Below are 53,375 nucleotides of genomic sequence, written 5' to 3'. Positions count from 1 at the left end.
AGGCGCTGCTCGCGAGCGTGCTGCTGACAGTGCTGGCGCTGATCCGCGAAGGCGTCCCCGATATCGCCTGGACGCGCGAACTTGTCGGCGCTCTGCTGTTCGGCGGGATCTTCGGCACGGCGCTGGCGCATTGGGCGATGGTGATCATCAACCGCAGCCTGCCGGCGACCATTACGTCCCTCGGTCTGCTGGCAACGCCGGTAATGGGCGTTGCGATTTCCGCGCTGGTGCTGGGCGAGGCGATCGAGCTGTCGCTGATCGCAGCGATGGCCATGATCCTTGGCGGGATTGTCATCGGAACGATGTCGCGTTCAAAGCCGGATGCTGCAATGGCCGTGCAGCCTATCCCAGCCTCTGCCCGACCATCTCGCCAATCCCCGTGAACACCGTCTCCAATTGTGGAGCCGTCGGCGTGCCGCCCTGCGTATAGGCGGCGATGACGACGGGCTGGTCCGGCTTCGGCCAGGTCACGGCGATGTCGCCGGCGGCGTCCTTGCCGTTATTGCCGGTCTTGTCGCCGATCTTCCATGTCTTCGGCAGTCCGGCGCGCAGGCGCTTGTCGCCGGTCTTGCAGTTCACCATCCAGTCGGTGAGCTGATCGCGCGACGTGGGCGTCAGCACATTGCCGGTGACGAAGCGTTTGACGTTGCCGGCCATCGCGGCGGGTGTGGTTGTGTCCTGCGGATTGCCGGGTCGTGAGCGGTTCAATAACGGCTCGTTGTGATCGAGGCGCGAGACGCTGTCGCCGGTCTTGGTCCAGAAGGCGGTGAGGGCGGCCGGACCGCCGACGCGCGCCAGCAGCATGTTGGCGCAGGTGTTGTCGCTGAGTTCGACGATGGCCTTGCACATGTCGGCCACCGACAGCGCGCCCTTGGCGAGATTGTCGCGCGCGACCGGCGCGTAGTCGAGCAGGTCCGCCGCGGCGTAGGAAATCATCTGATCGGGCTTGTCCTCGCCGCGGTCGATGCGGGCGAGCACGCAGGCGGCGAGCGAGGCCTTGAACGTGCTGCACATCACGAAGCGCTCATGGGCGCGCCACGCGATCTTTGCGCCCGTCTTCAGGTTCTCGGCATAGACGCCGATCCGCCCGCCGGTGTCGCGTTCATAAGCTTGCAACGCCGCCGGCGCCTCCTTTGCCATTTCCTTGGCAAAGGCCGGCCAGGCCATGAGCGCCGGCGCAGCCGCCAGCAATGTTCGTCGATTGATCATCATGGCGTGTCATTCGTGGGCGAAGAGGGAGAATTGATGGCGGGCGATCGGGTATCGGCAATTTCGCGGGGAGGGGGATTGTGCTACACTCCGATTCTGGCGCGGCCCACGCCTCCCCCCTCCAGCGGGAAAGTATCGATCATACCGGGCTCTCTGATCACCGAACCAACTGTTCGAGCATCAAGCATAAGGAGGGGTTGTGACAACGCTCGCACCAGGAGGTTCTCACAATGCGTCTTTCTGCGCCTGTTTATCAATTGAAGCGCAAGGCCAGGCTTCTATCCCGCACCGATAACATTCCGCTGCACGAGGCACTCGACCGGATCGCCGTGCGAGAAGGCTTTGCTGCCTGGAGCCTGCTAGTGGCGCGGATGTCTTCGGTAACACCCGCCGCGAAACTGTTCGAACAACTGTCTCCCGGAGATCTTGTGCTGGTCGGCGCGCGCCCGGGCCATGGCAAGACGCTGATGAGCCTGAAGCTCGCCGTGGAGGCGATGCAATCCGGCCATCGCAGCGTGTTCTTTTCGCTGGAATACGGCGAAAAGGACGTGCTGGACCGTTTCAGTGCCATCGGCGTGGAGCGGGGGCGTTTCGATACGCTGTTCGCATTCGACAATTCCGACGACATCTGCGCGGACTACGTCGCCCGGAAACTGGCGGACGCGCCGCGCGGCACGCTTGTGGTGATCGACTATCTGCAACTGCTCGATCAGAAACGCGAGAACCCGGCATTGATGGTGCAGGTGCGCGCGCTGCAGTCATTCGCGAGGGAACGCGGGCTGATCTTCGTCTTCATCTCGCAGATCCACCGGTCCTACGATCCGGCTGTGAAGCCATGTCCTGATCTGGACGACGTCCGGTTGCCGAATCCTGTCGATCTCGGCCTGTTCAGCAAGACGTGTTTTCTGAACAACGGCGACATCAGGTTTCAGGCGGCGCGTTAGTCAACGACGCGGGCCATGAACAACAAGAGTCGTCATGGCCGGGCTTGTCCCGGCCATCCACGCCTTTCATGGTCGCCAAGACGTGGATGCCCGGCACAAGGCCGGGCATGACGAAAACTTGGAACTTAGTACTAACGCAGAATTTTACGGCGCGGGGATCGCGAGCAGGCTCGAAATGCTGCTGCCGCGGATGTCGTAGACCTTGGCGAAGACGACGTCGTCGCGCTTGATCTCGGCAATCACGGGGGCGGTGAGGCCCTTGCAGTAGAACTCGCCAAGCGTCATCGCAAAGTCGGCCGACTGGCTGTCCCAGCCGATGGTGAAGTCGGGACCGAGCGCGACCTGTGCCGGACGCTGCGGGCCGCACACGGCGACCTTCCACTTGCGGCCGACCGGCGGGCTTTCCTGGCGCTCAATGATCTGCTCGCGCAGCGCATCGGAGGCCTGCTTCAGCGCAAGGCCCCAATAGTCCAGCATGTACAGCGCATCGGCCTGGCGAACGGTGCCGGCGATGTAGTTGAAGTGGGTGTACTGATACGGATGCAGCCGGATCATCTCGGCCGTCGGCAGCATCAGGCCGAAGGAGAACACGGCGACGGCAGCCGCTTGCGCGCCGCGATGATTGACGCGCAGCCAATCCATCAGCGCCGCGAAAGCCGCGCCGCCGAGCACGGCCATCGGCGGGAGCACGAAGATGAAATGCCGGATGCCGTTATACAGCGCCGGGCGCTTCACCATGGCGATCACCAGCGGCAATGTGGCGGCAAAGGTCAGCATCAACAGGATGGTCTTGCGACGCGCCGGCACGGTGTCGCGCGACAGCGACATGATGGTCAGCGCGATGCCGCCGAAGGTGAGGCTGAGCAGCACTTCCGGAAGCTGCAGCGCGAACAGCGTCGGCAGGTAGGACCACGGCATGTCCGGCACCGAGATCATCGCGCCGTCGAACATCTCTTTCCACGGTTTCTCGAAGAAGTGAGAGAAGTAGCCCAGGGCGCGCAGCGGATTGGCGGGCTCGAGAATCGACCACGGCCAGATCAGGCCCATGATCAGATAGCCGAAAGCGAGGCCGGGCAGCAGCACGTAAAGGACATGCAGCAAGCGGTGCACGCTCTCGCGCACACCATTGGTGCGGACATCCTCGATCCACAGCGGCATGAAACCGATCACCGCATAGATCAGCGTGAGGCCGGCGAGAATGCGGCAGCCGATCGCGCAGCCGGCGCCGAGGCCGAGGATCAGGACCGTACGCGGCGACGGGTTCGGATATTCCTGCGCAAGGCGCACCAGCCCGAGCATCAGGATGACCATCGCCACAGCGAAAGGCGCATCCTTCGGATTCATGAACATATGGCCGTAGAAGGTCGGACACAGCGCCAGCAGCAACAGCGTGGCGAGGCCGCCCACGGGGCCGGCGACACGGCGGCCGAGGCGCCAGGTGACGCCGAGGCCGATGACGCCGACGATCGCGCCGAGCAGGCGTCGCGTCTCGAACAGCTCCAGCGGGATGATCTTGTGCAGCAGCGCGGCCGCCATATCGAAGCCGCCGCCATACATGTAGAGATTTGCAAACGACAAAGCGCCGGTGTCGGTGAAGCCCGACCCGTACATCTTCAATAGAAGATCTGCATATTCAGCGTGAGTATAGTCGTCCCATCCGAGACCATAGTCCCGGAACGTGAAGCTTGCGACGATACTGACAACGACAAGCGCCAGGATGGCGAGGTCGTCACACGTCCGTTCCACCGAGCGCCTTACTGGCGTGTCGATGGCCGCAGTCGTAATCGATGACATGGCGATGGATAACCCGGTGTCCCCAATGGCTCGGCTTTAGCGCTCTTTGAGCCTCGTTTCCCCGGCATCGATATAGCGCACTTCTCTTTTGAAGTAATTGAGAATTGTGGCTGAAGTTTCTTAATGCGTTGCAACAAACAGGACAAGGTAAAAGCTTTACCGTTTAGGGATAGATCGGCGTCGGCTGTCCCAAACCTGTTGTCTCCGGTGGAAGAAAACTCTCCCAAAACTTACCACCAGGCCGATGTACAAGGGATGAACGCAAAATGCCGTTTGGCGGTGCACGCAATATGACGCTATCGTGGCACCCATGACGAGACTCGCGAGCGGTCCGTCGAGGAGTTCGAAGACTATGAAATTGCTGCTGATTGCCGGGATCGGGGTCATTCTGGCGGGCCTTGCCGCGATCGGCTTCGGCATTCCGGTCAAGGAATTCGGCTTCGGCAATACCCTGATCCTGACCGGGACGGTCGGGGCCTGCACCGGCCTGATCATGGTGAGCATGGCGCTCGCCGTCGGCGAGCTGAAGAAGTTTGGGCCGCAGGGCGAGATCGATGAACCGGTTCCGTCGCCCCGGCTGCCGCGCCGGGAACTGAAGCTGCCGCCGGTTCCGGGGGAGGACGCAGAGGAGGCCGATGACGCGCCCGCGCCGGCCCCGCTGTTCAGCCGCGACCAGCCGGCCGCGCGACCTGCCGTTCCGGAGCCAGGTGTTCCCCCGTGGCAGGACGAAGTGCTGCGCGACCGTGAGCGGCTCGCGTCCGCTGCCGCCGAGGCACCGGTGCCTGAGGAGCCGAAGCGTCGCAATCTGCTGTTCCAGTCATCGCGCCGGGAGCGGGAGAGGGCCGAGGCAGCTGCCGCATTCGAGGCGGCCATGCCAACGCCGGAGGCGCCCGCCGAGCAGCCGAAGAGTTTCGAGGATGCCTGGCCGCAGCCGGATCGGTCGCGCTCCGACGCGATCCGCCGCGCCGCCCGTACCTCGTCCTCGCCAAGCGACAAGCTGCCGGATGCCGCGCTGATCCCGGATCGCTACGTTCCGCCGACGCCGGCTGAAGAGCCGCCGCAGGCATCGGACGTCACCGTGCTGAAATCGGGGGTCGTCGATGGCATGGCCTATTCGCTGTATTCCGACGGCTCCATCGAGGCGCAGATGCCCGAAGGCATGATGCGCTTCGCCTCGATCGACGAGTTGCGTGAGCATCTCGACAACAGGGGCTGATGCCGTTCAGCCATTTCCGTTGGCGGTCACTTTCAGCTGATCTCGACTAATCTTGCACGCAGAATGAAACCGGCGCGCTATACGTTGTTATTGCCCTCGTGGCTGTAATGCCCGCATGATTGTCAAGTAAAGTGCGGCTCCAATCCTTGAAAGACGACGGACCATGAACGACATCGCCGGCAAGAGCTTCATCGATCTCACTGCGACGATCGTGTCGGCCTATGTCGGTCACAATCCAACACCGGCGTCCGAGCTGCCGGCGCTGATCGGTCAGGTTCACGCCGCCTTGGTGCGGGTGTCGAACGGCCGGCCGGAGGTCGCGGCGGAGCCGGCCAAACCGGCGGTGTCCGTCAAGAAATCGATGACCGCCGAATATCTGGTCTGTCTCGAGGACGGCAAGCGCTTCAAGTCGTTGAAGCGCCATCTGCGCACGCAGTACGCGATGACGCCGGAACAGTATCGCGAGAAATGGGGCCTGCCGGCCGACTATCCGATGGTCGCGCCGAACTATGCGGTGGCGCGTTCGCAGCTCGCCAAGAAAATGGGGCTGGGTCAGCAGCGCCGCCGGCGCAAGTGACCTGAACAGGTGACCTGAGCAAGCGATCTGGGCGAGTGATCCCGCAAGTAATCCGAACAAGTAAAGCTAAGCAATAAAGTCAGGTTCCATCCGCAGGAACCAATATAGAACAAATCGGAGACGAAGAAAGTTCTACGTCTGGATGCGGGATACATCTCCCGCCACGCGCAATTGGTGTGTGACACCACAGGCAGGCGATACGTGAACTTGGCGCGTATGACGGGAGACTTTCAAGCGGACGTTGAGGCCATCCCGCGCATCGATGCCGTACCGCGAAATCTGGAAGTGATCTGTCGGACGATGGGGGAGGGCTTTGCCCGCAGGTCGTTGTCGAGGACTGCGATGAACTCTTCGCGCGCGCCGGCCGCGGATCAATCGCAGTCGCTGCCGGAAACCTGCTTTCTCAACGCCGCGGCTTTGAGCGATCGTGCGAAGGCACTGGTTCTTTTGAATAAAAGCCCAGGAAGGAATAAAGTCTAAAATTCTGCTTGCCGGGCCATTCGGGATGTGAGCTTATTATCCTAGATGGAGTCGCTCACGATGAAAACGTCCCGCTGCACCACCAGGCATCCCGACCGCGTCGATCACCATCGCGCGCAGCATCTGTCGCTGGAAACGCGGCAGATCCTCACCGAGGACGGCGTCGCCAGCGTTCTCGTCAATGACAGTGAAAGCCCGCTCGGCTGGCTGGCCCGGCGCAAGGGCCGCGATGGCCGCAGCATGATCAGCCCGCATCAGTTCATCGCCGGCGAAAAGCTGCGCGCCGATTTCACGCGCGGCAACATGGCGCCGCGCATGACGGCGAACTGGGCCGCGCCGACCGGCGGCCGACCACGCGGGGCCGGCAGCAGTCCCGGCGAGATGACGGATATCATGATGACAGCGCGCCAGCGCGTCAGTCAGGCGCTGGATGCTTGCGGGCCCGAGTTTTCAGGGGTTCTGATGGACGTGTGCTGTTTTCTGCGCGGCCTCGAAGACATCGAGCGCGAACGCAACTGGCCGGCGCGCTCCGCCAAGGTCGTGCTGCAACTCGCGCTGGATCGCCTCGCGCGGCATTACGGCTTCGCCAGTGAGGTCAGGGGACAGCCATCGAAAGTGCGAACCTGGCTCGCAGGCGATGCGGCGTTCGAGAGCTAGGGTGTGGAGTCGATAGCGCGCAGCCAGATGCGGATGGATGCGAGCTTGACGACGGCCAAGTCGTTCGCCGCGATCATAGGCCCGCGCATCATATATCTGCGACGCCAAGCAGCTTTCGTTGACGCCTGCGCGTTTTGCCGCCATATACAGCGCATGAACAAGCTTCGATCAGCTGCATTGACCACCACGGCGACCGCTCACGGCGGATCGCCTTCTGGTCGCGCGCGCTAGAGACAAGCGTACTTCACCCAGAAAAGGCCCCGCCGGCGACGGACGGGGCCTTTTCTGTTTTTGATGATCCCCGTCCGCGCTTTTTCCCCTCGTAAGGAACACAGCCATGGACGATCTCGACCACAGAAATCTCGGCGTAAGACTCAAACTCTGGCACCTGCAGGACGATGCGCCGGGCATGGTGTTCTGGCATCCGCGCGGCTACGCGATCTACCGGGTGCTGGAGGACTATCTCCGGCGCAAAATGCGCAGAGCCGGCTATGCCGAGGTCCAAACGCCACAGCTGCTGCCAAAGGACTTCTGGAGCCGCAGCGGCCACTGGGACAAATTCCGCGAGCACATGTTCCGGGTCGATGACGGCGAGCAGACGATGGCACTGAAGCCGATGTCATGCCCTTGCCACGTGCAGATCTTCAACAAGGGTCTGCGCTCGTGGCGGGAACTTCCGATCCGCTATGCCGAGTTTGGCGCTTGCCACCGCAACGAGCCATCCGGTGCGCTCCACGGCATCATGCGAACGCGCGCCTTCGAGCAGGACGACGCGCATGTGTTCTGCCGCGAGCAGGACGTAGAGGACGAAGTCGCGCGCTTCATCGCTTTGCTGGGCGAGGTGTATCGCGATCTTGGTTTTCCCGACTACGAAGTGGCGCTGTCGACGCGTCCGGCCGTGCGCGCTGGCGACGACGCGACGTGGGACTGGTCGGAGGCGAAGCTCGACGATGCCGCGCGGCAATGCGGCCTCGCGCCTCACATCAATCCTGGCGAAGGCGCGTTCTACGGACCGAAGCTGGAATTCGCGTTGCGCGACCGGCTGGGACGATCCTGGCAGTGTGGCACGGTGCAGCTCGACAGCGTGCTACCGCAGCGGCTCGACGCGTCCTACATCGCCGCCGACGGCAGCCGCGCAAGGCCCCTGATGATCCACCATGCCATCTTCGGATCGCTTGGCCGCATGATCGCGATCCTGCTCGAGCACCACGGCGGCGTGCTTCCTTTCTGGTTGTCGCCGGATCAGATCGCGGTTGCGCCGATTTCGAAAGACCAGGCCGGATACGGCGCTGACGTCGTGGCGGCGTTCGAGGATGCGGGGATTAGGGCCGTTGCCTATGACGGCGCCGATACGCTTTCACGGCGCATCGTGGCGGCGCATGACATGGCGGTGCCGGTGATGGCGATCGTCGGCGGGCGCGAGATGAGGGACGGCCGGGTGAGCCTGCGCGAGCGCGACGGCTCGCAGGCCGACGTTCCTTTGGCCGAGGCGGTGTCCCGGCTGCAGGCGAGGGCGCGGTCGGGCGGGCTCGGGGCTGAAGCCCCGTAAACGGGCCTCAGCTGCACTCGATCAGTGGATCCCTGGCGGAGCGTTGGCGCAGCACCCGCGGCTGCTTGAGCCTATGGGGTCACGCCCTGGTTCGCATCTGCCAGGGTCTCGGCGGCGTCCCGGCGGATGCGCTCGACCATGGCGCGCAGGCCGTTGGAGCGTTGCGGCGTGAGGTGTTCCTTGAAGCCGAGCTCGTCGAACACCTTGATGGCGTCGGTGGCCAGAATGTCCTCGGCCTTGCGGCCCGAATACAGCGTCAGCAGGATCGCGATCAGCCCGCGGACGATATGCGCGTCGCTGTCGCCGAGATAGCTGAGCACCGGCGTGCCGTGGTCGCGGGCGACCTGGCGCGACAGCCAGACCTGGCTCGCGCAGCCGTTGACCTTATTGGCGGAGGAATGTTCCTCATCCGGCATCGGCGTGAGGCTGCGCCCGAGTTCGATGACGTACCGGTAGCGGTCGTCCCAGTCCTCGAGTAGCTCGAAATTATCGCGGATATCGTCAATCGTGGTCATCGGGGCCTGCAAGCAATGTCAGGCCCTATATAGGGACGAACAGCGCCGAAAGCGACCGCCGTTTGCGGTAATTATCCGCCGCAATCAGCCGTTTAGGGAGCAGCGGTGGGGGGCTGCCATTCGGCGGTGAGGTCGTCCTGGGTGAGCGTGTCGGGCCGGACCATGGCGATCGTCCCCTGGTTTTCACCTTCGCCACCGATCGATCCGGTGGTATCCGGCTTCTTCTCGGTGATGATCTGGTAGATTTTCTTCGCGCCGTCCTTGGCACGTTCGCCGATCACGGTGGCCGCATGGCCGCCGACTTCGCAGGTGGCCGGCTGGCGCTTGCAGAATTGAGCCATGTCGGACATCGCCGCACTCGCAGCCGATACCGCATCGGAAGCGCCGATCTGCGGCAGCTTATCCGATTCCGGCGTCTTGTCCCTCGGCAGCAGCACGAGCACGAGCCCGAGCCAGAATGCCATGCGAAGCAGGAAGAACATCGCGAACCCCGTTAGTCTCTTCGAACCGTTGCGATTTGTCGCAATTGGGATCGAAGTTAGCAGCAGTCGATAAATTGCAAGTATTTGCGATGCGGTTAAATCGACGAAAATTCGCTTCATTCGGTTTGGCGTAAATTTTCCATTGATGAGCTGTTCGTGCGTTTTCCGACACGATGTTGGGGATGCACACTTTCGAAACCATATGGGCGCGGCGATGGAAACTACTCGTTCACCATCGTTGCCGAATGGAAATCCGAAAACTCCTCTTAAATCAGCACTTACGCGTTAGGCATGGCGAACACGGGATGCGCTTTAGCGTTCGCTTAATGTCGCTCTGACACGTTGGCGCAACGATAAAAGGAGGCGTTTCGGCGCGTCTGAATTGACGATCAAGCCGAAGCGAGACCAGTGACAGTATCGACCATCATCCGCGACTGCCTTGATGCCATGCTGCACCCTTCAGTGCGCTACGATGCGCTGACGAGCGCGCGTCATCGCGCATTCATGGCGCCGCGTCTGCTCGGCAGTCTTGCGGCCTTTGCGGCTTTTCCTGTCTATCTCGCGCTGCGCGGCGCGCCGAACGCGATCGAGGTCGCAGCTTTCGCCTGGCTGATGGCGCCGATCCTCTGCTCATATTTTCTGTCGCGTACCGGCCGCTATGAAAGCGCACAGGTGCTGTCGTCCGTCGCACTCGCCGGCCTCGTGATGATGATGGCGATCTCCACCGGTGGCATCAATTCGTTCGCAGCGATCTGGCTTGTCGTAGTGCCGATCGAGGCGGCACTCTCGGCTTCGCGCCGTATCGTTGCCTTTGCATCGGCGCTGGCGCTGTCCTGCGTCGGCATTCTCATCGTGCTGACCGGTCTCGATTGGTTGCCTGTATCTGAAGCCGGTGTCGCCGGCCATGGCGTGTTCATGGCATTCGGCATCGCGTCTGCCACCATCTATGCAGCCGGTTTGGCCTTCGGCGCGGAGTCGCTGGCACGCACCAGTGTCTCGCTGCTCTATGTCGAGGAAGACCGCTATCGCCTGCTGGCGCGCAATATGAGCGACGTGATCTCGCGTCATCGTCACAATGGCGCCGTGCAGTTCATTTCGCCGGCGGCTGAAGCGCTGGTCGGCGCCCCGGCGCAGCGGCTGCTCGGCCATGGCCTGTTCGATCGCGTCCATGTCGCGGATCGCCCGGCCTATCTCACGGCTCTGTCCGACGCCGCGCGCGGCGGCGAAGCCCGCAGCGTCGAATTTCGTCTGCGCCGCGATGTCGCGCGCAGCAATGAGCGCCTGCGCCCATCCGGGGCCGAATTCATCTGGGTCGAAATGCGCTGCCGGCCGATGGAGCAGGACGTCGACACGTCGATGCCGGTCAATGCCGATGCAGAAGTTGTGGCCGTGCTGCGCGATGTTACCGACCGCAAACTGCAGGAAGAGGCATTGGCGCAGGCCCGCATTGAAGCCGAGCGCGCCGATGCGTCGAAGACGAGATTCTTGGCCACCATGAGCCACGAGCTGCGCACGCCGCTGAATGCCATTATCGGCTTTTCGGACATGCTGGTGCAGGAAGAGCTGATGATGCTCGATGCGACCAAGCGCAAGGAATATGCCCAGCTGATCAACGATTCCGGCCAGCACCTGCTGTCAGTCGTCAATGGCATCCTCGATATGTCGAAGCTCGAATCCGGCAATTTCGAGATTTCGCCTGAGCCCTTCGCGCCACGTCCGGCGCTGATCAATTGCTGCAATCTGCTGGCGCTGAAGGCGCGCGAGAATGGCATCGATCTCATCACCGATGCGCCGAAGGATCTGCCTGAGGTCAACGGCGATCCGCGCGCATTCCGCCAGATACTGCTCAACCTCGTGTCCAATGCCATCAAGTTCACCGAGCGCGGCGGCAGCGTCACCGTGGCAGCGGGCGTCGAAGGATCGCGCTTGATGCTGCGCGTCAGTGATACCGGCGTCGGCATTGCATCGGACGATCTCGCACGCATCGGCGATCCGTTCTTCCAGGCCGGAAAGACCTATCAGCGGCGCCATGAGGGTACCGGCCTCGGTCTGTCCATTGTGAAGAGCCTCGTCGGCATGCATGGTGGCGAGATGCAGGTTCAGAGCCGGATCGACGAAGGCACCACCATCACAATCGCGCTGCCGCTGGAGTTTACGCCGCAGGCTGAACACGTCAGCAATATCGCGATCTTGAATCCCGCGGCGCGCAGCGCGCCGTCCGACCAAGCCCATCAGGTGAAGAAGAGTGCCTAAAGCCAGTTCCAAAGCGACCAAGTCCAAACGCGGCCGCGCCGTCGCCATCGTCGATGAGCCCGCGGAGCGCGGCATCGTCCTGCGCGTGTTGCTGCACAGCCCGAAGGACATGGTCGCCGGGTTGATCGCATTCGCCGCGGTCAGCGCCATCATCGCCAATGCCATTTTCCTGCAGAAGGGCCATCATCCGTCGCCGATGTTCGGTTCCAGCACCGTCGTTGCGTTTCCAGCACCGGCGCAGGTCACCAATCCGCTGCCCAAGCCGCGTCCGCTGGATGCTGCGTCGCCGGACACCAAGCTCGATTCCCGCATGCTGGATTCCAAGCCGGTCAACAGCACCAACGAGCCGAAGCCGTCGCTCGCCGCCAAGCCCGTCGAGCAGCGCGCGGCCGATCCGGTCGGCAATCTCCTGAAGGCGCCGGCGTCACCGGCGACCACGGGCGCCGTGGCACGCCCGCCGGCGGCGATCCCGAATGCGACCCGCACTGATCCGCTCGGTGATCTCATCACCAATACGCGCCGTGTCGCCGCTGTTCAGCGTGCGCTGACGGAATACGGTTACGGCCAGCTGAAGCCGACCGGCAATGTCGGCTCGGACACAGCGGCTGCGATCCAGCGCTTCGAGCGCGAACGCAAGCTGCCGGTGACCGGGCAGGTGTCCGATCGCATGGTGCGCGAACTCGCCACCGTCACCGGGCGCGCGATCGACTAGCGCTGCCGGGCTGCTGGCCCGGCGATGCGGTTCACGACATTTCGAGTTCGACGCGTGCCTGCTTCTTCGTCTTCGCGTCCGACACCTCGATTTTGACGCGCTCGCCGAGGGCAACGAGAAATCCAAACAGGCGCTCATAAGAGTAGCCGCTGAACTGTCCGCGCAGCAGCTTAGAGACGTCGGGCTGGGCAAGGCCAATCAGCTTGGATGCCTGTGCCTGGGTCAGTCCCTTGCTTTTGATGCGTGCGGCAATGCCGAGAGCGATCTCTGCCTTGATGAGATGCTCATCAGCGTTTGGCAGGCCGAGGTCGGCGAATACGTTGCCGCTGCTCTTTGTGCTTGCTGGCTTTTTCATTGCTGCCCTCCATGGCTTCTTCGTAAAGCGCCATTGCGTCTTTTAGACGGGATTTGATCAGGTCAATCTCGGTCTTAGGGGTCTGGATCCCGGATTTCGACTTCTTCTGAAACGCGTGGAGAACGTAGACCATGCCCTTCAGTTTGATGGTGTAGACCGCGCGAAACGTATCGCCATCAAAATCAGAGACGATCTCCACAACGCCTGCGCCGTGGAAGCCTTTCAAAGGCTTCGCATCCGGGTGCTTCTTGCCTTTCTGGGCCGCACGCAGAGCAAAACCAATGCATACCTTCACGGGCACCGGAAACTCAGAAAGATCGTCTTTCGACGACCCCACGAATTCCAAGGGTATGTCGGTGGGTGACATTCTGATATTGATGCCGGGCGACGTTGCGCGTTATAGTCATAATACTATAAATGGGCGTCGCGTCAATTGCGCATTTCGGGCTTGGTTCCCGGTCTCGAAGTTACCTCGCAATCTCGTTCTCCGGAGTAATCAAGGGCTCAGATGTCACGATTGAAGTCAGCCATTTGGGTCGCAGCCTATCTGCGCCGTTGCCAGACCGAAGGCGTGTTCGGCGCCGTGCGCCGTCGTGGTGCGGAGGAAGCGGGCGCCGTGTTCGTGAAGGTCGCGCTGCTGGATGGCACCGCGATGCTCTACACGCCGGCGCCGCAAACCGCCTATGACGAGAGCCGCCCTGTGGATCGCGTCTTCGCAGCCTCACCGCCGCAGCCCGTCGAGGAACGCAAGATCGAAGAGCGTTTGCAGAAGGAGATCTCGTTCGATCCCGACGTCTGGATCGTCGAGACCGAGGACAAGGCTGGACGGCATTTCCTTGAACTGGCGAAGGGCTAGGATCAGCTCTTCAATACCAAGTGTTTTGCCGGCGAAAAAACCGTCGGGTGGTCAACTCGATGCTCGACCATTGCGGAATAAGCATCGCGATGGCCATGAAACTGCAGGCCCAAAGCACCATTGGGACCGGTAGCGAGAAGCCGTCATAGGTGTGTGACTGGCGGGATATCAGCCAGAAGATAAAAAGTAGAAGCGGGGGAATTGCGATGATCCTGCTTCTGTAGGTCGGGAGCACGAAGGTTAGAAGCAGAACCCCCGGAAGAAAGATTATTGCCAGAAATATGCTGCCTATCGCGAACCAGATTCCGCCTGCGGGATGGCCGAGGGAAATCATGTAGGCAATCGCGGGCCATCCGATGCCGACGCATAGGATGGTTCTGCGTGTGTTTCGAACCCATTTGGGTAGAGGCAAAACGCTCATCGGGGCAGCTTGCTACAAAAGCGTATCTTTCCCGACGCCTTCACAGATTCAATTTTAACGGCCCGACGAATTCCGCGTCACGCGCGTGATATCCTCGCCTGGCTGAACGCCCGGCCGTGCCTGCGGCGCGCTCGGCCGCGCGCGATGGCGCTCGTCGTCATAGAGCGCAGGGCGGAATTTGGCGCGGGTTGCCGCCATATGCGCGCCGCGCCAGGCGGCCACCATGATCAGTGCCGAGCGCTCGCTCAGCACGTCATACATGCGCGCGATCCGGTAGACATTGGTGACCGAGGTGCCGAATTCCGGATTGAGGAACAGCAGCACGCGCTGGAAGATGTCGCTCCGCATGCCGAGCGCCTTGGCGCAGCAGGCGAGGGGCTCGCCGCCGGGATCGCTGACGACCTGTTCGGCAATGGCGGCGGGCAGCATCAGCGCTTCGCTCAACTCGCGTGCGAAGTTGTCGCGGTCTTCGGCGAAGGCGGCCATTTCGAGGATATGCATGGCGCGGGCGGCGCGCGCTTGCGGAATTCGGGCGGAGGATCGCAGCGGCGTTTCGGCGAGGTTATGCAGGATCTGCGCACGCTCGCTGCTCGATGCGGCAAAGAACAGCGTACTGATCTCGGACGCGTCCCTGGGCGCCATGGCCATATTGGCGGCGACACGCATCTGCGCTTCGCTCGGCTGCTTGACCGGCGGCGCGGGAGATTCTGCGGCGGAAATGGGCTGCGCGAGCGGCACCGATTGGCCGGGTTCGGTCGGGCGCAGATTGAGCCGGTTGAGGATCGCGCGCGGGGTGTTCGGATAGATCGACAGCCGCGCGCGCACCGCGGCGCGGGTGGCATCGTCGACCTGATCAATCAGGCGCGCGGTGAGTTCGACGAACTGCTTCTCTTCGTCGATCGTATGGTTCGGTGCCTGGACATAAAGATCCGTCAGCACGCGCAGCAAGGTCGGTCGTACGTCCACACCTTCGCGACGCGAGAGCGTCAGCAATCCGTCAAAGCCCGGAAACATTGGAGGTGAGGCAGGCATGGCATACGCTTACTAAGGGAACCTTGCCTCAAATTATCGCGGACGCATTAATATGTGTTTAACCATGGGCCTCTGGCCGAGGCAGATCTGATTCCGACGAGTCGGTTCAACGGTGCAGGTGCGAGCGGAGCGTGCGTTCGTTGACATCGCGCGGCATCAACGAACCGTTGTTTCGATGAGCCTGTGGCGTTAACACGCCATTAACCATGACTGTCCTTAATGACGGTGCGTCGGCAAACCGGGCGAAGCGGCGCGGAGAGACTGGATAATGAGCACCATCATCAAGTTCCCGGCGGATGCGGCAGCGCGACGGCTGGGCGTGAATGTGGCGCCATCTCCCCGCGAAACCTCCGCAGAAATCCTGATCCTGCCGGTGATCCGAATCGAGCGTCAGATCGACGACAGCAATGGTGGCAGCGGCCCGGAAGAGGGCACTGCGCCGGGACGCCGCCGCAAGCGCCGCGCCCGTTCCTGACCCCGGACCTGTTCTGATGTCGGCGATATTCCATCCGAACCGGATACGGCTTCGGCACAAGACGTCGTTTCTTGCGCCGTGTTTCATAGTTGCGAGTTTGATCGGCAGCACGCTCGGCGGCTGCGCCGGCGGCGATTTTGGCCGTACCCGCAACAATGCGGTGACCGACGACATGCATCGCTGGATCGGCGTCGAGGCGACCGGCAGCGTCGGCCTGAAGTCGTCGGAATTCCAGCTCACCGATCTCGAGCGCCAGATGCGCGATCTCGCTTATCCGCTGATCGAGCCGCCGCATTCGCGCCCGCTGTGGAAGAGTGTGTTCGGCGACTACAAGCCGATCGCATCGCCGTGGCGGCAGAACGTCACCTACGATCGCACGGCCTATGGCCGGCTCCTGATCGACGAGCCACATCGCTCGCATACGTCGCGCTACAGCGTGCTGATGGACGACGCGCGCGACGACATCCTGCGTTTCGAGGGATTTTATGCAACAGCCGCAAAGGTCGTCGAGCTCGATCGCAAACGTAATGCCAGCCTGAAGCTGGTGTCGGCGCTGGAGCCGAAGGAACGCGCCGACGCCATCGCGCGTATGGATGAGAACGCGCTGATCGTGCAGTGGGTCGAGCAATGTCTGCAGCGCCGGGTGTCGTCATACAAGTGGGCGCTGGAACGTATGGTGATCCACGCCCCCGATGGCATGGCGTCCAGCGCCGATATGCTGATTGGCGAATTGGCAGCGCAGACCACGGCCATGGCCGGCAGCCTCACGCCGGTTCGCCCCGGCAAGTTGCTCCAGGTAGGCGGATAGTTGGACGTGTAGGGCGGGTTACGCTTCGCTGATTCGCGCTACGGCGTCGGAACTTTCCACTGGCTTCACCTGATCGTCCGGCACGGTCTGGCGGCCAAGAATCTGCCGCGCGCCCTTGCGCGAAAACGGCTGCACGATCTGTCCCAGAAAATCCGGTGCGACCTTGCCGCTGATGCCGAGACGGTCCGGTGACGCCTTGACGGGATTGAGATAGGTGCCGAACACATGGTCCCACACCATGATGTTCTCGCAATAGTTGCTGTTGCCTTCCTTGAGCGTTTTCGAATGATGCCAGCGATGCAGTTTTGGCGTCGCAAAGATCGGGTCGAACAGCGCCGTGCGCGTCTCCACATTGCAATGGGTCAGAAGGCCGGTGATGGCCGTCACGGCGCCAACCCAGAGGAAGACCGGCAGGGGCGCGTCGAGCAGGTAGAGCGGCGCCTGGCTGAGCGCCATCTTGATCAGCGAGTCGATCACGTGAAAGCGTCCGGTATTCACCACCCAGAGCCGGACCACGCTGTGATGAAGCGCATGGAAGCGCCAGAAGAACAGGTTTTCATGCGCGATCCGGTGCGACCAGTAGAGGCCGAATTCGGCAATCACCAGCGCGAGCACGACCTGCGCGATCAGCGGCCACTGTGTCGGCCACAGATGCGAGGCATGATCGTTCGCGCGCGCCAGGGTCGCCATCGCCATTGGAGCGATCGCGGTGGCCGCGACAGCCAGTTGCGCCGTGCCCTTGGTCAGCAGCGTATGCCCGATGTCATTCAGTGTTTCGCCATCATGCTCCAGCCATTCGGCGCGATGCGGCGTCATGCGTTCGAGGGCGACGATGGTGAGAAACAGCGCGGCATAGACGATATTGAACCAGAACAGCGGCGCATTGCTGGCGAAGGCCATGCCGGCACCGAGCAGCGCCCCGAAATACAGCAGCGGCCACCAGATCAGGGACAGGAAATAGCTGACGGCCGTATCGGACGGCTCTTGGTCGTGTTGCATGGAGGCCCCGCATTCGCGCCGATTCGTGGGTCGGCGATGGATGCGGAGCTTCGCTGCGGGAGATTGCAGGCAGATTACGCCAGGGGGCTCCCTGGACGTTTTCTATGCGGAAAAACGTCACGCCGAGGTCGTCTTACAGCTGATAATTCACGCCGATGCGGACGATATTGCCTGTGACGTTCGAATTGACGCTCATGATCGGTTTTCCTGGCCAGGCCGCGAAGGTGGCCTTGCTCAACGTCGTATCGCTGATCGTTCCGAGATCGAAATGCAGATATTCGACCTTCGCTGTCCAGTTCGATGCGATCTTCGATTCCACGCCGCCGCCGATCGCCCAGCCGATCCGTGTCTCCGATGCAGACCCTGCGGAGCAGAGAGCGTTCCGGGCACATGGAAATGTCGGCTCCGGCACAAGAGTGGACGAGACTTTCACGTGGCCGTAGGCCAGACCGCCGGTAGCGAAGAACAATGTCTCCGGTGTCACCAGATAGCCCAATCGTGCACGCGCGGTACCAAACCAGCTCAGCTCGGTGTTATGGCTGGTCAGGGTTTCCGGATTGGCACCAATCTCCGGGGCGTAATAGGTGACGCCCGCGCGCATTTTCGAATAGGACAAGTCTGTTTCCAGACCTGTTACCCAACGGTCGATCTGCCAATTGTAGCCGATTTCAGCGCCACCGATGAATCCATCGAAGCGGGAATTGAGCGATCGGGGCATCGTGCCCTGCGACAGGAAAAATGGCGTGATGATCGTGTCGATGGCCGTAATGGTGGACGCACTTTCGGTCCAGCCATAGCCCAAGGTGGCGCCGATATAGGCGCCTGTCCATGTCACTATTTGTGGGGACACTGCCGCCTTGTAGTGCGGTTGAGCGAGATTGTCCGCGGTTAGCGCGGGCGTTGAAACAAGCAGAACGCAGCCGATCACGCAGGCCAACTTAGCGGATTTCGACATCGAGATCTCCAGTACTTCGAGACGTGACTTCCAGACGTGCGGGCCCGCCGGACAAGCAGGCCGCTCATTCGCGTCCCCGAAAAGTCGAGAGTCGCCATCGCCACTGCTACGCGTGGCGGAATTCCGTGTCGTCACCCCGAAGTATGATGTGGTAAAATATGCTGCGTGTGCGCGTCCGGAAATTGACTTCGATCTCGCCCTGCCACACCAGAGCGCGCGCAATCACGGATTTGGAATGTTCATGGACGTTGTCGACAATGACGTACTCTCTTCAATCATCGGAGATATCTACGACTGCGTTCTGAACCGTGAGGGATGGTCGCGTGTTCTCACCCGCATCACACAGACGATGGATGCGGCCTACACCACGATTGCGCTCGCTGGCACGTCGGACAATCACGGCCGGTTTGCTGCCCAATCGCCCTGGGATGCCGAGCGCATGCGCGCGCTGCAGGACTACAGTTTCGATGATATTCCGGGCCTGAAGGCTGCAGTGGTCGGCGATATCGATACGCCCGTATCCACGCTCTCGCTGATGCCCGAAAGTGAATTGCAGCAGACCGCTTTCTTTCGCAATTGGGCCGGACCGCAGGGATTGCGGGAAGGGTGCATTGTCAAATTCGTCCACACGCCGGACCGCATCGGTCTGCTCGGCTGCACCACCTGGGCGGACAAGGCTGCCGTATCTGCCGAGGATCAACGGTTTCTGACCTTGCTGTCTCCGCATTTGCGCAGGGCCGCGATGATCAGCGACCTGCTCGATGACGTGCGCGTGACCGCGCAGCTGTTTCGTGAATCGCTCGAGAACCTCGCGGTGCCCGTCGTGTTGACCGACGCGGCCGGATCGGTGCTCCATGCCAATGCAAGTGCCGAACGCATGTTCGCAACTGATGGTCCGATCCTGCGTCAGGGGCGAACCATTCAGGCACAGAACGCATTGATGGGCGACGCCTTGCTGCAGGCGATCGCAAGCGCTGCCTCGGACCTCTCGCTCGGCGCCAAAGGCATTGGCTTGCCGGTGTCGGCGGCAGGACAACCGCCCGCGGTCGCCTATGTCCTGCCTTTGACCGCTGGTACGGCGCGCGCCGCTTTCCGCCCCGCATGTGCGGCCGTCTTCGTCTCGACAACGACCTCGGCCTCTCCAATGCCGGAAGCCGTGTTGACGACGCTGTTCGAGCTCACGCCCGCCGAAGCGCGCGTGCTCGTGAGCGCCGGAAAGGGGCTCAACCCATCCCAGACTGCTATTTTGCTTGGGATCTCAGAGAATACGCTGAAGACACATCTTAACCGGATCTACGCCAAGACCGGCAGGTCACGGCAGGCCGATCTCGTGAAGCTCGTGGCGGATATCGGCACGCCGCTGGCAACGGGATAGCGCACGTAGGATGGGTAGAGCGCAGCGAAACCCATCATATACACACGACGACATGATGGGTTTCGCGAAGACGCTCTACCCATCCTACGATGACGATCGCTTATCAGCGCTTCCCCTTCACCGGCGCGGCCGGCGGATCGGTCTGCACCCGACAATTCGATGCGGCCAGCGACGCCTGGGCCTGGATCATCAAGCCGGGTTCGGCGGCGAGCGCCTTCAGTACGATCAGGCCGGTCGCGGTCGGCGAGTCGATGATGAGGCGGTCGGCGGACGTGACGTCCTCTTCCTCGGGCAGGGCTTCGTGCTGCGCCTCGGTCATCAGATCGAGCTCGATGACGCGGCGGCCGGCGGAGCGGTCGTTGATCGCGTAGTAAGCGACGTCGCTGCGGGTATAGAACGACACCGATGTGTAGGACTGGCTGACCGGCACGGTGAGCTTGATCGGTCCTTTGGCCAGATCGTAGCGGCAGACGGCCATGGCGAAGGCCGGGTCCATGAACGGCAACAGCGCATTGGCCGGTTCGGTCTGCGGCAGCGGCGACACCGTATTCTCCTTGGTGACCGAGGCGAGGCGCGAATAGGCATCTTGCGTGGCGATGCGCGGCAGCGCCAGCACGCTGACGAGATGCACGATGCCGCCAAGCACGACACCACCGATGAGCGCGAACATCAGCCGGATCATGGGCAGCTCACCGTGGCGATGGCGGGCATCGGTGCGTCTTTCTGCGTCCGGGTGGCAACGCCAACCGGCGTATCGTACAGCCGCAGTATCAACACATAGCGTTCCAGCGCTGATGTCGGCAGCCAATTTCCCGCGCGCGAGCGTGCAGCGATGCGGATCTCGAACGCGCCGTCGGCATTGCGCACCACTTCCTGGCTGGTGAAGCCGTAGCGCTGCAATGTGTTGGGCACCAGACGGCCCTTGGTGTCATAGAGCGAGAGCGTCCAGAAACGCGCAGCCGGTGTCACGCCTGACACGACGATATCGCAGCGACCGTCCAGCGGCTTTTTCTTGTCGTCGGCGGTGGCAGTGAAGGTGACGCCGTCGCCCGTGCCGATCGGCAATTCGCCCGACCGTGCAATGGACGCACGCGCATAGGGATCGATCTCGCTGGTGCCGGTGCGTGGGCGCGCCGTCCATGCACCGATGGTGAGTGTGCCAAGGTCTGTGCCGCGGGTCGCGGTGGTCCAGGTCAGGCCGAGACCGACAGCAGTGGCGATCGCGAGCGCCAGAAGCGTGAGGAAGATCAGCCGCACGTGCGCACCGTCATGATAGCAGCTTCAGTTCTTGCGCGACGCGGGGGCGGTTGCGGATGTGGTCGTTTTGGCATCCGGTGCATCATTCGCCGACGCGTAGCTCTCGGGGAAGGCCAACGCGGAGGAGGCGCGGGGCTTCAACGGTTCGTTGGATGATGTGCGGCCGGCGGTCTTGCCGGCGTCGTCGAGCAGCTTCTCGACACGCAGCAGGACGTCGGCGCCGCGGCGCGTCAGCACCGGCGGCGGGCCGGGCTTGGCGTCCTGCGCGTTGGCGGCCATGACGGATGAGACGGCTGCGGCAGGATTCTTGGTACCTGCGCCGACACCCGGGATTTCCTTGATCTCGATCCCCTGATGGGCTGCGACCATGATGTCGTGCCATGTCTGCGCCGGCAGCGAGCCGCCGGTCATGCGGTTGGTCGGCGAGTAGTCGTCATTGCCGTACCAGACTGCACAGCTGAAGTTGCCGGTGTAGCCGACGAACCAGGCGTCGCGATACGCATTGGTGGTGCCGGTCTTGCCTGCTGTCGGAATGCCGTCCAGCGCCGCGCGGCGCGCGGTGCCTTCGCTGACCACATGGCTCATCATGCCGGCCATATCGGAGGCGACGGAGGCGGGGATGGCCTGCAACTGTTTCGGACCATCGCGGTCGAACCGCCAGACGAGGTCGCCGGCGCCGGTACGGACTTCCAGCACGGCATGTGGCTTCGACGAGCGCCCCTTGTTCGGGAAGGTCGCATAGGCGACGGCGTGTTCGAGCACGGTGACTTCGGTGGAGCCGATCGGCAGCGACGGCGTATCAAGCAACGGCGCCGTGATGCCGAAGCGGCGCGCGGTCTCCACGATCTTGACGCGGCCGGCCTTGGCCGGATTCTGCGCGCCCTTGCCGAGCGCAATCGAAATCTTCACCGGCACGACATTGATCGAACGGGTGATGGCCTGCGTCAGCGTGACGTTGCCGGAATAGGAGTGGCCATAGTTCTGCGGGCACCAGTTGCCGATACAGACCGGGCCGTCGAGGATGATCGAGGTCGGCTTGTAACCGTTGAGCAGTGCCGTCGTGTAGACATAGGGCTTGAACGACGAACCGGGCTGGCGCATCGCGTCCACCGCGCGGTTGAACTGGCTTGCGCCGTAGTCGCGGCCACCCACCATGGCGCGGACGCCGCCTTCGAGGTCCGACACCACCGTGGCGGCCTGCGTCGCATGATAGTCGCGGCCGAACTGGCGGAGCTGGTTTTCGACGGCGGCTTCGGCGGCGCGCTGCACATTCATATCGATGGCGGTGCGGACCACGAAAACGCGTTCGACATAGGATTTCGGGAATGTATCGACGAGCTTGCGCATCTCGTCGAAGGCCCAGTCGAGATAGTAGTTCGGCGAGATTTCCTGACGACGATCGACGGCGACGGCGGGATTGCGCCGCGCACCGAACACCTGACCTTCGGTCATGAAGCCGGCATCGACGAGGTTGTCGAGCACCACGTTGGCGCGGGCGCGGGCGGCGGGCAGGTTGATATGCGGCGCGTATTTGGTTGGGGCCTTGAACAGGCCGGCGAGCATCGCGGCTTCCGCGAGGTTCACGTCGCGCGCGGATTTGTTGAAATAGAAATGCGCTGCGCCGTCGACGCCGAACGTGCCGCCGCCCATGTAAGCGCGGTCGAGATAGAGTTTCAGAATTTCGTTCTTGGTCAAGCGGGTTTCCAGCCAGATGGCCAGGAACGCTTCGTTGACCTTGCGCTCGATGGTGCGCTCGTTGGACAGGAACAGGTTCTTCGCGAGCTGCTGCGTCAGCGACGAGCCACCCTGGCGTACGCCGCCGGCCTGCGCGTTGGTGACCAGAGCGCGCGCGGTGCCGGCGATGTCGATGCCGAAGTGATCGTAGAAGCGGCGGTCCTCGGTGGCGAGGGTGGCCTTGATCAGGTTATCCGGGAAATCTTCCAGCGGAATGGAGTCGTTGTGCTTGATGCCGCGGCTGCCGATCGGATTGCCGTAGCGATCGAGGAACGTGACCGCGAGGTCGGATTTCTTCAGCCAGTCTTCATCGGCGGTTTCGCGAAACGCCGGCTGCGCCAAAGCGAGCATGAGGATGAGACCGCCAAGGCCAATGGTGGCCATTTCCGACAGTGGCTCGATGAACACCCAGCGCTTCCAGCGACCGACATAGAAGCGATCCATGAACGTGGAGTAGCGCTCCCAGAGTTCGCGGGTGCCGCGGCCAGACGAGAACAGGCCGGAATCGATGCGCGCATCCAGATCCAGCAGGAAATGCCGGAACTTGGTCTTCCAACGGGATGGCACGATCTGAGGCACAGGGGCCCTTGGTTTGTTGCAGCGCTCGCGTGCACCCACCGGCACCGCGCGGACGTCATGCTGAAATAATGCGGCAACCCGGCGGCAGGTTTGCGGCCGCCGGAGAGTCGTTCAAGTTCTAGCCGAGCAGGGCAGATAAACCAATGGCATTGCTTATCATTTGCACGACAGGGCTAACAGCTTGCCGGTTTTGCCCTTGTTTGCGAGCCGGCCGACACGATGTTGCTTGCAGAGCCTGCACCGCAACTCCTAGAAGGGCGTTTCGCCGCAACCTGGATTGATTCAAATCGCATGACCGCGCGTCCCCCGCGTCCTTCCGCACAGGAGGGAATGTTCTGGAAAACCAAGACGTTGGAAGAGATGTCCGGCGCCGAGTGGGAAAGCCTGTGCGACGGCTGCGGACGCTGCTGCCTGGAAAAGCTGGAAGACGAGGATACCGGCAAGATCTATTACACACATGTATCCTGCCGATTGCTCGATGCGGGTCTTTGCGCCTGCAAGGATTATCCGAACCGCTCCGACCATGTTCCCGATTGCGTGCGGCTGACCCCCGACAATGTCCGCACCCTGAGCTGGCTGCCGCCGAGCTGCGGCTACAAGCTCGCGGCCGAGGGCCGCGATCTCTACTGGTGGCACCCGCTGATCTCGGGCAGCGCTGACACCGTCCATGAAGCCGGCGTATCGGTCCGCGGGCGGGTCGAGGGCAGCGAGGACACGATCTCCGACGACGAGCTGCAGGATCACATCGTGACCTGGCCCGCGCTGCTGCCGCGCAAGGCGAAGCTGAAGAAGCGGCCGGCGTAGAATCCGCGGCGCGCGGTGTTCGATCACGCGCATATGACGCTCAGATGATCGCCGCGGGACGCTCCCATGCAAGGAAACAACTGTTGCTGCACGGGGCGGGGGAATAGATTTCTTCCAAAGAGAGTCTGTGCGCGGGAGTTTGCGCCGATCTGGCTCTCCCGTTACCTCCCAAGCCCTTTGAATCCGAAGTTTCATGAACAAGTTCGAACGACAGAGCCGGTCAGCGGCCGATGATCAGGTATTGTCCGGGGAAATCCCGTCTGATGCGGTCCTGTCGGATGAGCTCGCGCAGGAACTGTCGCGGATCCCCACGGAAGTGATCGAACCCGGCGACGCGCCTGCTGTCGTGAAGGCGCCGCTGACCCCCGCCGAAGTCCGCACCATCCTGATGAGCCTGTTGCTGACCATGTTCCTGGCAGCGCTCGACCAGACCATCGTCGCCACCGCGCTGCCGACCATCGGCCGGCAATTCGCCGATGTGAACAACCTGTCCTGGGTCATCACCGCCTATCTGCTCGCATCGACCGCGGTGGCGCCGGTGTTCGGCACGCTCAGCGATATCTATGGTCGCCGCGCCATGATCATCACCGCGATGTCGCTGTTCATGGTTGGCTCGATCATGTGCGCATTGGCGCCGAACATGATTGTGCTCATTATCGCGCGCGCTTTGCAGGGCCTCGGCGGCGGCGGCATCCTGCCCATCGTACAGGTGGTGATTTCCGACGTGGTGTCGCCGCGTGAGCGCGGCCAGTATCAGGCTTATTTCAGCGGCGTGTGGGTAGCGGCCGGCATCGGCGGCCCGATCATCGGTGGGCTGTTCGCCGAACATCTGCACTGGTCCATGATCTTCTGGATCAACATTCCGCTCGGCGTGGGATCGCTGGCGCTGTTGTTGCCGAAGATGAAGAAGCTTCCTGTGTTTCATCGCCGCCGCAAGGTCGACTGGCTGGGCGGCATGCTGCTGATGGCCTCCGCCGTTGTCTTCATGCTGGTGCTGACATGGGGCGGCACCAAATTCTCCTGGGCGTCGCCGACCATCGTCGCGATGATCGGCGCAGCAGCGGTGATGGGTTTCGCCTTCATCTGGCATGCGATCCATCACGATGAGCCGTTCCTGCCGTTACCGCTGATGTCGGGCTCGGTGGTGCCTTTCGCGATGGCCGCCGGCGGCTGCGCGATGGGTGCGATGCTCGGGCTGACCGTACACATGCCGCTCTATTACGAAGTGGTCTACGGCCTGACTGCAGGTCAAGCCGGCGTTGCGCTGATCCCGATCGCGGCGGTGTCAGTCGGCGGCGCTGCCTTTGCCGGCCACATGATGACCAAGGCCAGGCACTACAAGCGCGTCGCCATCGCCGGCACCGCCATGTCGGCGCTGATGGGTCTGGCGCTGGCGCTCGCGACGCCGCTGCCACTCTGGGCGCTGCTCACGATGCTCGGCCTGTTCTCCATCGGGCTCGGCACGGCATTTCCGGTCAGCCTGGTGTCGATCCAGAACGCCGTGCCACGCCCGCAGATCGGCACCGCGACCGGCGCCATGAACTTCTTTCGCGCGCTGATGGCGTCCTTCACCGTCGCCGCCTTCACCACCATTCTCCTGATGGCGCTCGGCACGGACATCTCGATCTCAGGCGAGCATGCCGCCAGCACGCATCCGATTGCGGCCAGCGATATGGTCAGCGCCTTCCGTTACGTGTTCGAAGCCGCGGCAGCCCTGCTGGCGCTGTCGACACTGTTCCTGTTGCTGATGGAAGAACGCCCGCTGGCCGGGCCGGCAAAGGCGAAGCCGTCGCTGGTTTCGGAGTAGGCGAAGCCGTCATCCGACTTCAGGCATGTTCCGCTGCAATGCGTGTGAAGGCGATGTCCTTGACCAGCGGTTCGAGCGGGACTGCCACGCTCGCAATATTCCCGTCGCGGCCGGTGGAAAATGAGAGGGAAAGCCCGCCCGGCATCAGGCCGCCCGGCGACTCGGGTGCCTCTGGCAGCTCGAACGTGTCCGAGTTTCGATGTGCGAGCGGCTCCGACATGCCGCGAAACGCCCAATATAATTTGCCTGCGGCATGCGTGATGGTCATGCAACCGTAGCCTGGATGCGCGTAGTCACCGGCATAATCCGCGAGGTTACGGGGCCGCTGGGCGGCCGGCGTCGGTGCCGCTTTCCCAGCCTGCAGCCAGGCCTCGTACTGCGTCACGAATTTGCGGCGTTGCTCGCGGAAGCGATCGAAGCAGGGTACCGGTTCCTTGCCGCAGACGCGGTCGAAGACATAATTCGCGAGGATGTGCGGAGCGAGTATCGGAGTCATGCCGTTGTTGGCGAGCACCGCGACACCGACGCCCCGATCGGGCAACATCATCATCAGCGCGTTCGTGCCGGTGAAGCCGCCTCCGTGCCACACCACGCGTTCTCCGCGATACCAGTGCGAGCGGAAGCCGAAACCGTAATGCACATCGCTGTATTCGGCGAAGCCGGTTGCCCCGACATGCACCCGCGGCTTCTGGAGCTCCTGTATCAGGCTGGATGACAGAAGACGTTGTCCTTCAAACGCGCCCTGGCCGAGATGAAAGCGAAGCCAGTTCGCGAAGCTTGCAATCGACGTGCTCATGCCGCCCGCAGCCGGCACGCTGATGGGCCAGAGTTTCGTGCGCTGACAAATGTCTCCCATCATCCCGTAGGGCACGGCCGCGTCGGTAGCTGCGGCAAGCTCCTCCACAGTGAACGTCACCTTCATGTCCAGCTTGTCGGTCAGCGAGCGGGTGAAGTCGGCCCAATACCGGCCGCTGACGCGCTCGGCCACCATGCTCGCAATGAGGTAGCCGAGGTTCGAATACTGAAAGGCGCTGCGAATGTCGGCGCTCGGTTCGAGATAGGGCAGCGCTGCCAGCATTTGGGCGGGTGGCAGATCGCCGGGCAGCCAGATCCAATCGTGACGTGGCAATCCGGAATGGTGGCATAGCAGATCGCGCACCGTGACGCGGTCGCTCGCAACGGTGTCATAGAGCCGGAATTCCGGGATATATTCCCGCACCGGCTTCTTCCAATCCATGCGTCGCTCGTCAACCAATAGAGCCAGGCCCGTAGCAGCGAACGACTTCGAGACGGACATGATTTGAAACTGCGTATCCGTCGTGACGTTCAGGCCGACTTCGATATCGCGAAGGCCATAGGTCCCGACGAACGCAACCTCCAAGTCTTGCACGATAGCGACGGCGAGGCCCGGGACCTTCCACTCCTTCATGACCTCTACGACAAGATGCTCGAATTCGGGAATGAACGCCGCGACGGATTGGCTGCATGCGACAGGTTCAGATGCCATTGGGACAAGCCTCGACACTTCTGGTTAAGCGCAAGCTGAAATGCAGACGATACCCGGCTCCACGATACTCCCAAGTCCCGCTGCTCCGGGCGAGCGCACACATAGTTACCGCATGATTAATTCATAATTGAGCCTGTTGGTGAACCTTCCTGCAACCTCTGCCGCTTAGGTTGAGTGCAGTTTTCAGGGGACGGCGTGGAAGAAATCCGCGGCCGTATGAGGAGATTTCCGTGTTGCGTTTGATTTCGAAATTTATCGACGATGAGTCCGGTGCAACGGCCATCGAATATGCGCTGATCGCTGCCGGCATCAGCCTCGCGATCATCGTGGCTGTGCAGGGCCTTGGTACCACGCTGAACGGGCGCTACGCCGCCGTGAATACCTCGCTGAAATAGGGCAGCGAAGACCGGCCGGTGCCGGGCGCGCCGCCATTGCAATCGACAAAAGACATGGCTGTCTTGTCGAAACGCAATGTCGTGAATGTCCTATCGATTGCGGTGTTGCACCCTATATGATCGTGCGCGGGCCTCGAGCCTGCGCATTTTCATATGGATGACCATCATGACATTGAATTCGCGTTTGAAGCTTTCGGCATTGGCCGGTTTGGGATTTGCGGCATTCGTCCTCGCGGGAGCAACGCCGGCCTCGGCGGCTGGTGCGCAATTCTGCATCGCCCAGAGTGGCGCCAACGGCGAATCCTCCTATGTCAGCAACTGCATCTTTTCTGACTACCAGCAATGCATCAATGCTGCCGTCGGTACGCGAGGCAACTGCGTGGGCAATGTCGAGTATCGCGGCGGAGCTGCCACGGAACCGGCGCCCCAACGTCGCCGGCGCGCGCGGTGAGTGATCGCCCGCTCGTGAAGGACGCATCGATGACAACAAGGATTCGCGGGCTCTTATGGGCTGTGGCTGCGATCACCATCGCATCGGCCTCATTGCCGGCTCTGGATCCTGCGCAGGCGCGGCCATCGGTCGCGGCCCGCTCAGGTATTCCGCCGTTCTGCGTGTTGACCGGCGGCCCTCGCGGGCCGGGAAGTGTTCCGCAGATCTGCCGGTTCTTCGACTATCAGCAATGCCTGCAGGCCGCGGCCGAGCTGCGCGGCAATTGCGTGATCAATATCGACTATCCCGGCAAGATCACCGGCGTGCCGGGAGCGGCGTGGTCGCAGCCGCCGCGATAGCCAGCGCGTTGATTGCGCGGACAAAATTCCAATTTAAGGACTAAATTCAAAATATAGGATTTTTAGCCTTGACAGCGTCGCGCTGTCGAAGTAGCTTTACGGCATGCTCCACAATTGGGTTCGCAGGAAACGCCGCTGCTGATTGGCGGCGAAGCTGCGCCGTCGCTGTTCAGCCCGATGTGGCAGTGAATACCCGGAACATCGATCCAAATCCCGCGTTGCTTTCCACACGGTGCCGCAAGGAATCTCATCGGCATCCAACAGCAAGCCAAACGAGGGTGCCATGATAATCAGGAATTCGGCAACCAAGCAAAAAGAGCAGATCGTCGAATCCGCGACGGAGGCACGCCAGGCCGAACCGGGCCCGTCGATCCTCGCGCTTTTGGCGATCAGCCTCGGCCTCGCTGTGTTGATCCTCGGCGTGGTCTGGTTTGTGTTCTTCAGGACGTGATCGGTTTCGGCGATCGGCCGATCAGTTTCAGTCAGTCCGGCATGATCGACTGACAGCAGCAACGAGTTCCCAACATGGTCAGAAAGCCTATAGCCCGCCCGGCGAGAAAGCCGGCGCGGGCTGCTGTCGTTGTGAAGGCCGCGCGGAAACCAAGGGCGGCGAAGAAGAGCTCCAAGAACTCGAAAGTAAAGAATTCACAGAAAATATGGAGCGCCGTTGACCCGGCCACCATGGAAGCAGCCGCTGAAAAAATCCGGGCCAGTGTGGCGGCCCGGAAGAGGACGATTGCGGCAACGACAATCTTCGCCGGACCGGGGAGGCCGAAACCAGCATCCGCTGCTGAAGTTGATATACCTCCAACTCAAATCAAGAAGCGACCGGCCGCAATGAAAGCTGTTACCAAGAAGCGGTCCAGCGCTCCGCGTGCAAGACGGCGAACGGCCGTCGATCGATTCAATGATTTGCCGCCTGACGCGCCGCTGACCGATCGCGTTACCCATGCCATCGAACGCGAACTCGATTCGATCCAGAAGATCGTTGGACGCCGGCGCTTGAATGAAGCGTTGCGCACAGAGGCCGAGCGCCGCGCCCGCACGCTGGCTTCCCTAGCGCGCACATTGACCGAACTGAAGAAAGTGCAGGGCGGCAACGAACAGAGGCCCGCCGAAGATGACGACCGCCCCCGAGACCTCGACGAACTCCGTCGACGCATTGCTGAACGTCTTGCAAGACGGCCTGGCGGGCGACCGCCAATTCCTGTCGACGGGAATGACGCGGGGCGAGAGAGGCTTCCTGAGTGAGTGCTGGAATGTCTTCGCGCATGCGCATCAGGTGCCGCCTGACATCGCGCCGAATGGTGCGCCGTGGCTGACATGGCTCATGATTGGGGGACGAGGCGCAGGCAAGACACGCGCCGGTGCCGAATGGGTGCGTGCGCAGGCGCTCGGTCAGGCGCCACTGGCGCACGAAAAAGCCCGTCGCATTGCGCTTGTTGGCGAAACCGAACACGACGTGCGTGAAGTGATGATCGAGGGAGTGTCCGGGCTGCTCAGTGTGCATCCGGATCACGAGCGCCCGGTCTGGATGCCGTCGCGCAAGCGGCTGGAATGGAGCAACGGCGCGGTCGCTCAGGTGTTTTCCGCGGAGGACCCCGAGAGCCTGCGCGGCCCGCAATTCTCCTGCGCATGGTCCGACGAGATGGCGAAGTGGCGCTATGCCGAAGCCACGTTCGACATGCTGCAATTCGGGCTGCGGCTGGGCCACCGGCCGCGGCAGATGATCACCACGACGCCGCGGCCGACGGCGCTACTGAAACGCCTGATGGGCGATCCAACGACAGTGACGACGCGCGCCGCAACCGTAGTGAATGCGTTCAACCTCGCGCCGACGTTTCTGCAGAGCGTGATGGATCGCTATGCCGGCACGCGGCTCGGCCGACAGGAGCTCGACGGCGAAATCATCGAGGATCGGCCTGACGCGCTGTGGTCGCGGGGGCTGCTCGAACAGTGCCGCGTGCGCGAGGCACCGCCGTTGCAGCGCATCGTCGTGGCGGTTGATCCGCCGGTGTCGTCCGGCAAGCGCGCAGACTGCTGCGGCATCGTTGCCGCGGGGATCGCCGAGGGCGGCATCGTCTATGTGCTGGCCGACGACACCGTCTCGTCGGTGACGCCGACGGCCTGGGCCAACAAGGCGATCGCACTGTGGCGCCGGCTGGAGGCCGATGCGCTGGTGGTGGAAGTCAATCAGGGCGGCGAGATGGTGCGCAGCGTGATCAACGAAGTGGATCACACCGTGCCGGTGACGCCGGTGCGCGCCTTGCGCGGCAAATGGTTGCGCGCCGAGCCGGTGGCGACACTGTACGAGCAGGGCCGCGTCAAACACGTCGGCAGTTTTGCTGCGCTGGAAGACGAGATGTGCGACTTCGCGAGTTCGGGGCTGTCGTCGGGGCACTCGCCGGATCGCCTGGACGCCATGGTCTGGGCTGTCGCCTCGCTGGCGCTGGTGCCGCGCGGGGATGGGCCAAGGATCAGGGTGTTGTGACCTCGTGTCCCGTGCACAGTTGAATTGGATCATATCATGTTCGATCGCTTGAAAGCCTATCTGGCAGCACCCGAGGCGAAGGCGTCGCGCACCGGGCGCGTGCTCGCATTCGAGAGCGGCGGGCGGGCGCGCTGGACGCCGAAGGATTTTGCGGCGCTCGCCCGTGAGGGCTATCTGTCGAATGCCATCGTGCACCGCGCCGTGCGATTGATCGCCGAGAATGCGGCGGCGTGCAGCTTTCTCGTCTTCGACGGTGCGCTGGAACGCGAGGCGCATCCGCTGGCGCAACTCCTGACGCGGCCGAACCCGCGGCAGGATGGCGGGGTGTTCTTCGAGACGCTCTATGCGCATCTGCTGCTCGCCGGCAATGCCTATGTCGAAGCCGTGACGCTCGACACGCAGGTGCGACAGCACGAGGTGCGGCAGCACGAGGTCCGCGAACTCTACGCGCTGCGGCCGGACCGCATGAAAGTCGTGCCCGGCAGCGACGGCTGGGCCGAGGCCTATGACTACAGCGTCGGCGGCCGCAGCGTGCGCTTCGATCAGCAGGCGTCGGGCGTACCGCCGATCCTGCATCTGACTTTCTTTCATCCGCTCGACGATCACTATGGTCTGGCACCGATCGACGCGGCCGCGACGGCGCTCGACACCCACAATGCCTCGTCGAAATGGAACAAGGCGCTGCTCGACAATGCGGCGCGGCCGTCGGGTGCGCTGGTCTATGCGGGACCGGAGGGATCGGTGCTGTCCGAGCCGCAATTCGATCGCCTCAAGCGCGAACTCGAGGGCAATTATCAGGGCGCCGCCAATGCCGGGCGTCCGCTGCTGCTGGAAGGCGGGCTCGACTGGAAGGCGATGTCGCTGACGCCGAAGGACATGGATTTCCTCGACGCCAAGCACAACGCCGCGCGCGAGATCGCGCTGGCTTTCGGCGTGCCGCCGATGCTGCTGGGGATCCCCGGCGACAACACATTCGCGAATTTCCAGGAAGCCAACCGCGTGTTCTTTCGCCAGACCGTGCTGCCGCTGGCGGCGCGCACCGGCAGCGCGCTGGCGCAATGGCTGGCGCCTGCGTTCGGTGACGGCATCCGCATCGACATCGACACCGACCGCGTGGATGCGCTCGCCGCCGATCGCACCGCGCTATGGGAGCGCGTCAGCAGCGCGGACTTCCTGACGCTGAACGAGAAACGCGAAGCGGTAGGCTACGCGCCGGTGGAGGGCGGGGACCGGCTGGGGTAGGGGCCTGACTGCAACGCGTTCTCCAAGCGGTGCGGACGGACCCGCCCGACGTTATGGACAGACGCGAACAGTACTGGAGTGTATTGCGCATTTGTTCACAATCAGGGGTTGAGTTTGACCGTGGGTGTTGCCGTCGCGTGACAGCATTCGGGCCGTGGGCGGCCTAGGATCGCTGACATAATAAGACGACAGACTTGGGAGATTCTCGTGAACAAGATCATTCTGGCAGCTTCGGTTCTCGCCTTGAGCGCAACCTCTGCATGGGCCGCTGATATGGCGCCGCGCCCATACACGAAAGCGCCGGTGATGGTCGATCCCGTTTACAGCTGGACCGGCTGGTATATCGGCGGCAATGTCGGCTACGGCTTCGGTCGCAGCGGAGCCGATACGGTTCTCGATCCGACCAGCAGCTGGGCCATTGAATCGCCTGCTTTCCGCAACGAACTGATCGGCCTCAGCAACCAGCGCTACAGCCCGCAGGGCGTGGTCGGCGGTGGGCAGGTCGGCTACAACTATCAGGTCGGCAGCTGGGTGTTTGGCCTCGAGGCCGATATCAACGCGTCCGGCATGAGCAAGACGATTGCCTTGTCGGGCCTCAATGGTGGCTTCATCACCCGCAATTTCACGGAGACCACCAAGAGCGACTGGTTCGCCACCGTGCGTCCGCGCCTGGGTTACGCGGTGAACAATACGCTGTGGTACGCCACCGGCGGTCTGGCGGTCGGCGATGTGCAGGGCAGCTGGACGCTGCTGTCGAGCAATGGCTACAACAAGACCGGCTCGGGCAGCGAAACCAAGGTCGGCTGGACGGTCGGCGCTGGCGTCGAGCATGCCTTCCAGCCGAACTGGACGGTGAAACTCGAATATCTCTACACCGACCTCGGCAGCATCTCCTATAACTCGACCTATATTCCGGGCAGCACCTTCGCTCCGCCGGGCTTCAACTACCGCGAGAATATCTCGCAGGATTTCACATTCCATACCGTGCGCGTCGGTTTGAACTACAAGTTTGGCAGCCCGGTGGTTGCGCGCTACTGATGACCTGAAATCTTCTCCCGAAAACGCAAGAGCCCGGCCTCGTGCCGGGCTTTTTCTGTGGTAATGCACGGAGCGTGCGGCTCATGTCACATGAATGACGGAGAACGGGACGTATCACCGCTGCCCAGTTGCGCCGGTGGAGAGATCGCGCCGGTTGGGATATGATTGCGCGATGCCCCGCACCTACGTCATTCCTGATCTGCACGGCCGACGCGATTTGCTCGATGCGGCACTGCTGCGGATCGAGACGTATGCGGGCGGCAAGGAAGCCACCATCGTCGTGCTCGGCGACTATGTCGACAAGGGGCCGGACTCGCGCCGCGTCATTGCGCGGCTGCGGGCAGGGGTGGCACCGGGCTTGCGGCTGGCGATGCTCAAGGGCAATCACGATGCGCTGATGGTGGCGGCGCTGCGCGGCGATGTGGCGATGGCAAACTGGATGACGAAAGGCGGCGATACCGCGCTCGCCTCCTATGGCGGCGACATCGCCGATGTGCCGGTGCATGACATCGACTGGCTCGACGGCCGGCCGCTGTGGCACATGGATGCGCATCGCATCTATGTCCATGCCGGCGTCGATCCCGCGCTGCCGCTGGCGCAGCAGGATCCGGTATTGCTGATGACCAAGCGCTATGCGGATGATGACGCGTCCGGCCATGACGCAGGCGAGGGCGCGCGCCATGTGGTGCACGGCCATGACCGCCATGCCGATGGCCCATTGCTGAAACAGGGTCGCAGCAATCTCGACACCTATGCCTGGAAAACCGGGCGGCTGGTGATCGGCGTGTTCGATGACGCGCTGCAGGGCGGGCCGGTGGAGCTGATCGAGATCACCGCGCCGCCGGCGCCGGAGCGCACCGCCACGCCTTGAGGCGGATATGACCTCTTGAACCAAAGACCGTGCTGCGACGCCTAACTGGCAACGCAACTAAACCGGTCCTCCTGTTATGTCGTCTATCATCGAGCTCGTCATCGATATCGCTGTCGAACTCGTCTCCGATTGGACGATAGCGAAATGGCCACTCGTCGGAGAAGCCGTGGGACTGGTCTGTCTTGTGATCGGTGCGCTCGTCGTGGGACTGTCGTCGTCCGGCGCCGACCGCGTCCAGGCGTTCGGCCTGCTGGCCGCGATGGTCATCGCATTTGTCGCTTTGTTGCTCTACCGCGCCTGGCGCCTGCGTCGCGCGGCGGCGACGCCGACCGAGCGATTGCCATGAGCGTGACACCGGCGATGCTCGGCGCCACGACAGACTGAGGGGATGCACTGATGCCGGATTGGATCTTGCCGCTGCTGCTGCTGATCGGAATCCTCGCCGTTCTATATCGCGCCTTCCTGCATACGCCGCGCGCGCCGCCCAGCGGCAGGAACCACGACGAAGGCGTGACCAATTACTGGGACGTCCACCGCGATCGCTGACAGATGGCGGTGCGTATCGCGCTGCGCGTTACGGCTCCCCGCAAGGGCGTCTAGTGCGTGGTTTGCGCCGCGACCCAGTCGGGATCGATGCGGGTCGCCTCGGCGATATCGTTGAGTGCGCCTTCGGCATCGCCGGTGACGCGTTTCTGCACGCCGCGGTAATACAGCGCCTTGGCATTGTCGGGCGTGTGCGTCAGCACGGCATCGAAATCGGCGATAGCGCGTAGCGGCTCGTGCTTGTCGATCAGGGCCGCGCCGCGGTTGAACAGATAGAGCTCGGACTCGGGGTTGAGCTTGATGGCCATGCTGAAATCGGCGATGGCGCGGTCGAGATCGTTCCGCATGTGGTGGATGACGCCGCGGCTGTTATAGGCGCTGGGATAGTCCGGGCTGATCCGTATCGCTGTCTCGAAATCGGCGATGGCGCGGTCCCTGTCGCCCTTGTCGTCAAAGGTGCGGCCGCGCCAATAGACTGTCACGGCATTGGTGGGATCGAGACGGATCGCTTCGCTGTAATCGGCGATGGCCCGGCCGAGATCGTGCTTGTCTTTCCAGGCCCGGGCGCGGCTCTCATGGGCGGAGGCGTCGTCCGGCGCGAGGCGGATCGCGGCATCGAAATCCGCGATGGCCTGGTCGGGCTTGGCGGTGTCGAACCAGATGCTGCCGCGGTCCTTGTAGAAGTCTGCATCGTCGGGCCGCAGCCGAATGGCGGCGCTGAAATCGGCGATGGCCCGGTCATACACTTTCATGACCTGCCAGAGGTGGCCGCGCATGGCGTAGCCCGATGCGTCGTCCGGCTCGAGTCGGATGGCGGCGTCAGCGTCGGCGATGGCTGCATCCGTTTCGCTATAGGTCTCATGCAAGAGCGAGCGGCTGCGATGCAGCGCCGCCAGATCGCCGCCGCGGTAATAGTCGAGCCCGATGGCGCGGTCGCAGGCCTCCATCGCCTTTGTGCCGCGGCCTTTCAGGCAAATGGCATAATCGCCGCCCGGGCCGGCCAGTGTGGCGGCCGTGGCATAAGTCGGCGTCGCGGCGGCACTGGCCGCCAGCGCCATTGCCATCAGCGTGCTGCAAAACGGCAGGCGCAAGGATAGGCGCAAGGACAGGCCAGATCGTGCGTTCGGGTGCATGTGTCGTGCTCGGATGGCGAGGGAGCCGGGACGGCGTTGCTGCTTGGTCGGCGGCGTCAGCCAAAAGGTTCGACGGCGCGCGAACGCGGCAGCGGGGCGCGCAAGATGGAAGTGACAATCGCCATGGATGACCTGATCCGCATTTTCACCGAGCGCGGCGACCTCGCGCACCTCGCTCTGTTTCTGTGGGCGAGCGTCGCCAGCGCCGCGGCTCTGTTCGCGCTGCGCGAACTCGCCGGCGCCTCGCGCCGCTTCGACGAATTCGTGCGGCAGCTCGCGCGCTTCAACCGCCGTGCGCATCGCCGCCACCGCATGCGCGACGACACCGATGACATCTGAAAGGGATCATCCATGGACAGTCTGCACGACGTGATGCGTTCGATCCGCCCGGAGACGAAAGCGGGCAAGGATCATCTGAGTGTCTTCAGAGAATTTCTCGCCCATCTCGATCAGTTGCAGCGCAAGGCGCTAGCTTCGAGGCCGCGGGTGAAGCCGGCGGCGCGACGGAAGCCGCCGCGGCGCGCGAAAGTGTAGTTCGTTTTTCTTCCCCTCTCCCCCAGCACGGCGCAGCCGTGCGCAGTGGGAGAGGGTGCCCGAGCGTAGCGAAGGCGGGAGAGGGCGCCGCAAGCGACGTCGCGTGTCGCGCCCCCTCTCCCTGACCCTCTCCCGCCTTCGCGTGGCTGCGCCACGCGCGGGGGAGAGGGGACACTGCTGTCTGAGCGAAGTCACGACATCACGATCTCAAAGCTTCCATTCCCCCGCATCCTGCGAGGCCGCCGATGCATGCCCCGTTGCCATCTCCCTGGCCATCCCCCGCGCGCCTCGCACTCACGCCGGACGGCGTGATCGAGGGCTATGCCTCGCTGTTCGGCGAGATCGACCAGGCGCGCGACATGGTGATGCCCGGCGCCTTCACGCAGACGCTGAAGCAGCGGGGCTTGCGAAAAATCCCGATGCTGTTCCAGCACGATCCCTCGGAGCCCGTCGGCGTCTGGCTCGAGATGAAGGAAGACCTGCGCGGATTATGGGCGCGGGGCCGGCTGATCCCGGATGTGACGCGCGCCCGCGAATTGCTGGCGCTGCTGCAGGCCGGCGCCGTCGACGGATTGTCGATCGGCTATCGCACCCAGCGCGGCCAGATCGAGCCGAAGACGCGGGTGCGCAAACTCTATCAGGTCGATCTCTGGGAAGTCTCCATCGTCACATTCCCGCTGCTGAACGGCGCGCGGGTGAGCGCCGTGAAGGAGGCGCCGCGCTCGCGCCTGCGCGATCAGGCCGAGCGCGACTGGACCCAGCTCACCGGCCAACACGTCATCGACTCATATCGCACCGGTTTGAGCGGCGCCGCGGATGCACCGGCGCCGATCATCCGGCGCGGGCGCAAAGCGGGCGGACCTGTCGAGGCCTGTTCGCTGCGCGCCCGCGCCGATCGCAAACGCGCGCTGCACGGCGTCGCCGCCCACGCCCGGTTCGCCGGGCGCTGAGGACAACGCGCCGCGCCGCGATGCGCGCTCAGAACAGTTTGTTGACCGTCACCGTGATCGCCTGGGCCTGGGTCCGCGCGGCGGCAGTGCCGACCATGGTGCCCTGGTTGGTGGTGCCGCCGGTGCCGTTCGGATTGGTGAACGGGCTCGCATAGTTCGCGGTGTTGTTTTCGGTCATGGCGAACATGTAGTTCACATCCACGAACCAGGTCGGATCGAGGAAGTAGGTGGCGCCGACCATGGCGGCGCCGCCGAGCACCCAGCTCTTGCTGGTCAGGTTGATCGGCGCGCCGGAGACGTCGGTGCGGATGCCGTTGAGGTCGGCGAAGCCGATCAGGCCGTTGAGGTCGGTGCGGACCCGGGTCAGCGTCGGGCCGGCGCCGAGATAGACGAAGCCGCGGTCGAACGCATGGCCGATGAAGGGCACGAACGTCATCTGGTGATCGATATGGATCTGGTAGGACTGCACCAGCGCGTTGCCGGTGAACGGCACCACCGTGCTCGTGCCGGTCGGCGTGAACGATCCCACCTGCGGCAGCAGCGCCGCGCGGATGTTGGAACTGGCACCGAGATAGCTGTAGCCGAACTTGGCGCCCCACAGCCAGTCGCTGCCGGAGAAACGGGAGAAGTAGCCGCCCTGCGCCGAGAAGGCGATCTGCGCACGGTCGTCCGGATACAGCGTCGCCGGGCCGGCGGCCGATCCCGAGGAGGTCAGCACGCCGTTGGTGAAGACGTTCGACGTCCCCACCGCATAGACATTCTGGGTGCCGAAATCGAGCGTATTGGCGCTGCCGCCGATGCCGACGAAGAAGCCGGAGTGCGGCACCCACGAGGTCTCGGCCGGCGGCAGCCGCGGCGCCTTGACGGTCACATCGGCCGCTTGCGCGGCTCCGGCCGCGACCAGGCCGGCGAGCATTCCAGTCATGGTGATGTTGCGCATGTCGTTCCCCCCTTTGCGGCGGGGCGAATCCCCGCTTGCAGCAGCCTAGGCAGAGCGGGGAAGGCGGGTCTGTGCCATTCCGCACAGTTCCGCCGCGTCCGAGACAAGTGACCTCGATCATCGCCAATCAACGCCGCGCGAGGACTACGACGAACTGCGCAACACGTTCGAGGAATTCAAGTCCGCCAATGACGAGCGCATCGCGCGGATCGAGCGCGGGCGCGGCGACGTGCTGCTGGAGGAGAAGGTCGATCGCATCAACCAGGCGCTCGGCGCCGTGAGCGCCGGTGTCGCGTTTCGCCGCAAATCTGAAAACCGTGTGAGGACCTAGTGCAGCTCGTTACGCGGGATCGGCAGGTGCAGTTGCGCCGCGCGTTCCTCACGATCCTGCTTGCGGAATTCACGCTCGCGCCGCTCGAAGGCGAGCATCTGTTCGTTCGCCTGTTGCAGGAACTGGTCGTATTTCGTCATCGGTGGTTGCGCATGTTTCGTCATCGCCAACTCCGTGTGTGTCACTTTACCGGAATACCGAACCACAACGCCGTTCAGGCTAGCGGGTTCACTGCTCCAGATCAAATTTCACTTCGCGGACCCGCATTAGTCGGAAAGAGGCGTGGCCCGAAAGAGGATTTCTAATAAATGGCAGGCTCACCTCGGACGAGATTTGTCTCTATCGAGTTCCAGGGACAACAAATTTAGCTTTGCTTTAGCGAGAACGACATTCATCTTCTTTAGTGCATCAATCTTGAGATCGTCCATGTAATCACCGAATGCTTTGTCGACATCAGGAAGATAATGCGCTTTCCCGTGTTCGAACGTTCTGAATTTTCCTTCCGCCAATCCGGTTCGATATGTGGTTTTCAATCGTTCGAGCGCTACGGTTACGTCGTCCATTTCGCCGGCCCATTTGGTGAGGCTGTGCCTGCCGCCTAGGTCGATCTTGTGGATGATGTCGCCATCTCTATTTCGTATTGCGCCAGTTCTTATTGCTTCCGATGTCTGGTCTACTGCTATTGCGAAATTCTCTTGAGAGATTTCGTTGACAAATGAGGTGCGAAAAGCGGGGCGATCAAACGCCATGCCGTATAGGCGAATTTTCGGCAGGTCCGGATTGGCAGAGATTGTGTAAGTGAGGATAAGCGTCGTAATTCCGAGTCCCGCTGATATGATCCCCAGCGCATCTGCTAATTTGCTGGCGTCATTCGTCATGCGCCACCAAATGCAGGAAACGCAAACAACTCCGCAAAGCAGAATTATCGCCGTCCGATATTTATCGATGACGTACATAAAATCCTCCTCATGGAAATTCCTTCGGCGGAAATACAATTACAAATTGTTAGATTAAATCTCTACGTGATCAAGCGTTATTCATCAGCTTACCGCTCCGGCCTCGGCTTGCTGAAGCGATATGACTGCGGCAGTTTGAGTTGCGGCAAGTCTGCCGGCTTGTCCGGATAGTGAAATTCGCTGCCGCGCAGCCAACGCCCCTGAAAGTGACTCCAGAATAGAATGGCGTCCATCTGCCAGGTGAATTCGAAGACACACCAGCGGCCGTTGCCGCCGATCCTTTCCCCGGTGGGATTGAAGGGAATGCCATTGAGCTTGCAGATCTCGTCGATGTCGAACCAGTTCTCGCGCACATAGGTGTCTTCGAGTGCGACGTGGAAAGGCCGGTGCGGCTTCCATCGATGCTGGCCCGCGCCGCGCGGATAAAAACCGTGCCGCTTCATCAGAAATTCCGGCAGCCGCGCGATGGCTTTGGCGATGCGCCGGGCTTCGTCGGATGTCAGCTTGCCGTGGCCGAAACTGTATTTCTGCAGATCGTCGCGACTGTAGACCCAGGCGACCGTGATGCCATTGGCATCGACCACGCGAAAGCTCTCGGCATTGTCGCTCTCGACCCGCCACGGTGGGGGAAAACGTCTCTTTTGGCCCTCTGACAGCATAAGAACAAAATAAGAACATTGTGGCTGAGCGGTCAACCCGGCGCGGCGGCATTCACCCCCGAAAATTCAGATTTCCCAACGCGTTACGGCATCGCTGTACCGCTCCATCACTCATGTCTTACCAGGAGAAGCAGATGACCTTCGACCACAACCAGAGCGCGCCCGAAATCAAGGCCGGCATTCCCTCCGGCGATGCGCAGGAGGTCTATGAGGCGATGATGCGCACCTTCGAGGACTTCAAGTCCGAGAACGATGCGCGCCTCGCCAGTATCGAGAAACGATCAGGCGACGTTCTCGTCGAGGAGAAGGTGGCGCGCATCGACGCGGCACTGGATGCGCATCAGCACCGGCTCGATCAGCTTTTCCTGAAGGGCGCGCGGCCCGCACTCGCTGCGGACAGCGCCGCGCGCCCCCAACCTTCCGAACACAAGTCGGCCTTCAATGCCTATGTGCGATCCGGCGAGAGCGAGGGCCTGCGCGCCATCGAGACCAAGGCGATGTCGGTCGGCTCCAATGCCGATGGTGGCTATCTGGTGCCGGAGGAAACCGAGACGGAGATTGGAGCGAGACTCAAGGATCTGTCGCCGATGCGTTCGATCTCGTCGTTGCGGTCGATCTCCGGCGGCATCTATCGCAAGCCGTTCATGACCGCGGGCCCGGCCACCGGGTGGGTCGGTGAAACGGCGGCACGGTCGCAGACCACGTCGCCGGTGCTCGACGAACTGGCATTCCCGGCCATGGAGCTTTACGCCATGCCGGCGGCCACCGCGACGTTACTCGACGATTCCGCCGTCAATATCGACGAATGGCTGGCCGGCGAGGTCGAACTCGTCTTCGCGATGCAGGAGGGGGCGGCCTTCGTGAACGGCGACGGCAACAACAAGCCGAAGGGCTTTCTTGCCTACTCGACAATTGCCAACGCGTCATGGAGCTGGGGCAATATCGGCTATGTGCCGAGCGGCGCGGCTGGTGCTTTCCCGAGCGAGAATCCATCGGATGTGCTGGTGGATCTCATTTATGCCCTGCGCTCCGGCTATCGCCAGAATGCGACTTTCGTGATGAACCGGAAGACGCAAAGCTCCGTGCGCAAATTCAAGGATTCCACCGGCGTCTATCTGTGGCAGCCTCCGGCGGTGGCCGGCGGCAAATCAAGCCTCATCGGCTTTCCCCTGCTCGAAGCCGAGGACATGCCCGATGTCGCCGCAAGCTCGCTCTCCATCGCCTTCGGCGATTTCCGCCGGGGATACCTGATCGTGGACCGCCAGGGCGTGCGCGTGCTGCGCGATCCCTACAGCGCCAAGCCCTATGTGTTGTTCTACACGACCAAGCGGGTAGGGGGCGGGGTGCAGGATTTTGACGCGATCAAGCTGCTCAAGTTTGCGGTGAGTTGAGGGGCGAATAAGCTAATCTCAGAAACTTTGGGCATTCGCGCAACTACTGATTGCTTATCTGCCCCGTCGCTATAAGGTCATCGATATTTTAGAAATGATAGTCCGGGGGCTTGATGACCCTACGATTGATTATGGCGGTTATTCTTTTCAGTGCTTTTGGGGGAGCGCAGGCAAGCTCTCAAAATATCCAATCCAGGCCGGCGCCAAAAGGCCGAGTCGAGCTTGCCAGCAATAAGTTGTCGAACACCTACCTCACTCGATTGGGCAAGGGTAGGAAGGCCCAGATAAAACGGTTGCGGCTGGAGCGAGTTCTAAAAGACTACGATCGCTCCAAGGTCGTTTCTAAATCTACCGGGGAACCTCGGTCGAAAGTATTTCGCGACCTCGTGACGGGGTCATCTACGGGACCGATTACAAGCTCATTGGCGAAGCCATTAGTTTCCAAGTCCGATTCAGTTGGCCTCGACAAGTTGGCGCCTGAAGATTCTCCCGTATTCAGAGAGAATGTCAGAGCGGCGCTGACCAACGAGAAATCAAATGGATTTGCAAGGATTTGGCGAGGAGAAAAGGTTGATCGGCCAGACATTTATCCGGACGCGGTACTCATCCGCGGCGAAGGGATCTGCACTGGAACGTTGATAACTCCAAACCATGTTCTATCGGCTGCTCACTGTTATTGCGATAAAGTAAGTGCTGATGTGACGGTTGGATTGAGCTTAGAGATCGTATCGCAGAGCGCGCAAATCGACTTAGCAAAGTCGAAGACAAATATAGCATGCAACCTTTTGGATACTGCATCCAAACAGCTGGTGAACCTCAATAAGGGAGATCTGGCGCTCTTTAAACTCAAGACTCCGATCCATGGAGTGAAGATACGAAAGATCGCCACCGAGGAACTCATCCGTCGCACAAAACTCGTGAGAGCTGTCGGCTTCGGAAGGATTGCAGCGGGCACTGCCGGCGTAAAGTTTGCGATAGATATTCCAATTGCTTCCTATGACTGCACTGAGCCACAGTATCGCACCGGCGCTTACAGTTGTGCCGAAGGCGACGAACTGAACGCTGCAGGTCTGAATCGAGACACCTGCGAAGGCGATAGTGGCGGCCCAACATACGTTCTCGGTGAGAGTGTGAATTTGTATCTCGCGGCGGTTACGTCTCGGTCTATTAGACCGGACTCTGCCTGTGGCAGTGGTGGCATTTACGTAAAGCTAACGACGAAGAAAGTCAGGGACTGGCTCATCGCCAGCGGTGTGCCAACGAGCGCTTTTGCTCAATAGCGGGGGGAAGAAAATGAAGATTGTATCGGTAATTGGTGTTGTCGCCGTATCTGTCCTGTTGAGCGGCTGCACCACCGGCGAAATCATTGATCAGACTCAAAGGACCTGCAAATGGGTTCCGACAGTGAATCTAGTCACAAAGTCGGTGACTGCTCTCACTGGTTTACCCCCAGGCGTAGGCGTTGGTATTGAAGTCGGACAAGCGGTGGTCGCTGCCATATGCGAAGCGGCCGCGAAGCAAAAGCCGGGTCGATCACTGCCCTTGGTCGCGATTGGTACCAAGCGGCTGCCACTTGAGGGATACAGAGCGCCTTAGCGCGATAGGAAGCACGCCGGATTCTTCTCGTGCGGTTCAACGCCGAACTCGGAAGTGTGTCTTAAGGTCACGTCCATTTTCCTATGGTGAAATCGCAGGGCGGTTGGCGCGGGCGACGTGCCGTCGTCCGCCGCTTGCTCTTTTGTTGGAGCATGATCCCTCGACAAACGAATTCGTTTGTCGGCGAAAACCGGGAAGCCACTTTTCGGGATCGTGCTCTATGGTTCAGCAATAGCGGTAGTTGCAGCCAAATTGCTGGCGGCCAACAAGCAGCTCCGGCGGCGCGCCATAGTGGCTGTAGTAATAGGAAACCTGCGGCGGGCCGAAATAACGGTGAACCTGAAGCGGACCGGCGCCCTGGGGCGCATAGGTGATGATCTTGTCGAATGGCGGGGATTCGACGGCAAGGTAACGCCCGCGGCCAGCGAGCGGTGCCGGCTCTACCACCTGACCATGGCCATAGCGCGAAGTGCCCGAGAGATCGGCGGCTGCCGCCGGCAGCGTCACAGCAGCAGCGATGCAGGCGAAGGCGAGCTGGCGCAGCACGACGGGCATTCCTTCTGATCAGCGCGTCACTGCGCGAGAGTGATGGCGACGGTTGTGCGATGGATGTTTGCCAGAAAGAGCTTGTGTGAGGCTGATCTGACGTGCGCGGCGTGTATCGCAGACATGCCGGATGTCGCCGCAGGCTCGCTCTCCATCGCCTTCGGCGATTTCCACAGGGGATACCTGATCGTGGACCGCCAGGGCGTGCGCGTGCTGCGCGATCCCACCAGCGCCAAGCCCTATGTGCTGTTCTACACGACCAAGCGGGTCGGCGGTGGCGTGCAGGATTTTGACGCGATCAAGGTTCTAAAGTTTGCGGTGAGTTAGTTCTATGCCTGACCCGCTGCACTTCCACCCTTTGCAAAGCGAGCGGCTAAATCTGCCGCTTGCTTTGGGCTCTTTATAAGTTCGGTGGTGTCCCCGTTCCTCCAGTAAAGGTCTTCGCCGAGATAAGAAAGACTTGATTGTGAGGGTACGGTGATTACTATCAAACCTAGTCCGTAAAAAGAATTGTAGTCCATATTTGAAAGAACGCTATCTCGAAGACCAGATGTGAGGTCGGATTTTCTGATTCCGTCCCTCCACTTTGAGAAATACTGCTCGACAGTGATGCCAAGCCGGGTCGCTTCTCTGTTGACACCAACGACGTAGCGCTTACCTATTTTCTTAGGATCGATTTTGTCGATTGCTTTGCATCGCTCTGCGTCCGCAGGTTTATCCGTTACACCGATTAAAATCTTTCCAACACCTCGAGGGCCGATGTTTGCTACCGCGCATATCGTCTTCAGAACCTTACTCACGATATCGGGGTCTTCGCCGCCATTTTCAACTAGCGTCAATAATCCCTGTTTGAGCTCATAATTCGCGAGTTCAATCTCTGACCTGCGGATTACGGCTTCAATATCGACGACCGTGTGATCTGAATATATTAGCTTTGCTAGATCTTTCTCTTTGACAAATTTGGACTGAATAACCCCCTTAACGGTGTCGATGTTCTTGCGTCTCTCTTCGGGAGATGTGCCCTTTTGACCTGTCTGAATCCTGGTCGCGATTTTATTGAGCGCATCTTTTGCGCCAGAATAATCCGCCAACTTGTTCCCGCCACCCACCATTATTTCATGAAATGCGATTAAGATCGCCGCAAAAACAGACGGAAAGGCATTGTTGTTCGGTTTGTCAAAGATGAGGTTACGAAGCTTTGAAGCGGGGACGACGGCGCATACCTTCATTAACTCATCGATGCAAAATTTGATTTCATCAGTGGCTTTCTGAGCGCCATAGACTTCAAGCGCGTCAAGTATGCGCTGTGAGCTTGGTTCGTCTTTAGTGTAAAGCTGGTCCAGCGCGACCTTCGATCGCTCAATCAATTCAGCTCCAACGATACAAGCTAGTATGTCCGCCACGCACTGTTCATCGAGGCTGTCACGCAAATCCGTGGACCGCAGAATGCCATGAGCGACCCAGAATACCTCATCGGCCTTCACTTCGTAGCCGTGGTTCGACATTGGAAGATCGATGCTGATTGATGGCATATCATGAAGTGCAAGAACGTCTTTTGAAACGTCACCACGCAGCAAGCACGACAAATTTCTCACCGCGGATGAAAAGTCATTCTGAACACCAGATTGTCGACGTTCTTGATCGCTCAGTCGGTGGCCGTAAGTATTGATTCTATCGAAGACATCATTGACCTCGCTTTCGGTTGTGTTCCTCATAATCGACAAAGCGAGTGAATAATCCAAGATCGTCGATACCTCTTTGGCATTGATGAACTCCGAGTCTTTCGGAATTACAAAAGCGCCCTCTGATGCCGCTGTCTTTGCGGTCGGAAAAAGATCGACGTTGAAGTAGCGACTGTCGGGAAGCGCGAATGAGTTTTCCACAAAGGAGACGATTGAGTGCAGGCGTTGAAGGCCGTCGATTATTTCATAAGAGCCAGGCTCGCCCTCGCGTTCGGCGAGCAAAATAGCGGGCACTGGATATTTCTTTAGGAGAGACTCAATGAGCTTCTGCTTTTCTTCTAAGGTCCATACAAGCTTCCGTTGATACCGACGGTTCACAAACAGCTTATTTTCCCGATACCACGCATAAACGGTTTGAATTGAAGTTGGTTGTGACGCGAGGTCGGCCATGAGTTTTTTTGCCTATTGAGGAGGGCGGGCAGCAATTTTAGATTGCAGTAGTTGGTTCTGAATGTCTATGTTGTCATCAAAACTTGATCTGAATTTCGATCTAACGACACCCGAGAGCCGATCAACTCAATCGGCATCGCTGTCGGCGTTTCCGCCGGCACCATGCGGCGGCTCGCGGCGTGGTGGGGGAAAAACAGTAGGGTGGGTTAGACGCACTTCGCCATAACCCGCCATTCGTCCATCCGAGGTCGCAGTCGGTGGATTACGCGCTGCGCGCTAATCCACCCTACAGGCTATTTGCTGGCTTTGAGTTTGCTCTGATTTTCGATCGCATCGCAAGCCACGCCGCCACCCAAGACAATCCCCAGCTCGCCAGAAACGGCCCCCACGGGCGGGACTAAGAAAAATGTACGGGACGAGGGCCAAAGAAAAAACACGAGCGTCGTGATCGTCGATAGGACCCAGGTCACGTGCATCCACGGACCACGTCCCGTCCAGAGCGCGACGATTGTCGGAATAAAGCTGATCAGCAAGACGATGAGGACAATGACCGGCATTTTGATGGGTTCGCCACGTTGGGAATTCGCACTGTTGCACAAGTAGCCCGCATCGTCCCCGGATCACAGTCAGAACGTCATCGTTGGCCGTTGAATGGCATCGTCGAATGTCTGGAGGTCTGATGTCTCCATCCCCCTTCGCCCAGCGCCCCGCGCGCGGCTTCTCTCCGGAAGCAATCGAGCATATGCGCCAACGCTACGAGGACACCGACGAGACGCAGGCGTCCATTGCGGCAGACTTCGGCATCCATAGCAAAACGCTTCGGACGCTGGCGCGCGAACAGGGCTGGAAGCTGCGCAAGGATCGGCCGCCGCGCGATCTGCCCGAAGCCATCCGCCTGAACCTGTTGGCCGATCAGGCGGTGGGTGCTGCAGCCAGCGAAGCGTCGCCCGATCCCGCGATGGTGCCGACGCCCGACGAGGCAGCCGTGTCACCAAATATTGCCGCGAGGCTGGAGCAGGCGGTGGAGAAGGAATTGCGCAAGGTCGAAGCCCTGCGCAATGAATTCGGCAATCCTGCGCATCGCAGCATCGAAGCCGAGCGGACGGCGCGGACGCTGGCCACGCTCACGGAAACCCTGTTCAAGGTGCGCCGGCTCCGCGAGCCGGGCCAAGCGGGCGCCATTGCCGATGACGACATGCCAGCCGATCTCGATGGATTCCGTTGCACGCTTGCGCAGCGCATGGAGGCGTTTGTCCGCAGCCGGGCTGACGGAGAGCTTCCTGCAGAGGCTGAGCCTGCAGACGCAACTGCGCCTGCATCATGATTTCGCATGTTTCGCGCATCCGCATCAGGAATGCGGCGCGACCGGTAACAATGGCGGGCCGTGGACGACCTGGCTGATGCTGGGCGGTCGCGGTGCCGGCAAGACGCGCACCGGCGCCGAATGGGTGCGGGCGCTGGTGCATGGCACGCGGCCTTATGCGGATCATGCCTATGGCCGCATCGCATTGGTGGGCGAGACTGCGCATGCTGCCCGCGAGGTGATGGTGGAGGGCGAGTCCGGTCTGCTGCGGGTGTGCCCGCGCAATGAGCGGCCGACATGGACCGCAACGCGCAAGCGGCTGGAATGGCCGAATGGTGCGGTGGGCGAGGTGTTCTCTGCCGACGAGCCGGAGAGCCTGCGCGGCCCACAATTCGAGGCGGCGTGGTGCGACGAACTGGCGAAGTGGCGCTATGCCGAAGCGGCATTCGATACGCTGCAATTCGGATTGCGGCTCGGCGCGCGGCCACGGCAATTGATCACCACGACGCCGCGTCCGCTGCCTGTCATCAAGCGGCTGCTGGTCGATCCGCGCACGCGGGTGACGCGGGCGCCGACGGTGGCCAACAAGGATTATCTGTCGCCCGCCTTTCTCGACGCGGTGGTCGGCCGCTATGCCGGCACGCGGATGGGGCGGCAGGAGCTCGATGGCGAGTTGATCGAGGACCGGCCGGATGCGCTGTGGTCGCGGGCGCTGATCGAGGCGTGCCGCGTGACGGAGCCGCCGGCGCTGTCGAAAATCGTGGTGGCGATCGATCCACCGGGCACCTCGCGCAAGGGCGCGGATGCCTGCGGCATCGTCGCGGTCGGCCGCGCCGAGAGCGGCTGGTTCTATGTGCTGGAAGATGCGTCTGCTGCCGGCATGTCGCCATCCGCCTGGGCGAGCAAGGCTGTGGCGCTGTATCGCCGGCTCAATGCCAACAACATCGTCGCCGAAGTGAATATGGGCGGCGAGATGGTGCGCGCGGTGCTGCGCGAGGTCGATCACACGGTGCCACTGAAGGAAGTGCATGCAACGCGCGGTAAATATCTGCGCGCCGAGCCGGTGGCGGCGCTCTATGAGCAGGGCAAGGTGAAGCATGTCGGCTGTTTCCCCGATCTCGAAGACGAGATGTGCGACTTCGGAGTCGAGGGACTGTCGAGCGGGCGTTCACCTGACAGACTCGACGCCATGGTGTGGGGCATCACCTCGCTGATGAGCAATTTCACCAGCGGCGGGCCGCGCATACGGCTGTTGTGACAATCGGGCGAAGTCACGGAACCATTTCCCCGCTGCCGTCGTTACCTCCATTCACGCAAGCTTTGGGAGAACGACAATGAGACTGACCGAACGCGTCGCGTGTGCGGCCGTGATTGCCGTGCTGGGATCCTTTGCGGGATCGGCGGCCCAGGCTGACCAGACCTTCACGGGGGTCGTCACCATCCTCGATCGCACCACCAGCGAAGTGGTGATCAAGCAGGCGCCGGCTGGCGAGACCGTCGGCGCCAATACGCCGGGCGCGGTGGAGAAATTCAGGCTGCGCACGGTTCCGGAGTCGCTGCATGCCGGCGAGCGCGTCACGGTGACCTATACCGAGAGCAATGGCGTCAAGACGATCAGCAATGTGACCGAGAAGAAGGACTAGCCGATACGGGCGCATGGGCTGCTGCCGCAGGCGATACTGCTGCATGGGACCATGCGCCCGGAATTCCTGGTGCGGACAGGGTCAATCCTTCAACACGAATTTCTTGCGCAGTTCCACGGCCACTTCGTCGGCGAGCTGCTGCGCATAGGTGGCGTGTTTCGGCGCGGTGATCACCATCGGCCGCCAGCCGAGCAGGGCATCCCTGCGTACCGACACATAGACGCCGCCGACAACAATGCGCTGGGCGATCATTTCCTCAAGTTCGGCTTCGGTCTTTTCTTCTTTTCCCATAACCGGCTTCCCGTGATGCTCTGAAGCACCCCTCTAGCTAGGGAGGCGTTTCGGAAATGCAGTTCACAAGAATGAGAGACGCCACTATCACAATGTCGCAGGCAATGCTGTCGCATGACAATGCTGTCGCAGGAAAATGCTGTCGCAGTCTGAAGCCTCCGTGGCCGGCGCGCCTGTTCCGCGCGGCGCTCAGCAATAGCCGTAATAGCCGCAGCCATAGGGCGCGCGGCTGAAGATCGTCTCGGACGGGGTGCCGTAATAGTTGCGGTAATAATAGGAATTCGGCTTGCCGTAATAGCCATGCACGATGGAGGAGATATCCACCTCCGGCGCATATTGCACGATCGGCTCTTCCATCGGCTTTTCGTCCTTGACCACCACCACGCGGCGGCTCTTCACCACCGGCTCGTCGAACAGGCGGCCGATGCGGCCCTGGCCGGCCATGTCAGCGGCCTGCGCGCCCGCGATCAGGGCAGCGGTTGAAATGGCCACGGAAACGGCAAGAGTGAGCAGGCGCAGCATGTCGGAGATCCCCATGATTCGCGGATCATAGCGGAGAACCTTTCACGGATCTTAACGACACCTGCCTTGCGCGGCGCTGGCCTGCGCAGCGTTGCCTGAACGGCGCCTGCGATCAGAGCGGCGTGCCCCAGGCGCGCGCCGTCTGCAGGATCCAGTCGCGATACAGCGTCAGCGGCGTCACGCCGGTGAGGCCGCCGCAGCCGGCGGCGTTCTTCGCGCCGGTGGACCACGACACCACGCCGATCACGATGTTGCGGCCATTTTGCTGTTGCAGCACGGGCCCGCCGCTGTCGCCGGTGCAGGCGCCGAGGCCGTCGCGTGTGTTGTCGGTCGCGGGATCGACCAGTCTTATCTGCAATTTGCCGGGATGGCTGGTGGAGGTGAGCTGCGCCGCGCGCACGGTGCCGCCGCTCTTGCCGTCGCCGCGCGCGGCCACGCCGATGCCGGCCACGAGATAATTCTGCCCGGCCGCGAAGGGCTCGGTGGGCACGCCGAGCGGCAGCGCGGTCTTGCCGGGCAGGGGATCTGCGAGCTGCAGCAGCGCCACATCGGCGCTGGCGCGATGCGCCTTGATGCCTTCCGCATTGAACTGGGGATGATCGGCGACGCGCTTCACCGCCAGCAATTGCGGCTGCCGCTGGGCGTCATAGAGCACGATCTTGTAACTGGCGCCGGGCGTCACGCAATGCGCCGCCGACAGCACCAAAGTCGGCGCGATCAGCGCGCCCGAACAGAAATTGCCGCGCGAGCCGACAATGGTGATCACCGCGCGGCCGATTTCGTCATCGCGCACGCTGGCGCCGCCGACGAGGGCAGAGGCGGGAATTGAGATGAGCGATGCAAGCGCAATGCTGGCAATGGCGAGAGAGCGCCGCGTCACGCGTGTGCGCGGCGGCATGCGGGAACCTGTCTGAATCATGGGGGGATGTCAGCCCCGCGGACCCGCGATGTCAATTCCCTGATTGGTCACACGAGCCTCCCGGAGATCCCCATGTCCGCCATTCTGCTGGTGCCGCCGGCAAGCGAACCGCTGTCGCTTGCCGAGGCCAGACAATTTCTGCGTGTCGAGCACGCCGACGATGACGCTGTTATCACCGCGCTGATCGCCGCCGCCCGCGCGCATGTGGAAGCGCTCACACGCCGCGCGCTGCTGACGCAGACCTGGCGGTTCGTGCTGGATGCGTGGCCGGCGAATGGGCGCATCGCACCGCGCATCGGCCCGCTGCAGACGCTGCTCGCGGCGCGGATGTTCGATGCGAGTGGCGTCGCGCATGCGCTGGAGGTCGAGAGTTTTGTCGTCGACACCGCAGCCAATGTCATCGCGGCACCGTGCTGGACGCTGCCCGCACCGGGGCGCAGCGTCGCCGGCATCGAGCTCGATGTGATCTGCGGCTTCGGCGCGGTTGCGAGCGACGTGCCGGCGGATCTCATTCATGCGCTGAAGATGCTGCTGGCGCATTGGTATGACAATCGCGGGCTTGTCGGCAGCAGCGGCGGTGCTGCGACGCAGCCCGCAGGCCTGCACGCGCTGATCGCGCCGTATCGGGGGCTGTCGCTATGATCGATCCCGGACGGTTGAAGACGCGCCTGGTGATCGAGGCGCCCGATGAGGCCGATGACGGGCAGGGCGGCGTTACGCGCAACTACAGCGCCGTCGCGACCGTTTGGGCCGCGGTGCTGCCGGCGCGCATGACGCACGAAGTCGAGGCCGATGCCGACGGCGCGCTGGTGCATCTGCGCATCATCCTGCGCAGCGGCTTCGCGCTGACCCTGCGGCATCGCTTCATCGACGGCGCGAAAATTTACCGCATCACCGCACTGCGCGAGATCGACGAGCGGCGGTTTGTCGAGATCGATGCCGAGTGGCGCATCGACTGACGTTTACCCTCCCCTGAAGGGGAAGGGTCGTCACGTGCATAGCACGTGGCGGGGTGGGGTGAATGTTCATCGACGATGCTTGTGGCTTCACCCCACCCCGATGCTCGCTGACGCTTCGCATCGACCCTCCCCCTTCAGGGGAGGGTAAAAAGAGGGATCATCCCATGCCCGCAGCCCAAGCTGGTGCCAGTGTCGCCTTGCGCGCGGCGATCTTTGATGCGCTCAAGGCCGACACGGCGCTGGGTTTCGCGCTCGGCGGTCACCGCGTCTATGACGAGCCGCCGGCCAATGTCGCCTTTCCCTATGTGACCCTCGGCGATGCGCGCATCGTCGATGTCTCCGCCGATGACGGCAATGTGCAGGAGCATCAGCTCACGCTGCATGCCTGGTCGCGGCAGGGCGGCCACAAGGAGGCGCATGTGATCACCGGCGCGCTGCTGCAGGCGCTGGATGATGCGCCGCTGACGCCTGATGGCCATCGGCTGGTCAATCTGCGCTTTGCCATCGCCGATATCCGGCGCGAGGCCGACGGCCGGACCTATCACGCCGTGGTGCGGTTTCGCGCCATCACCGAACCAGAGGATTAAAGGAGCACGCGATGGGCGCACAGAAGGGCAAGGATCTGCTGATCAAGCTTCATAACGGCACGACGTTCGTCACGGTGGCGGGGCTGCGCAGCCGGCGCATCGCCTTCAATGCGGAGATCGTCGACATCACCCATGCGGAGTCCGTCGATCGCTGGCGCGAGCTGCTGGCCGGCGCCGGCGTGCGGCGTGCCTCGATCTCCGGCCGCGGGCTGTTCAAGGACGGCGCCTCCGACGCGCTGGTGCGGCAGGCGTTCTTCGACGGCACGATCAATAACTGTCAGGTGCTGGTACCGGATTTCGGCACCATCACCGGCCTGTTCCAGATCGCCAGTCTCGAATTCGCCGGCGAGCACAATGGCGAAGTGAGCTTCGATCTCGCGCTCGAGTCTGCGGGCGCGCTGACCTTTGCCGCGGTGTGACCCTTACCTCCCCTGGAGAGGTCAAGCGGGCGACTTCGCCCGCTCTGGGGTCGTCACGTGCGTAGCGCGTGGCGGGGTGGGGTGAATGTTCATCGACGGTGCCTGTGGCTTCACCCCACCTCGTCTCGCATTGCGCTTCGCGCGCTGCTCACCGACCCTCCCCCTTCAGGGGAGGGTAAGAACGGAGATCACCATGCCCAACAGATTGCGCGGCGAGATCGCCGCCGAACTCGGTGGCCGCAGTCGCACGCTGGTGCTGACGCTCGGCGCGCTGGCGGAGCTCGAAAGCGCATTCGGCGCCGATGACCTTGCGGCGCTGGCCGAACGTTTCGGCTCCGGGCGGATGTCGGCGCGCGATCTCATCCGCATCATCGGCGCCGGATTGCGCGGGGCAGGTGAGGCCATCAGCGATAACGAGGTCGCGGCCATGACCGTGCCGGGCGGGGCCGCAGGCTTTGTCGGCATTGCCGCCGAACTGATATCAGCGACCTTCACCGATGCGCCGCAGGCCGCGCGATGACACAGCCCGCGCCATTTCCATGGGCCGAGGCGATGCAATTCGGCTTCGGCGTGCTCCGGCTGTCACCCGACGCGTTCTGGCGGATGACGCCGCGTGAACTGGCGCATGCCATCGCGGCGGTGCGCGGCCCTGTATCCACGCCGATGGATCGCGGCGCGCTCGATGACCTGATGAAACAGTTTCCGGATTCCGGGGAGCCTCCGCATGAGTGACGCCAGTGACCTCAGCACGGCGTCGAGCACGCTCGACAGCATGACCACGAAGACCGCCGGCCTGACATCTGCCGCGACGACGTTCTCGAAAGTGATGACCCAGGCCTTTTC

Annotated in this window: 65 protein-coding genes and 2 pseudogenes (2 of these 67 running past the window's edge); 43 read left to right on the top strand and 24 right to left on the bottom strand. The window is 62.1% G+C overall.

Going from position 1 to position 53,375, the window contains the following annotated elements:
• Positions 1–383 carry the final stretch of a DMT family transporter gene (locus AC1DUY_RS27395; RefSeq protein WP_120290789.1) on the top strand. It extends 574 nt beyond the left edge of the window, so the window shows 383 of its 957 coding nt (coding positions 575–957); the start codon falls outside the window, past its left edge; its stop codon occupies positions 381–383.
• Here the strand turns inward: AC1DUY_RS27395 and bla are convergent.
• Positions 343–1,212 carry a class A beta-lactamase gene (gene bla / locus AC1DUY_RS27390; RefSeq protein ID WP_120290791.1) on the bottom strand — a complete coding sequence of 290 codons (870 nt, stop codon included), beginning with the start codon at positions 1,210–1,212 and terminating at the stop codon, positions 343–345. The genes AC1DUY_RS27395 and bla overlap by 41 nt on opposite strands.
• Positions 1,213–1,439: 227 nt before the next feature.
• On the opposite strand from bla, the gene AC1DUY_RS27385 reads away from it, so the two are divergent.
• On the top strand, positions 1,440–2,153 hold the full coding sequence (locus tag AC1DUY_RS27385; RefSeq protein WP_439061355.1) for a DNA helicase: 714 nt from the start codon (positions 1,440–1,442) through the stop codon (positions 2,151–2,153).
• Between the two features lie 144 nt (positions 2,154–2,297).
• Here the strand turns inward: AC1DUY_RS27385 and AC1DUY_RS27380 are convergent, their stop codons facing one another.
• Entirely contained in the window at positions 2,298–3,947 is a 1,650-nt protein-coding gene (locus AC1DUY_RS27380; protein ID WP_120290795.1) for a glycosyltransferase family 39 protein, read from the bottom strand.
• Positions 3,948–4,299: 352 nt separating this feature from the next.
• Between AC1DUY_RS27380 and AC1DUY_RS27375 the strand changes: the two genes are divergently transcribed.
• From AC1DUY_RS27375 to thrS, 5 genes are all read left to right on the top strand, one after another.
• Positions 4,300–5,163: a hypothetical protein gene (locus tag AC1DUY_RS27375; protein ID WP_120290797.1), complete on the top strand. Its 864-nt coding sequence runs from the start codon at positions 4,300–4,302 to the stop codon at positions 5,161–5,163.
• 163 nt (positions 5,164–5,326) lie between these two features.
• Complete coding sequence (locus tag AC1DUY_RS27370) at positions 5,327–5,740, top strand: Ros/MucR family transcriptional regulator (RefSeq protein WP_089267012.1); 414 nt, start codon at positions 5,327–5,329, stop codon at positions 5,738–5,740.
• Positions 5,741–5,947: 207 nt separating this feature from the next.
• Positions 5,948–6,220, top strand: coding sequence for a hypothetical protein (locus tag AC1DUY_RS27365; protein WP_439061356.1), 273 nt, complete (start codon positions 5,948–5,950; stop codon positions 6,218–6,220).
• Positions 6,221–6,280: 60 nt separating this feature from the next.
• The gene (locus AC1DUY_RS27360) at positions 6,281–6,877 is read left to right on the top strand and encodes a DUF6456 domain-containing protein (RefSeq protein ID WP_439061357.1); all 597 of its coding nucleotides are present in this window, start codon (positions 6,281–6,283) and stop codon (positions 6,875–6,877) included.
• A gap of 337 nt (positions 6,878–7,214) precedes the next feature.
• The gene (gene thrS / locus AC1DUY_RS27355; protein ID WP_478118405.1) at positions 7,215–8,426 is read left to right on the top strand and encodes a threonine--tRNA ligase; all 1,212 of its coding nucleotides are present in this window, start codon (positions 7,215–7,217) and stop codon (positions 8,424–8,426) included.
• A gap of 71 nt (positions 8,427–8,497) precedes the next feature.
• On the opposite strand, the gene AC1DUY_RS27350 is transcribed toward thrS, so the two are convergent.
• Both AC1DUY_RS27350 and AC1DUY_RS27345 read right to left on the bottom strand, forming a co-directional pair.
• A complete protein-coding gene (locus AC1DUY_RS27350) occupies positions 8,498–8,941 on the bottom strand; it encodes a SufE family protein (RefSeq protein ID WP_478118403.1) in 444 nt (147 codons plus the stop codon).
• A gap of 92 nt (positions 8,942–9,033) precedes the next feature.
• Complete coding sequence (locus AC1DUY_RS27345; protein ID WP_478118401.1) at positions 9,034–9,423, bottom strand: DUF5330 domain-containing protein; 390 nt, start codon at positions 9,421–9,423, stop codon at positions 9,034–9,036.
• 408 nt (positions 9,424–9,831) lie between these two features.
• On the opposite strand from AC1DUY_RS27345, the gene AC1DUY_RS27340 reads away from it, so the two are divergent.
• Complete coding sequence (locus AC1DUY_RS27340; RefSeq protein WP_478118399.1) at positions 9,832–11,676, top strand: PAS domain-containing sensor histidine kinase; 1,845 nt, start codon at positions 9,832–9,834, stop codon at positions 11,674–11,676.
• Positions 11,669–12,388 (top strand): peptidoglycan-binding domain-containing protein, encoded by a 720-nt coding sequence (locus tag AC1DUY_RS27335; protein WP_478118397.1) that lies wholly within the window; start codon positions 11,669–11,671, stop codon positions 12,386–12,388. Before AC1DUY_RS27340 ends, AC1DUY_RS27335 begins: the two co-directional genes overlap by 8 nt.
• Before the next feature lie 31 nt (positions 12,389–12,419).
• Here the strand turns inward: AC1DUY_RS27335 and AC1DUY_RS27330 are convergent, their stop codons facing one another.
• Positions 12,420–12,743, bottom strand: coding sequence for a helix-turn-helix domain-containing protein (locus AC1DUY_RS27330; protein WP_478118395.1), 324 nt, complete (start codon positions 12,741–12,743; stop codon positions 12,420–12,422).
• Positions 12,676–13,110 carry a type II toxin-antitoxin system RelE/ParE family toxin gene (locus tag AC1DUY_RS27325; RefSeq protein WP_478118393.1) on the bottom strand — a complete coding sequence of 145 codons (435 nt, stop codon included), beginning with the start codon at positions 13,108–13,110 and terminating at the stop codon, positions 12,676–12,678. Before AC1DUY_RS27325 ends, AC1DUY_RS27330 begins: the two co-directional genes overlap by 68 nt.
• Before the next feature lie 141 nt (positions 13,111–13,251).
• On the opposite strand from AC1DUY_RS27325, the gene AC1DUY_RS27320 reads away from it, so the two are divergent.
• Entirely contained in the window at positions 13,252–13,599 is a 348-nt protein-coding gene (locus AC1DUY_RS27320; protein ID WP_089267018.1) for a DUF1491 family protein, read from the top strand.
• A 475-nt stretch (positions 13,600–14,074) separates the two neighbouring features.
• Here AC1DUY_RS27320 and AC1DUY_RS27315 read toward each other — a convergent pair whose 3' ends face one another.
• Positions 14,075–15,052 (bottom strand): DUF2336 domain-containing protein, encoded by a 978-nt coding sequence (locus tag AC1DUY_RS27315; RefSeq protein WP_478118390.1) that lies wholly within the window; start codon positions 15,050–15,052, stop codon positions 14,075–14,077.
• A 268-nt stretch (positions 15,053–15,320) separates the two neighbouring features.
• On the opposite strand from AC1DUY_RS27315, the gene AC1DUY_RS27310 reads away from it, so the two are divergent.
• Positions 15,321–15,527, top strand: coding sequence for a hypothetical protein (locus AC1DUY_RS27310; RefSeq protein WP_068730489.1), 207 nt, complete (start codon positions 15,321–15,323; stop codon positions 15,525–15,527).
• Positions 15,528–15,543: 16 nt separating this feature from the next.
• Complete coding sequence (locus tag AC1DUY_RS27305) at positions 15,544–16,335, top strand: hypothetical protein (RefSeq protein ID WP_478118388.1); 792 nt, start codon at positions 15,544–15,546, stop codon at positions 16,333–16,335.
• An 18-nt stretch (positions 16,336–16,353) separates the two neighbouring features.
• On the opposite strand, the gene olsE is transcribed toward AC1DUY_RS27305, so the two are convergent.
• Together olsE and AC1DUY_RS27295 are read right to left on the bottom strand one after the other, a co-directional pair.
• A complete protein-coding gene (gene olsE, locus AC1DUY_RS27300; RefSeq protein ID WP_478118386.1) occupies positions 16,354–17,334 on the bottom strand; it encodes an ornithine lipid hydroxylase OlsE in 981 nt (326 codons plus the stop codon).
• 133 nt (positions 17,335–17,467) lie between these two features.
• On the bottom strand, positions 17,468–18,289 hold the full coding sequence (locus AC1DUY_RS27295) for an outer membrane protein (RefSeq protein ID WP_478118384.1): 822 nt from the start codon (positions 18,287–18,289) through the stop codon (positions 17,468–17,470).
• 241 nt (positions 18,290–18,530) lie between these two features.
• Between AC1DUY_RS27295 and AC1DUY_RS27290 the strand changes: the two genes are divergently transcribed.
• Positions 18,531–19,664: a helix-turn-helix transcriptional regulator gene (locus tag AC1DUY_RS27290; protein WP_478118382.1), complete on the top strand. Its 1,134-nt coding sequence runs from the start codon at positions 18,531–18,533 to the stop codon at positions 19,662–19,664.
• A 103-nt stretch (positions 19,665–19,767) separates the two neighbouring features.
• Here AC1DUY_RS27290 and AC1DUY_RS27285 read toward each other — a convergent pair whose 3' ends face one another.
• The 3 genes from AC1DUY_RS27285 to AC1DUY_RS27275 are packed head-to-tail and all read right to left on the bottom strand — an operon-like array spanning position 19,768 to position 23,234.
• Complete coding sequence (locus AC1DUY_RS27285) at positions 19,768–20,346, bottom strand: DUF1254 domain-containing protein (RefSeq protein ID WP_478118380.1); 579 nt, start codon at positions 20,344–20,346, stop codon at positions 19,768–19,770.
• Positions 20,343–20,921: a DUF1214 domain-containing protein gene (locus AC1DUY_RS27280; RefSeq protein ID WP_441229239.1), complete on the bottom strand. Its 579-nt coding sequence runs from the start codon at positions 20,919–20,921 to the stop codon at positions 20,343–20,345. The genes AC1DUY_RS27285 and AC1DUY_RS27280 overlap by 4 nt, the downstream gene beginning before the upstream one ends.
• Positions 20,922–20,945: 24 nt before the next feature.
• The gene (locus AC1DUY_RS27275) at positions 20,946–23,234 is read right to left on the bottom strand and encodes a transglycosylase domain-containing protein (RefSeq protein ID WP_441229240.1); all 2,289 of its coding nucleotides are present in this window, start codon (positions 23,232–23,234) and stop codon (positions 20,946–20,948) included.
• A gap of 291 nt (positions 23,235–23,525) precedes the next feature.
• Between AC1DUY_RS27275 and AC1DUY_RS27270 the strand changes: the two genes are divergently transcribed.
• Together AC1DUY_RS27270 and AC1DUY_RS27265 are read left to right on the top strand one after the other, a co-directional pair.
• Complete coding sequence (locus tag AC1DUY_RS27270; protein ID WP_068730717.1) at positions 23,526–24,038, top strand: YcgN family cysteine cluster protein; 513 nt, start codon at positions 23,526–23,528, stop codon at positions 24,036–24,038.
• A 193-nt stretch (positions 24,039–24,231) separates the two neighbouring features.
• Positions 24,232–25,845: an MDR family MFS transporter gene (locus AC1DUY_RS27265; protein ID WP_478118378.1), complete on the top strand. Its 1,614-nt coding sequence runs from the start codon at positions 24,232–24,234 to the stop codon at positions 25,843–25,845.
• Between the two features lie 19 nt (positions 25,846–25,864).
• On the opposite strand, the gene AC1DUY_RS27260 is transcribed toward AC1DUY_RS27265, so the two are convergent.
• Entirely contained in the window at positions 25,865–27,352 is a 1,488-nt protein-coding gene (locus AC1DUY_RS27260) for a serine hydrolase (RefSeq protein ID WP_478118376.1), read from the bottom strand.
• A 230-nt stretch (positions 27,353–27,582) separates the two neighbouring features.
• Here AC1DUY_RS27260 and AC1DUY_RS27255 point away from each other — a divergent pair, with 230 nt between their 5' ends.
• From AC1DUY_RS27255 to AC1DUY_RS27205, 11 genes are all read left to right on the top strand, one after another.
• The gene (locus tag AC1DUY_RS27255; protein ID WP_093759013.1) at positions 27,583–27,747 is read left to right on the top strand and encodes a Flp family type IVb pilin; all 165 of its coding nucleotides are present in this window, start codon (positions 27,583–27,585) and stop codon (positions 27,745–27,747) included.
• A gap of 166 nt (positions 27,748–27,913) precedes the next feature.
• Positions 27,914–28,198 carry a DUF3551 domain-containing protein gene (locus AC1DUY_RS27250; protein ID WP_176454702.1) on the top strand — a complete coding sequence of 95 codons (285 nt, stop codon included), beginning with the start codon at positions 27,914–27,916 and terminating at the stop codon, positions 28,196–28,198.
• 29 nt (positions 28,199–28,227) lie between these two features.
• Positions 28,228–28,536 (top strand): DUF3551 domain-containing protein, encoded by a 309-nt coding sequence (locus AC1DUY_RS27245; protein WP_478118374.1) that lies wholly within the window; start codon positions 28,228–28,230, stop codon positions 28,534–28,536.
• Positions 28,537–28,819: 283 nt separating this feature from the next.
• Positions 28,820–28,987, top strand: a complete 168-nt coding sequence (locus tag AC1DUY_RS27240; protein ID WP_176454703.1) for a hypothetical protein — start codon at positions 28,820–28,822, stop codon at positions 28,985–28,987.
• 74 nt (positions 28,988–29,061) lie between these two features.
• A complete protein-coding gene (locus AC1DUY_RS27235; protein ID WP_478118372.1) occupies positions 29,062–29,787 on the top strand; it encodes a hypothetical protein in 726 nt (241 codons plus the stop codon).
• A complete protein-coding gene (locus AC1DUY_RS27230) occupies positions 29,756–31,027 on the top strand; it encodes a DNA-packaging protein (protein WP_478118447.1) in 1,272 nt (423 codons plus the stop codon). The genes AC1DUY_RS27235 and AC1DUY_RS27230 overlap by 32 nt, the downstream gene beginning before the upstream one ends.
• A 36-nt stretch (positions 31,028–31,063) precedes the next feature.
• Positions 31,064–32,269 carry a phage portal protein gene (locus AC1DUY_RS27225; protein WP_478118370.1) on the top strand — a complete coding sequence of 402 codons (1,206 nt, stop codon included), beginning with the start codon at positions 31,064–31,066 and terminating at the stop codon, positions 32,267–32,269.
• Between the two features lie 207 nt (positions 32,270–32,476).
• On the top strand, positions 32,477–33,307 hold the full coding sequence (locus AC1DUY_RS27220; RefSeq protein ID WP_231077348.1) for an outer membrane protein: 831 nt from the start codon (positions 32,477–32,479) through the stop codon (positions 33,305–33,307).
• A gap of 172 nt (positions 33,308–33,479) precedes the next feature.
• Complete coding sequence (locus tag AC1DUY_RS27215) at positions 33,480–34,178, top strand: metallophosphoesterase (RefSeq protein WP_478118369.1); 699 nt, start codon at positions 33,480–33,482, stop codon at positions 34,176–34,178.
• 76 nt (positions 34,179–34,254) lie between these two features.
• On the top strand, positions 34,255–34,524 hold the full coding sequence (locus AC1DUY_RS27210; protein ID WP_478118368.1) for a hypothetical protein: 270 nt from the start codon (positions 34,255–34,257) through the stop codon (positions 34,522–34,524).
• Positions 34,525–34,574: 50 nt separating this feature from the next.
• A complete protein-coding gene (locus AC1DUY_RS27205; protein WP_158596823.1) occupies positions 34,575–34,724 on the top strand; it encodes a hypothetical protein in 150 nt (49 codons plus the stop codon).
• A 50-nt stretch (positions 34,725–34,774) separates the two neighbouring features.
• Here the strand turns inward: AC1DUY_RS27205 and AC1DUY_RS27200 are convergent, their stop codons facing one another.
• Positions 34,775–35,785 (bottom strand): tetratricopeptide repeat protein, encoded by a 1,011-nt coding sequence (locus AC1DUY_RS27200; protein WP_478118366.1) that lies wholly within the window; start codon positions 35,783–35,785, stop codon positions 34,775–34,777.
• Positions 35,786–35,977: 192 nt separating this feature from the next.
• Here AC1DUY_RS27200 and AC1DUY_RS27195 point away from each other — a divergent pair, with 192 nt between their 5' ends.
• The 3 genes from AC1DUY_RS27195 (at position 35,978) to AC1DUY_RS27185 (ending at position 37,338) form a co-directional block, all read left to right on the top strand.
• Entirely contained in the window at positions 35,978–36,193 is a 216-nt protein-coding gene (locus AC1DUY_RS27195; protein ID WP_089267037.1) for a hypothetical protein, read from the top strand.
• 12 nt (positions 36,194–36,205) lie between these two features.
• Positions 36,206–36,388 (top strand): hypothetical protein, encoded by a 183-nt coding sequence (locus AC1DUY_RS27190; protein ID WP_093759004.1) that lies wholly within the window; start codon positions 36,206–36,208, stop codon positions 36,386–36,388.
• 245 nt (positions 36,389–36,633) lie between these two features.
• Positions 36,634–37,338, top strand: coding sequence for an HK97 family phage prohead protease (locus AC1DUY_RS27185; protein ID WP_478118363.1), 705 nt, complete (start codon positions 36,634–36,636; stop codon positions 37,336–37,338).
• Between the two features lie 28 nt (positions 37,339–37,366).
• On the opposite strand, the gene AC1DUY_RS27180 is transcribed toward AC1DUY_RS27185, so the two are convergent.
• Complete coding sequence (locus tag AC1DUY_RS27180) at positions 37,367–38,278, bottom strand: outer membrane protein (RefSeq protein ID WP_478118361.1); 912 nt, start codon at positions 38,276–38,278, stop codon at positions 37,367–37,369.
• A 76-nt stretch (positions 38,279–38,354) separates the two neighbouring features.
• On the opposite strand from AC1DUY_RS27180, the pseudogene AC1DUY_RS27175 reads away from it, so the two are divergent.
• Positions 38,355–38,555: pseudogene (locus tag AC1DUY_RS27175) on the top strand (phage major capsid protein); the annotation flags it as partial.
• Between the two features lie 50 nt (positions 38,556–38,605).
• Here the strand turns inward: AC1DUY_RS27175 and AC1DUY_RS27170 are convergent.
• The 3 genes from AC1DUY_RS27170 to AC1DUY_RS27160 form a co-directional block, all read right to left on the bottom strand.
• Positions 38,606–38,773, bottom strand: coding sequence for a hypothetical protein (locus tag AC1DUY_RS27170; protein WP_478118359.1), 168 nt, complete (start codon positions 38,771–38,773; stop codon positions 38,606–38,608).
• 153 nt (positions 38,774–38,926) lie between these two features.
• Entirely contained in the window at positions 38,927–39,565 is a 639-nt protein-coding gene (locus AC1DUY_RS27165; protein WP_478118357.1) for a hypothetical protein, read from the bottom strand.
• Between the two features lie 89 nt (positions 39,566–39,654).
• Positions 39,655–40,149 (bottom strand): hypothetical protein, encoded by a 495-nt coding sequence (locus AC1DUY_RS27160; protein ID WP_478118355.1) that lies wholly within the window; start codon positions 40,147–40,149, stop codon positions 39,655–39,657.
• A 209-nt stretch (positions 40,150–40,358) separates the two neighbouring features.
• Here AC1DUY_RS27160 and AC1DUY_RS27155 point away from each other — a divergent pair, with 209 nt between their 5' ends.
• Complete coding sequence (locus AC1DUY_RS27155) at positions 40,359–41,615, top strand: phage major capsid protein (RefSeq protein ID WP_478118353.1); 1,257 nt, start codon at positions 40,359–40,361, stop codon at positions 41,613–41,615.
• 113 nt (positions 41,616–41,728) lie between these two features.
• On the top strand, positions 41,729–42,895 hold the full coding sequence (locus AC1DUY_RS27150; RefSeq protein WP_441276939.1) for a trypsin-like serine protease: 1,167 nt from the start codon (positions 41,729–41,731) through the stop codon (positions 42,893–42,895).
• A 541-nt stretch (positions 42,896–43,436) separates the two neighbouring features.
• On the opposite strand, the gene AC1DUY_RS27145 is transcribed toward AC1DUY_RS27150, so the two are convergent.
• A complete protein-coding gene (locus AC1DUY_RS27145; RefSeq protein ID WP_478118351.1) occupies positions 43,437–43,766 on the bottom strand; it encodes a hypothetical protein in 330 nt (109 codons plus the stop codon).
• Between the two features lie 111 nt (positions 43,767–43,877).
• Here AC1DUY_RS27145 and AC1DUY_RS27140 point away from each other — a divergent pair.
• Positions 43,878–44,084: pseudogene (locus AC1DUY_RS27140) on the top strand (phage major capsid protein); the annotation flags it as partial.
• Positions 44,085–44,086: 2 nt separating this feature from the next.
• On the opposite strand, the gene AC1DUY_RS27135 reads toward AC1DUY_RS27140, so the two are convergent.
• Positions 44,087–45,889 carry a DUF262 domain-containing protein gene (locus tag AC1DUY_RS27135; RefSeq protein ID WP_441276941.1) on the bottom strand — a complete coding sequence of 601 codons (1,803 nt, stop codon included), beginning with the start codon at positions 45,887–45,889 and terminating at the stop codon, positions 44,087–44,089.
• A 293-nt stretch (positions 45,890–46,182) separates the two neighbouring features.
• The gene (locus AC1DUY_RS27130; RefSeq protein WP_478118349.1) at positions 46,183–46,446 is read right to left on the bottom strand and encodes a hypothetical protein; all 264 of its coding nucleotides are present in this window, start codon (positions 46,444–46,446) and stop codon (positions 46,183–46,185) included.
• A gap of 122 nt (positions 46,447–46,568) precedes the next feature.
• Between AC1DUY_RS27130 and AC1DUY_RS27125 the strand changes: the two genes are divergently transcribed.
• The 3 genes from AC1DUY_RS27125 to AC1DUY_RS27115 all read left to right on the top strand — a co-directional run bounded on the left by AC1DUY_RS27125 (position 46,569) and on the right by AC1DUY_RS27115 (position 48,835).
• A complete protein-coding gene (locus tag AC1DUY_RS27125; protein ID WP_441276943.1) occupies positions 46,569–47,213 on the top strand; it encodes a hypothetical protein in 645 nt (214 codons plus the stop codon).
• Positions 47,101–48,450 (top strand): DNA-packaging protein, encoded by a 1,350-nt coding sequence (locus AC1DUY_RS27120; RefSeq protein ID WP_441276944.1) that lies wholly within the window; start codon positions 47,101–47,103, stop codon positions 48,448–48,450. The genes AC1DUY_RS27125 and AC1DUY_RS27120 overlap by 113 nt, the downstream gene beginning before the upstream one ends.
• A gap of 76 nt (positions 48,451–48,526) precedes the next feature.
• Entirely contained in the window at positions 48,527–48,835 is a 309-nt protein-coding gene (locus AC1DUY_RS27115) for a hypothetical protein (RefSeq protein ID WP_184515533.1), read from the top strand.
• Positions 48,836–48,916: 81 nt separating this feature from the next.
• On the opposite strand, the gene AC1DUY_RS27110 is transcribed toward AC1DUY_RS27115, so the two are convergent.
• The 3 genes from AC1DUY_RS27110 to AC1DUY_RS27100 all read right to left on the bottom strand — a co-directional run bounded on the left by AC1DUY_RS27110 (position 48,917) and on the right by AC1DUY_RS27100 (position 50,567).
• A complete protein-coding gene (locus tag AC1DUY_RS27110) occupies positions 48,917–49,126 on the bottom strand; it encodes a hypothetical protein (protein ID WP_089267048.1) in 210 nt (69 codons plus the stop codon).
• A 189-nt stretch (positions 49,127–49,315) separates the two neighbouring features.
• Positions 49,316–49,663: a hypothetical protein gene (locus AC1DUY_RS27105; protein ID WP_439083636.1), complete on the bottom strand. Its 348-nt coding sequence runs from the start codon at positions 49,661–49,663 to the stop codon at positions 49,316–49,318.
• A 97-nt stretch (positions 49,664–49,760) separates the two neighbouring features.
• Positions 49,761–50,567 carry a S1 family peptidase gene (locus tag AC1DUY_RS27100; protein WP_478118346.1) on the bottom strand — a complete coding sequence of 269 codons (807 nt, stop codon included), beginning with the start codon at positions 50,565–50,567 and terminating at the stop codon, positions 49,761–49,763.
• Between the two features lie 72 nt (positions 50,568–50,639).
• Here AC1DUY_RS27100 and AC1DUY_RS27095 point away from each other — a divergent pair, with 72 nt between their 5' ends.
• From AC1DUY_RS27095 to AC1DUY_RS27065, 7 genes are all read left to right on the top strand, one after another.
• The gene (locus AC1DUY_RS27095; RefSeq protein ID WP_478118344.1) at positions 50,640–51,209 is read left to right on the top strand and encodes a head-tail connector protein; all 570 of its coding nucleotides are present in this window, start codon (positions 50,640–50,642) and stop codon (positions 51,207–51,209) included.
• A complete protein-coding gene (locus AC1DUY_RS27090) occupies positions 51,206–51,526 on the top strand; it encodes a phage head closure protein (RefSeq protein ID WP_478118342.1) in 321 nt (106 codons plus the stop codon). The genes AC1DUY_RS27095 and AC1DUY_RS27090 overlap by 4 nt, the downstream gene beginning before the upstream one ends.
• 164 nt (positions 51,527–51,690) lie before the next feature.
• Positions 51,691–52,113 carry a DUF3168 domain-containing protein gene (locus AC1DUY_RS27085; RefSeq protein ID WP_478118340.1) on the top strand — a complete coding sequence of 141 codons (423 nt, stop codon included), beginning with the start codon at positions 51,691–51,693 and terminating at the stop codon, positions 52,111–52,113.
• Positions 52,114–52,124: 11 nt separating this feature from the next.
• Positions 52,125–52,532, top strand: coding sequence for a phage major tail protein, TP901-1 family (locus tag AC1DUY_RS27080; protein WP_478118338.1), 408 nt, complete (start codon positions 52,125–52,127; stop codon positions 52,530–52,532).
• Between the two features lie 193 nt (positions 52,533–52,725).
• Positions 52,726–53,052: a gene transfer agent family protein gene (locus tag AC1DUY_RS27075; RefSeq protein ID WP_478118337.1), complete on the top strand. Its 327-nt coding sequence runs from the start codon at positions 52,726–52,728 to the stop codon at positions 53,050–53,052.
• Complete coding sequence (locus AC1DUY_RS27070) at positions 53,049–53,264, top strand: rcc01693 family protein (protein ID WP_478118335.1); 216 nt, start codon at positions 53,049–53,051, stop codon at positions 53,262–53,264. Before AC1DUY_RS27075 ends, AC1DUY_RS27070 begins: the two co-directional genes overlap by 4 nt.
• Positions 53,257–53,375, top strand: the beginning of a protein-coding gene (locus AC1DUY_RS27065; protein WP_478118333.1) for a phage tail tape measure protein. Its footprint extends 451 nt past the window's final position; the window shows 119 of its 570 coding nt (coding positions 1–119); the start codon lies at positions 53,257–53,259; its stop codon lies beyond the right edge, outside the window. The genes AC1DUY_RS27070 and AC1DUY_RS27065 overlap by 8 nt, the downstream gene beginning before the upstream one ends.

This window comes from Tardiphaga sp. P4_G1, from assembly GCF_056401215.1.
The sequence above is the reverse complement of the archived record's forward strand: the minus strand, read 5'-3'. Positions and strand labels throughout refer to the sequence as shown.

Coding starts and splice junctions, on each gene's coding strand:
- AC1DUY_RS27170 (WP_478118359.1), bottom strand. CDS start 38,773: ATGACGAAACATGCGCAACCACCGATGACGAAATACGACCAGTTCCTG.
- AC1DUY_RS27265 (WP_478118378.1), top strand. CDS start 24,232: ATGAACAAGTTCGAACGACAGAGCCGGTCAGCGGCCGATGATCAGGTA.
- AC1DUY_RS27290 (WP_478118382.1), top strand. CDS start 18,531: ATGGACGTTGTCGACAATGACGTACTCTCTTCAATCATCGGAGATATC.
- AC1DUY_RS27135 (WP_441276941.1), bottom strand. CDS start 45,889: ATGGCCGACCTCGCGTCACAACCAACTTCAATTCAAACCGTTTATGCG.
- AC1DUY_RS27080 (WP_478118338.1), top strand. CDS start 52,125: ATGGGCGCACAGAAGGGCAAGGATCTGCTGATCAAGCTTCATAACGGC.
- AC1DUY_RS27235 (WP_478118372.1), top strand. CDS start 29,062: ATGGTCAGAAAGCCTATAGCCCGCCCGGCGAGAAAGCCGGCGCGGGCT.
- AC1DUY_RS27385 (WP_439061355.1), top strand. CDS start 1,440: ATGCGTCTTTCTGCGCCTGTTTATCAATTGAAGCGCAAGGCCAGGCTT.
- AC1DUY_RS27285 (WP_478118380.1), bottom strand. CDS start 20,346: ATGATCCGGCTGATGTTCGCGCTCATCGGTGGTGTCGTGCTTGGCGGC.
- AC1DUY_RS27360 (WP_439061357.1), top strand. CDS start 6,281: ATGAAAACGTCCCGCTGCACCACCAGGCATCCCGACCGCGTCGATCAC.
- AC1DUY_RS27380 (WP_120290795.1), bottom strand. CDS start 3,947: ATGTCATCGATTACGACTGCGGCCATCGACACGCCAGTAAGGCGCTCG.
- AC1DUY_RS27250 (WP_176454702.1), top strand. CDS start 27,914: ATGACATTGAATTCGCGTTTGAAGCTTTCGGCATTGGCCGGTTTGGGA.
- AC1DUY_RS27350 (WP_478118403.1), bottom strand. CDS start 8,941: ATGACCACGATTGACGATATCCGCGATAATTTCGAGCTACTCGAGGAC.
- AC1DUY_RS27085 (WP_478118340.1), top strand. CDS start 51,691: ATGCCCGCAGCCCAAGCTGGTGCCAGTGTCGCCTTGCGCGCGGCGATC.
- AC1DUY_RS27155 (WP_478118353.1), top strand. CDS start 40,359: ATGACCTTCGACCACAACCAGAGCGCGCCCGAAATCAAGGCCGGCATT.
- AC1DUY_RS27295 (WP_478118384.1), bottom strand. CDS start 18,289: ATGTCGAAATCCGCTAAGTTGGCCTGCGTGATCGGCTGCGTTCTGCTT.
- AC1DUY_RS27200 (WP_478118366.1), bottom strand. CDS start 35,785: ATGGCAATGGCGCTGGCGGCCAGTGCCGCCGCGACGCCGACTTATGCC.
- AC1DUY_RS27230 (WP_478118447.1), top strand. CDS start 29,756: ATGACGCGGGGCGAGAGAGGCTTCCTGAGTGAGTGCTGGAATGTCTTC.
- AC1DUY_RS27075 (WP_478118337.1), top strand. CDS start 52,726: ATGCCCAACAGATTGCGCGGCGAGATCGCCGCCGAACTCGGTGGCCGC.
- AC1DUY_RS27185 (WP_478118363.1), top strand. CDS start 36,634: ATGCATGCCCCGTTGCCATCTCCCTGGCCATCCCCCGCGCGCCTCGCA.
- AC1DUY_RS27260 (WP_478118376.1), bottom strand. CDS start 27,352: ATGGCATCTGAACCTGTCGCATGCAGCCAATCCGTCGCGGCGTTCATT.
- AC1DUY_RS27330 (WP_478118395.1), bottom strand. CDS start 12,743: ATGAAAAAGCCAGCAAGCACAAAGAGCAGCGGCAACGTATTCGCCGAC.
- AC1DUY_RS27310 (WP_068730489.1), top strand. CDS start 15,321: ATGAGCACCATCATCAAGTTCCCGGCGGATGCGGCAGCGCGACGGCTG.
- AC1DUY_RS27315 (WP_478118390.1), bottom strand. CDS start 15,052: ATGCCTGCCTCACCTCCAATGTTTCCGGGCTTTGACGGATTGCTGACG.
- AC1DUY_RS27345 (WP_478118401.1), bottom strand. CDS start 9,423: ATGTTCTTCCTGCTTCGCATGGCATTCTGGCTCGGGCTCGTGCTCGTG.
- AC1DUY_RS27190 (WP_093759004.1), top strand. CDS start 36,206: ATGGACAGTCTGCACGACGTGATGCGTTCGATCCGCCCGGAGACGAAA.
- AC1DUY_RS27375 (WP_120290797.1), top strand. CDS start 4,300: ATGAAATTGCTGCTGATTGCCGGGATCGGGGTCATTCTGGCGGGCCTT.
- AC1DUY_RS27225 (WP_478118370.1), top strand. CDS start 31,064: ATGTTCGATCGCTTGAAAGCCTATCTGGCAGCACCCGAGGCGAAGGCG.
- AC1DUY_RS27180 (WP_478118361.1), bottom strand. CDS start 38,278: ATGCGCAACATCACCATGACTGGAATGCTCGCCGGCCTGGTCGCGGCC.
- AC1DUY_RS27370 (WP_089267012.1), top strand. CDS start 5,327: ATGAACGACATCGCCGGCAAGAGCTTCATCGATCTCACTGCGACGATC.
- AC1DUY_RS27305 (WP_478118388.1), top strand. CDS start 15,544: ATGTCGGCGATATTCCATCCGAACCGGATACGGCTTCGGCACAAGACG.
- AC1DUY_RS27090 (WP_478118342.1), top strand. CDS start 51,206: ATGATCGATCCCGGACGGTTGAAGACGCGCCTGGTGATCGAGGCGCCC.
- AC1DUY_RS27215 (WP_478118369.1), top strand. CDS start 33,480: ATGCCCCGCACCTACGTCATTCCTGATCTGCACGGCCGACGCGATTTG.
- AC1DUY_RS27165 (WP_478118357.1), bottom strand. CDS start 39,565: ATGTACGTCATCGATAAATATCGGACGGCGATAATTCTGCTTTGCGGA.
- AC1DUY_RS27130 (WP_478118349.1), bottom strand. CDS start 46,446: ATGCCGGTCATTGTCCTCATCGTCTTGCTGATCAGCTTTATTCCGACA.
- bla (WP_120290791.1), bottom strand. CDS start 1,212: ATGATGATCAATCGACGAACATTGCTGGCGGCTGCGCCGGCGCTCATG.
- thrS (WP_478118405.1), top strand. CDS start 7,215: ATGGACGATCTCGACCACAGAAATCTCGGCGTAAGACTCAAACTCTGG.
- AC1DUY_RS27115 (WP_184515533.1), top strand. CDS start 48,527: ATGAGACTGACCGAACGCGTCGCGTGTGCGGCCGTGATTGCCGTGCTG.
- AC1DUY_RS27210 (WP_478118368.1), top strand. CDS start 34,255: ATGTCGTCTATCATCGAGCTCGTCATCGATATCGCTGTCGAACTCGTC.
- AC1DUY_RS27240 (WP_176454703.1), top strand. CDS start 28,820: ATGATAATCAGGAATTCGGCAACCAAGCAAAAAGAGCAGATCGTCGAA.
- AC1DUY_RS27270 (WP_068730717.1), top strand. CDS start 23,526: ATGACCGCGCGTCCCCCGCGTCCTTCCGCACAGGAGGGAATGTTCTGG.
- AC1DUY_RS27205 (WP_158596823.1), top strand. CDS start 34,575: ATGCCGGATTGGATCTTGCCGCTGCTGCTGCTGATCGGAATCCTCGCC.
- AC1DUY_RS27100 (WP_478118346.1), bottom strand. CDS start 50,567: ATGATTCAGACAGGTTCCCGCATGCCGCCGCGCACACGCGTGACGCGG.
- AC1DUY_RS27145 (WP_478118351.1), bottom strand. CDS start 43,766: ATGCCCGTCGTGCTGCGCCAGCTCGCCTTCGCCTGCATCGCTGCTGCT.
- AC1DUY_RS27320 (WP_089267018.1), top strand. CDS start 13,252: ATGTCACGATTGAAGTCAGCCATTTGGGTCGCAGCCTATCTGCGCCGT.
- AC1DUY_RS27070 (WP_478118335.1), top strand. CDS start 53,049: ATGACACAGCCCGCGCCATTTCCATGGGCCGAGGCGATGCAATTCGGC.
- AC1DUY_RS27120 (WP_441276944.1), top strand. CDS start 47,101: ATGGATTCCGTTGCACGCTTGCGCAGCGCATGGAGGCGTTTGTCCGCA.
- AC1DUY_RS27195 (WP_089267037.1), top strand. CDS start 35,978: ATGGATGACCTGATCCGCATTTTCACCGAGCGCGGCGACCTCGCGCAC.
- AC1DUY_RS27110 (WP_089267048.1), bottom strand. CDS start 49,126: ATGGGAAAAGAAGAAAAGACCGAAGCCGAACTTGAGGAAATGATCGCC.
- AC1DUY_RS27125 (WP_441276943.1), top strand. CDS start 46,569: ATGTCTCCATCCCCCTTCGCCCAGCGCCCCGCGCGCGGCTTCTCTCCG.
- AC1DUY_RS27150 (WP_441276939.1), top strand. CDS start 41,729: ATGACCCTACGATTGATTATGGCGGTTATTCTTTTCAGTGCTTTTGGG.
- AC1DUY_RS27105 (WP_439083636.1), bottom strand. CDS start 49,663: ATGGGGATCTCCGACATGCTGCGCCTGCTCACTCTTGCCGTTTCCGTG.
- olsE (WP_478118386.1), bottom strand. CDS start 17,334: ATGCAACACGACCAAGAGCCGTCCGATACGGCCGTCAGCTATTTCCTG.
- AC1DUY_RS27325 (WP_478118393.1), bottom strand. CDS start 13,110: ATGTCACCCACCGACATACCCTTGGAATTCGTGGGGTCGTCGAAAGAC.
- AC1DUY_RS27095 (WP_478118344.1), top strand. CDS start 50,640: ATGTCCGCCATTCTGCTGGTGCCGCCGGCAAGCGAACCGCTGTCGCTT.
- AC1DUY_RS27245 (WP_478118374.1), top strand. CDS start 28,228: ATGACAACAAGGATTCGCGGGCTCTTATGGGCTGTGGCTGCGATCACC.